Origin of the sequence: Micromonospora sp. NPDC049204, from assembly GCF_040647935.1 — a bacterium.
In the GTDB taxonomy this organism is placed as follows: domain Bacteria; phylum Actinomycetota; class Actinomycetes; order Mycobacteriales; family Micromonosporaceae; genus Micromonospora.
Window position 1 is genome coordinate 26,027 of the sequence record NZ_JBEZDC010000006.1, and the last position, 57,396, is coordinate 83,422.

Genomic DNA, 57,396 nt, shown 5'->3' on the forward strand with positions numbered 1-57,396 from the left:
GGACGAGCACGGCTCGGACGAGCGCGGCGGCTACGGCAAGGACGAGCACGGCTCGGACGAGCGCGGCGGCTACGGCAAGGACGAGCACGGCTCGGACGAGCGCGGCGGCTACGGCAAGGACGAGCACGGCTCGGACGAGGACAGCTGGGAGAAGGAGCGCGAGTTCGTCTACTACGGCGACGCCAAGGTCGACAAGGATGCCAAGCCGGGTCGCTACGAGCTCAAGGGCTCGTGCGGCGAGGGCGAGCTCGTCGTGCTGCCGCACGGCGGTGTCGACGGTGGTGACGGTGGCGCCAGCACCGGTACCGACCGTGGCCTGGCCACCGGCGGGGCGGGCCTGCTCGGCGCTGCCGCGCTCGGCGGGATCGTGCTGATGCGTCGTCGGCGGACCAATGGTTCGCTCGTCTGACGTGACGACGACACGGGCCGGCGGCCGTCACGGGAGACCGTGGCGTGCCGCCGGCGCGGCCGTCGTCGTCACTATGGCCATGCTCGGCGCTGGCATGATCGGCTTCGCTCTGAAGACCACCCCGCAGACCCGACCGCCGCAGCCGCTGGCCCAGGCCGGTCCCGAGGTGAGCGGGCCGGCCGACACCGCCACCGCCGTGCCCCCGGTCGACGGGCAGCCGGTCGGCCAGGGGGACGTTCCGGCCGGGTTGGCGCGCTCCGCGCCGACCAGCATCGAGATCCCCCGGATCGGCGTCAACGCGACGATCCTGTCCCTCGGCACCAACCCGGACGGGACCGTCCAGGTTCCCCCGTTGGAGCAGGCCGACCAGGCTGGCTGGTACGAGCCGGGAGCGAGCCCCGGCGAGACCGGTAACGCGGTCATCGTCGGGCACGTGGACTCGGCGAAGCTCGGCCCGGCCGTCTTCTTCGACCTCGGCTCTCTCGTGCCCGGTGACACCATCACGGTGCGGCGGGCGGACGGCCAGCCGGCCGCGTTCCAGGTCGACTCGGTGAAGTCGTACCCGAAGACGGCCTTCCCCACCGAGTTGGTGTACGGACCGAGCGACCGGCCCGGTCTGCGGGTGGTCACCTGCGGTGGTCAGTTCGACGAGGCCGCCAAGAGCTACCCGGACAACATCGTCGTCTTCGCCACCCTGGTGGCCTGATCGGGGACGAAACGAAACGCGGTCCGGCCGGTCGGGTCACCCCGACCGGCCGGACCGCGTCCGGCGTACCGACTCAGGCGGCCGCGGAGGTCCGCACCAGGGTGCGGATCTGGCGCAGCAGCACCGACAGGGCGGCGAGATCCGCCCGCGACTCGTCGAACTCCCCCATCGCCCGCCGGGCGCGGTGGATCGAGGTCGCGTTCGACTGCTCCCACTGCTGCACCCGCTCGTGCGGCGGCAGGTCCTCCGGGGTGGAGTCGAACACCTCCGCGGTGAGCGCGGCCAGCGCGGCGTACAGGTCGTAGCGCAGCGCCATCCGAGCCAACGTCTGCCAGCGGTCCTCGCGAGGCAGCAGGGAGATCTTCGACAGCAGCGAGTCCACCCGGAACAGGTCGGACAGCACGAAGTAGACCGAGGCCACCTCGCTGACGTCCCGCCCGCTGGCGTTCGCCGTCTCCACCACGTCCATCAGACCGAAGCTGTACATCAGCCGGGTCGCGCGTTCCGCCAGCTCGCGGGGCAGCCCACGCTCGGTCATCGAGTCCATGTGCGCGGCGATGCCCTGCCGCTCGTTGCCGTAGAACAGTTCCTCCAGCCCCGGCAGCAGCCGGGTTACACCGTCGCGCAGCCGGGCGATCTCGGCCGGCACGTCGATCGGTGAACGCCGGTTGGACACCAGCCACCGCACGGCCCGGTCGAGCAGCCGACGGGTGTCCAGGTAGACACTCGTCTGCAACTCCGGCGCGACCTTGTTGTCCAGCGCCTCGACCGCGTCCCACAGGTCGCGGAGGCCGAACACCTCGCTGACCACCACGTAGGCCCGGATCACGTCCGCCGCGCTGGCCGCCGTCTCCTCGACCACCCGGAAGATGAACGAGATGCCACCCCGGTTGATCGCCTCGTTGACCAGCACGGTGGTGACGATGTCGCGGCGCAGTCGGTGCTGGCCCATCCGGTCGGCGAAGCGCTCACGCATCGGCGTCGGGAAGTAGTTGACCAGGACCTCGGTCGTCCACTCCTCGTCCGCCAGACCCTCGGTGAGGATCTCCCGCTCCAGGACGATCTTCACGTACGCGAGCAGCACCGCGAACTCCGGCGCGGTCAGCCCGGACTCGCTGCGGACCGCCAACTCCTCATCCGGCGGCAGCGCCTCCAGCGCCCGGTCCAACCCACCCGACCGCTCCAACTCGTTGATCATCCGGCGGTGCACCGGAAGCAGCGAGGCGGCCTGGGCCTGGGCGTTGTTGATCGCCCGCGCCTGGTCGTAGTTGTCCCGCAGCACCAGCTCCGCGACCTCGTCGGTCATCCCGGCCAGCAGCTCGTCGCGCTCGGCCGTGGTCAACTCGCCGTCGGCCACCGCCGTGTTCAGCAGGATCTTGATGTTCACCTCGTGGTCGGAGGTGTCCACGCCGGCCGCGTTGTCGATGAAGTCGGAGAAGATCCGGCCGCCGGTCAACGCGTACTCGATCCGGCCGAGCTGGGTCCAGCCCAGGTTGCCGCCCTCGCCCGCGACCCGGCACCGCAGGTTGCGCCCGTCCACCCGGATCGCGTCGTTGGACTTGTCGCCCACCTCGGCGTTGGTCTGGGTGGACGCCTTGACGTAGGTGCCGATGCCGCCATTCCAGAACAGGTCCACCGGAGCGGTGACGATCGCCTTCATCAGCTCCTGCGGCGACAGGTGCGTGACGTCGTCGTCCAGGCCGATCGCCGCCCGGACCTGCGGCGTGATCGGGATGGACTTCGCGGTACGCGGGAAGATGCCGCCGCCGGCCGAGATCAGCTCCGGGTTGTAGTCCTCCCACGAGGACCGGGGCAGGTCGAACAGCCGCCGCCGCTCCGCGTACGAGGTGGCCGCGTCCGGCTCCGGGTCCAGGAAGATGTGCCGGTGGTCGAAGGCGGCCACCAACCGAATGTGCTCGGACAGCAGCATCCCGTTGCCGAACACGTCGCCGGACATGTCGCCGACGCCGACCACCGTGAAGTCCTGGGTCTGGGTGTCCAGGCCCAACTCCCGGAAGTGCCGCTTCACCGACTCCCAGGCGCCCCGGGCGGTGATGCCCATCTTCTTGTGGTCGTAGCCGGCGGAGCCGCCGGAGGCGAAGGCGTCGCCCAGCCAGAAGTTGTGTGCCGTGGAGATCTCGTTGGCGATGTCGGAGAACGTCGCCGTGCCCTTGTCCGCCGCGACCACCAGGTACGGGTCGTCGGCATCGTGCCGGACCACGTCCTCGGGCGGCACGATCTGCCCGCTGACGATGTTGTCGGTGACGTCGAGCATCGCGCCGACGAACTCCTGGTAGCAGGCGACCGCCTCGTCCCGGTCACCCGGCTTCTGCTTCAGCACGAAGCCGCCCTTGGCGCCCACCGGCACGATCACGGTGTTCTTCACCATCTGCGCCTTGACCAGGCCGAGCACCTCGGTCCGGAAGTCCTCCCGACGGTCGGACCAGCGCAGCCCGCCCCGGGCCACCGGCCCGAACCGCAGGTGTACGCCCTCGAAGCGGGGCGAGTAGACGAAGATCTCGAACTTCGGTCGGGGCGCGGGCAGGTCCGGGATGGCCTGCGGGTCGAGCTTGAACGCCACGTACGCCTTCGGTCGCCCGTCGGCGCGCTTCTGGTAGAAGCTGGTCCGCAGGGTCGCCTCGATCAGCGTCAGGTACGACCGCAGGATCCGGTCCTGGTCGAGGCTGGCCACGTCGTCCAGCCCGGCCCGGATCGTCTCGACCAGCTCACCGCTGCGCTGCTGCCGCTGCTCGGTGGTCTGCTCGCCCGGCGCGAACCGGGTCTCGAACAGCTCCACCAGCAACGCGGCGAGCTTCGGGTACGCGATGAACGTCTGCTCCATGTAGTCCTGGGAGAAGACCGTGCCGGCCTGCCGCAGGTACTTCGCGTACGCCCGCAGCACCACCACCTGCCGCCAGGTGAGCCCGCCGCGCAGCACCAGCTCGTTGAACCGGTCCACCTCGGCCTCACCGCGCCAGGCCGCCGCGAAGGCGTTCTCCACGTGCGGGCGCACCTCGGACAGCTCGTGGTGCCCCTCGGGCAGCATCAGGCCGAAGTCGTACAGGTAGACGCGCCCGTCGATCCGGTCCACCTCGTACGGGTGCTCGTCGACCACCCGCACACCGAGGGAGTGCAGCACCGGCAGCACGGCGGAGAGCATCATCGGTTCGCCGTACCGGTAGACCTTGAACCGGACGTCCATCGCCTCGGCCAAATCCGCGCCGGGGACCCGGGTGCCCGGCCGGGGCGCCAACTGCTTACGGAAGAGGTGCATCTCCAGCTGGCCGGGCTCCTCCAGCAGCTCCAGCTTCGCCAGGTCCTTCATCGCCTCGTACGGCGTGTGCCCGTCCTTGTAGCCCTCCGGGAACGCGTCGGCGTACCTGGTGAACAGGTGCTTGGCCTGCTCGTCGCCGAGCTTGCGCTCCAGCACCAGCCGGTAGTCGTCGTCCCAGAGTCGGGTCGCGTCGGCCAACTCCTCGGCCAACAGGTCGGCGTCGATGTCGCCGGGCGGTCGCGTCGGGTCGGTACGCACGATGAAGTGCACCCGGGCCAGCATCGACTCGGTGACACGGGTGGTGTAGTCCACCCCGACACCGTTCAGCTCCCGCAGCAGGATGTCCTGCATGCGCAGCCGGTTCTGCGTGGTGAACCGGTCCCGGGGCAGGTAGATCAGGCAGGAGATGAACCGCCCGTACGCGTCCCGGCGCAGGAAGACCCGCAGCTGCCGACGACCGGCCATCCGCAGTACGCCGATCACCGCGTGGTAGAGGTCGTCGGTCTTGATCTGGAACAGCTCGTCGCGGGGGTAGGTCTCCAGGATCTGGATCAGATCCTTGCCCGAGTGGCTGCGCCGGCTCAGGCCGGAGCGGTCCAGCACCTCGGCCACCTTGCGGCGCACCACCGGCAACTCCCGGACGCTGGTCCGGTACGCGGCGGTGGAGAACAGGCCGAGGAAGCGCCGTTCGCCGATCACCTCGCCGGCCTCGTTGAAGATCTTGAAGCCGATGTAGTCCAGGTACGCCGAGCGGTGCACGGTGGCCCGCGAGTTGGCCTTGGTGATGATGAGCAGGCGCTTCTCCAGCACCTTGTCGTGCGCCTCCGGCGTCATCGACGCCAGCGGCCGAGCCTCCGGCGCGTCGGAGCGCAGGATGCCCAGACCCGTGCCGAGCACCGCCTCCAACGCCTTGCCGTCGACCTCGTCGCCGGCATCGCCGCTCGCGACGTCGACCAGCCGGTACTCCCGGTAGCCGAGGAAGGTGAAGTGGTCGTGGGCCAGCCACCGCAGCAGCTCCACCGAGTCGGTGATGTCCTTCTCCGGCACCGGCGGCCGGTTCTCGGCGGTACGCGCGGAGGCCAACTCGTCGGCGAGCGCGAGCGAGCGCTGACGCATCTTCGGCCAGTCCTCCACCGCCTCCCGCACGTCGGTGAGCACCCGCTGCAGCTCGCGGCGCAGCCGGTCCCGCTCGGCCGCGTCCCGGACCGGGTCGATCTCGATCCGCATCCAGCTCTCGATGATGTCGCCGGCGATCGCGTCGTCCGGCTCCACGTCCGCCGAGACCTCGGTGAGGCGGCCCAACGGCTCCCGCCGCACCACCACCAGCGGGTGCACCAGCAGATGCACGTCCAGGTGGTACGAGTTGAGCAGCGCGGTCACCGAGTCGACCAGGAACGGCATGTCGTCGGTGACGATCTCGACGACCGTGTGGTGCTGGTCGGCGTGCGGCTCGTGGATCCGCAGCTTCAACTCGCCCGGCACCCGCTGTTGGGCGAGGTCCCGGTGCGCCCGGGCCGCGTCGAGCATCTCTTCCGCCGTGAAGCCGACCAGCTCCTCGTCCGGTGCGAACCGCCAGAAACGGCCGACGAGTGTCGCCGCGTCGTGGTCGTCCCCCGCGAGCGCGACAGCCTGAGCCACCAGCCGCTCCGCGTTGGGAACTGGTTCGTCGAGCTCGGCGTCCTCCACGTCGTCGGCCAACGCCTCGGTGGGCAGGCCCAGATCGTAGATGGTGTCGATGCTCGACCCGGTCAGCCCCGTGACTCCCGTGTCGAGCCGGCCGTAGCCGTCCCCGTCGGTCGCCGAATCGAAGCTGTCGTCGTCCCGGCCGGAGTCATCCTGCCGGAGGTCGGGTTCCGGTTTGATCGCCGGACGCCGGTCCATCGGTGCCACTCCCCTCGACCCACCGCGTTGTGGGTCACTCTGCCGCTCAGCCTAGGCCCTGCCGTTGTGCGCCTTCGTCGGCGGACCACTGGCCAGACGTCCGGATCGGGACTTTGTCCTTTCACCCGTTGCGGGTCCGAGGTTGGCCGGCTGCGGGATACCCCGCCACGCGATGTTCATCACACCGGCCCGGCCCGTCTTTGAGCGCGCCCGCCATGCTGGGGGACGTTGGGGACGGCGTCGGCGTACTACCGTGCGAAGGCGCTCCGAGATCGGAAGGACCAGCTTCATGCCCTCGTCGTACCCCCGGCCCCTCCGGCCGAACCCCGTCCGCCGTGTGGCCGCCGCCCTCACCGCGGCGCTGCTCATGGCCGGCGTTCTGGTTGGCTGCTCGGCTGACGACGGGCCGGAGGGCAGTCTCGACGCCTTCCTCGCCGGTTGGCGCAGCGGCGATCTCCAGGCGGTCGGTCTGATCGACCCGACCGGCAGCAAGCTGCCCTCGACCGAGGTGAGTCGCCAGATCAAGGAGCTCTCCGGTGAGCTGGCGGCGACCCCGCCCACGCTGACGCGTCGTGGCGAGCCGAAGGTGAAGGCGGACATCGCCACCACAACCGTCCAGGTGGAGTGGAAGCTGCCCGGTCAGACCCCCTGGACTTACGACCGGGAGGTGCGTCTCGCCAAGGGCGACGACGACCAGTGGCAGGTGATCTGGGAGCCGAAGGTGGTGCACGAGCAGCTCACCGAGGGTGACCGGTTGGCGTTGCGCCGCGACGCCAGCACCCGCGCCGGGGTGCTGGACGCCGCCGGCCAACCGATCGTGACCCCCCGGCCGGTGGTGCGGGTCGGCGTGCAGCCCGACGGGGTCACCGATCTCGGCAAGCTCGTCAAGGACCTCGACGCGGCGTTCAAGGCCATCCGCCCGGCGCTGGTCCCCGGCGTCGACCTGGCCGACCTGCCCGACCGGGTGACCAAGGCCGAGCCGGGCGCCTTCGTCGAGGTGGTGTCGCTCCGCGAGGAGGCGTACCGGCAGATCAAGCCCCGGATCTACGACCTGCCCGGCACCAAGTTCGTCTCCGACAAGATCGACCTGGCGCCCACCCGCGAGTTCGCCCGTGCGGTGCTCGGCTCGGTCGACCCGGCGCAGGCCGACGACCTCGCCGCACACCCCGACCGGTACGTCGTCGGCGACCTGGTCGGGCACGGCGGGCTGCAGGGCCGCTACGACGAGCGACTGCGCGGTGGCCCCGGGCTGACCGTGGTGGTCGAGCGTCCCGTCGAGGGCGGCAAACTGGAACCGACCGGCACCGAGTTGTTCCGCCGGGAGCCGCAGCCCGGTCAGGCGCTGAAGACCACGCTTGACGTCGCCGTCCAGAATGCGGCCGACGGGGCCCTGCGCGCCGAGCCACGGCGGTCCTCGATGGTGGCGCTCCGGATCAGCGATGGTGCCGTGCTCGCCGCGGCGAACGGCCCTGGCCCGGCCGGGGAGAATCTGGCCTTCGACGCTCAGGTGCCTCCGGGCTCCACGTTCAAGATGGTCAGCGCGCTCGGCCTGCTGGACCGGGGTGCGGTCACTCTGGACGGGCCGGTGGCCTGCCCGAAGACCTTCACCGTGGACGGTCGCTCCTTCAAGAACTCCGACAACTTCGAACTCGGCTCGGTGCCGTTCCGCACCGACTTCGCCAAGTCCTGCAACACGGCGTTCGCCTCGCTCGCGCCGAAGCTCGGCGGTGACGGGCTGGCCGCCGCCGGCCGCTCGTTGGGCCTGGAGGGTCAGTGGGACCTCGGCACGGACGCCTTCACCGGCAAGGTGTCCGCGGGTGGCAGCCCGGCCGAGCAGGCCGCGGCATCGTTCGGGCAGGGCACCACGCTGGTCAGCCCGCTGGCCATGGCCGGTGCCACCGCGGCGGTCGCCCGAGGCCGCTTCGAGCAGCCGAAACTGCTCATCGACCCGGCGCCGGCCAAGCCGGCCCCGCCGGGCGAGCAACTCAAGCCGGAATCGGTCGCGGCACTGCGCGCGATGATGCGCGAGGTGGTCACCACGGGCACCGGCAGCGCGCTGAAGGACGTGCCGGGCGAGGTCTACGGCAAGACCGGCACCGCCGAGTACGACGACAACCCGGCCCATACCCACGCCTGGTTCGTCGGTTGGCGGGGCGACGTGGCGTTCGCCGTCTTCGTGGAGAAGGGCGGCGCCAGCACGGCGTCGGCCGTCCCGATCGCCGAGCGCTTCCTCCGCGCCCTCCCCCCGTCCTGACACCAACGCCGCTCAGGAACGCCCAGCCCCGACCCGCCGCCCAACCCCGACCGCACGCCCAGCCGGCAACCCCCGCCCAGCCCGAACCGCACGCCCGGCCGGCACCCCCGCGCACCGCTCCGGCGTTGATCCACTCGGTTTTGCTGAAACCGCGCTATCCGAGCCACTCGGACGCCGCGACATCATGAAAGCCGAGTCGATCATGACCCGGCGGGGCGGCGTTCGGGTCAGGCGGTGTCGGCTTTGCGATGGTCCGGGGCATTCTCGGCCGGTGGGGAGGGTCGGCGGAGCAGACCCGGGCCGGCCGACGCGGGTGGGCCGACCGGCTCCCGCTCGGTCGTGGCCGGGAGGTGGGCCGCGCCCTCGGCGGAGTCACCACCGAATCGGCCGGAAGCAGCCACCGCACCATCGGGGCGGTCGATGCCGGCCCGGTCATCGGCGACGGCTCCCGGATCGGCGGACCCCGCCTCCGGGAGCGGCGTGGCATCGACGGCCGGAGACCACGAGGGGGCATCGGCGAAGGACGCCGCGCCGCCGATCACACCAGCCACCCCACCAAGCCGCTCCGCGCGGTCCAGTCCACCGATCCGCTCCGCGCGGTCCACCCCACCAACCCGCTCCGCGCGGTCCACCCCACCAACCCGCTCCGCGCGGTCCAACCCACCTGCACCTTCGTCGTGGCCGGGTCGCTCGGTGGGAGCCGGGGTCCGGCCGTTGCCGCGGCGGGGGCCGGGGGTCGGCCGGGACGACAGCAGCCGGGGCGGCACCGCCTCCGGGGCGGTGACCGGGGCCAGGCCGGCGACGACGGTGTTGACGATCTCGGCCGCGTACGAGCCGTCGGGGTCGTAGTCGGGGTCGAACACGGTCAGCTCCACGCCGAGGCAGTGTGGGGTGTCGACCAGGCCGGCGAGCAGGATCTCCAGCTCGGCGAAGGCGATCCCACCGGGGTCGGGGGCATCGACGGCGGGCATCACCGCGGGGTCGAGCACGTCCACGTCGATGTGCACCCAGTAGCCCGCGCAGTCGGCGAGCTGCTCGTGCGCCCACTGCGCGGTCCGGGCGGCGCCCTCGGCGCGCAGCGCCGGCACCGGCCGGGTGGTGATCCCGGCGGCCTGGAGGTCGAGCCGGTACTCGTCCTGGGCTCGGATGCCCAACACCACCACGTCGATGTCGCGGAAGTAGGGCCGGCGGCCCTCGATCGCGGCCAGGTCGGCCTGGCCGCGCCCGGTGACGAGGGCCAGGTCCTCCCCGGCGGCCGCCCCGACGTAGGAGGCGTTGCCGGGGTGCCGGAAGTCGGAGTGCCCGTCGACGAAGACCAGCCCGATCCGCCCGCCGACGGCTTCACCGAGGCGGTGCATGGCCAGCGCCGAGCCGAGCAGCACGGAGCAGTCGCCGCCCAGCACCACCGGGAACTCGCCCCGGTCGATGATCGAGCCGATCCGCTCGGCGAGGGCCAGCGAGTAGTCGGCGATCTCCCGGGCGTGGCACACCCCGTCGCCGGGCCGCCAGTCGCCCGGGTCGTACCGTGCCGGGGTGACGCAGCCGGCGTCGCGGGCGCGGAGCCGGGCCAGCAGTTCGTGGTCGCGCAGTGCGCCGGGCGCCTTGGCGCACCCGGGGACCGACGTGGACGTCGGCGGCCGCAGACCGAGATTTGTCGGCGCGTCGAGGACGGCGATCCGGCGCATCATGAGCTCCCGTCCTCGTTGGTCGGGCGGGCCGGCCGGAACGCCGGCCCGCGCTGGCGTGCTGTGAACTCAGAACAGGGCGCTGGCCAACGCCCGGCGCGCCGAGGCGACGGCCGGATCGTCCGGGCCGGCGATGGAGAAGAGCGAGACCAGGTGCTGGCGGGCGGTCTCCCGGTCTTCTCCGGCGGTGCGCCGGACCAGACCGACGAGCCGGGCGTACGCCTGCTCGGCCAGACCGCTGAGCACCTCGATGTCGGCGGCCAGCAGCTGCGCGGCCACGTCGTCGGGGGCGCTCTCGGCGGCGGCCAGCGCGGCGGCCGGGTCCGCGCCGGCGACCCGGCGGGCCACCCCGACCTGGGCCAGCCCGGCGGTGGCCGCGGCGTCCGCCGGGGCGTCGGCCAGAATCTTCCGGTACGCCTGCTCGGCGGCGTCCAGGTCGCCGCTCATCAGCGCGTCGTCGGCCTCGTCGAGGCGGGGGTCCTCCGGCTCGGCGACTGTCACGCCGCCGGCCTTGAGTACGGCCTGGATCCACTGCCGCAACTGGGCCTCGGGCACCACGCCGGAGAAGGCGTCGACCGGCTGGCCGCCGACGACCGCGTAGACCATGGGGATGCCCTGGACTCGGAACATCTGTGCGATTCGCGGATTTTCCTGCACGTCGACCCGGGCCAGCACCCAGGTGCCGCCGCCCTCGGCGTTCAACTGCTCCAGGACCGGGGCGAACTCGTCGCTCTCCGGGAAGCCGGCCGCGCCGAAGAACACGACGACGGGCACGGCCATCGACCGTTCGAGCACCTCGGACTGGATTGTCGCCTCGGTGACGTCGACGATGGCGGTGCTCCCGCCGGCGGTGGGCGCGCCGGGGGTGCCGTTGGACGGGCCGCCCTGTGGGGGCGTGCCGGGGCGGGTACTTGCTGGTGCGGGGCCACGCAGCGTGCTGAGGTCGACCGCGCCGCGGGTGAAGATCGACGAGGTGATCCGTGGGTCGCTCATGGTTACCTAGTCTCGCACGTGAGCCCCCGATCTCAGGTCACCCACAACCCCGACGTTGCAACTCTCACGCCCCACCCCCACCCCCGGCGATCGGGCATTTCTGCCGCCAGGAAGTGGGCGGCGGGTGCGTGATCGACGGGGGTGGTGGTATGGGTCAGAAGCGGGCGGGTTCGCGGTGGGTGCCCCACTCGGCGCGGAGGGCGTCGCAGATCTCACCGAGGGTCGCTTCGGCGCGGACGGCGTCGAGCATCGCGGGGATCATGTTCTCGTCGGTGCGGCTGACGTCGACCATCCGGGCCACCGCCGCGCGGACCGCCGACTCGTCCCGCGCACCCTTGCGCTCGGCCAGCACCCGGCGCTGCTCCAGCTCCACCTCGTGCGAGATGCGCAGGATCTCCAGCTCCTTGGCGACCGTACCGGTGTGGCAGTTGACCCCGACGATCTTCTTGTCACCCTTCTCCAGGGCCTGCTGGTAGACGAAGGCCGACTCGGCGATGTGCCCGGTGAACCACCCGTCCTCGATGCCGCGCAGGATGCCCGAGGTCATCGGGCCGATCTGGTGCGGCCCGTCCCCGCCGAGCTGCCGGATCCGGGCGAAGATCTCCTCCGCCTCGGCCTCGATCTTGTCGGTCAGCGCCTCGACGTACCAGGAGCCGCCGAGCGGGTCGGCCACGTTGACCACGCCGATCTCCTCCATCAGCACCTGCTGGGTACGCAGGGCGATCTCGGCTGACTCGTCGGTGGGCAGCGCCAGGGTCTCGTCGAGCGCGTTGGTGTGCAGCGAGTTCGTGCCGCCCAGCACCGCCGCGAGCGCCTCGACAGCGGTCCGTACGACGTTGTTGACCGGCTGCTGCGCGGTCAGCGACACCCCGGCGGTCTGCGTGTGGAAACGCAGCCACAGGGCCTTCTCGCTTGTCGCGCCGTAGACGTCGCGCAGCCAGCGGGCCCAGATTCGGCGGGCGGCGCGGAACTTGGCGATCTCCTCGAAGAAGTCGAGGTGCGAGTCGAAGAAGAAGCTCAGCCCCGGCGCGAACACGTTCACGTCCAAGCCGCGCGAGAGGCCCAGCTCGACGTACCCGAAACCGTCGGCCAGGGTGTACGCCAACTCCTGCGCGGCGGTCGAGCCGGCCTCGCGGATGTGGTAGCCGGAGACCGACAGCGGCTTGTAGCGCGGGATCTCGGCGGCGCAGTATTCCATCAGGTCGCCGATCAGGCGCAGGTGCGGCTCCGGGTCGAAGAGCCACTCCTTCTGCGCGATGTACTCCTTGAAGATGTCGGTCTGCAGCGTGCCGTCCAGCTTGGACAGGTCGGCACCCTGCCGCTCGGCGGCGACCAGGTACATGCAGAACACCGGCACGGCCGGACCGGAGATCGTCATCGAGGTGGTGACGTCGGCCAGGTCGATGCCGTCGAAGAGCGCCTGCATGTCGGTGGCGGTGTCGATGGCGACGCCACAGTGGCCGACCTCGCCGAGCGCCTGCGGGTCGTCCGAGTCGCGGCCCATCAGCGTCGGCATGTCGAACGCGACCGAGAGGCCGCCACCGCCGGCGCCGAGGATCATCTTGTAGCGCTCGTTCGTCTGCTGGGCGTTACCGAAGCCGGCGAACTGCCGGATCGTCCAGGTCCGCCCGCGGTAGCCGGTCGGATAGAGACCCCGGGTGTACGGGTACTCGCCCGGCCAGCCGATCCGCTCGAAGCCCGGGTACGCGCTGCCCTCGGGCGGCCCGTAGACCGGTTCGACCGGCATCCCGGAGAGCGTGGTGAAGTCAGCGTCGCGCTTGCGTGCGGCGTCGTACCGGGCCTGCCAACGCGCCCGTCCGGCGTCGATCTCGTCGGCGTCCATGAGCAGGGCTCCTCCTCGGGTCCTCGACTGCACGTCGAGTGTAGGGCCCACACCTGAACGATCGCTAAGTCCCGTCGTACCGACCGGTAACGTGCGAGCTGGGCCTTAGACGGCCGGCCCGCCCATCGCCACGTCGTCGACCCGGATGTTGACCTCGTCGACCCGCAGCCCGTACGCCTCGACCGCCTCGGTCACCCGAGCCCGCACCTGCCCGGTGATCTCCGGGACCGGCTGGCCGGCGTGAATCACCAGCACCAGGTTGACCACCGCGGCATCGCCGGTCACGTGGGCCGAGCAGCCCCGTCGGGCATCGCCCACCTGATCCAGCCCGACCCGGTCCAGCACCGAGTTGAAGAATCGGGCCACGTCCCCGCCCAACTCGGCCACTCCGGGAACAGCGCGGGCCGCCGCGACGGCGATCTTCTCGATCACCTCGTCGGACACCTGCGTCGTTCCGCCGGCCCCCGCCGACGCCGTGGTCAGCTCCCGCGTCACCTCGTGGTCCATCGCCACTCCCCCTGCTCCTCGCGCCACCGCGCCGGCACACCGCCCGGCCCCCACCGCCGTGGGGCGCTGCGAGCCTACAAGGAGGGAATGCCACCAGGGTGTCCCCGGTGGACGGTCAGCGGGCGAGCTGGGCGAGCAGTTCGTCCGCCGCCCGGTAGGGGTCGATCGCGCCCTCGGCCACCTTGGCGGCGAGCGTGGCCAACTCCGTACCGTCGCGCAGTGAGCCGATCCGGGCGCGCAGGGTGCCGAGCGCGATCGCCTCGACCTCGGCGGCGGCCCGCGCCTCCTGGCGCCGACGCAGCTCGCCGTGCTCGACGAGCCAACCCCGGTGCTTGTCGATCGCCGCCGCGATCTCGTCGATGCCCTCGCCGCGCGCGGCGACCGAGCGGACCACCTGCGGTCTCCACTGCCCCGGGCCACGCTCACCGAGGGCGATCATGCCCTGGATGTCGCGGACGGTGGCGTCGACGCCGTCCCGGTCGGCCTTGTTGACCACGAACACGTCGGCGATCTCCAGGATGCCGGCCTTGACCGCCTGGATCGCGTCACCCATGCCGGGAGCGAGCAGCACCAGCGTGGTGTCGGCCAGCGAGGCCACCTCCACCTCGGCCTGTCCGACCCCGACGGTCTCCACCAGCACCACGTCACAGCCGGCGCCCTCCAGCACCCGGACCGCCTGCGGCGTCGCCGCGGCCAACCCGCCGAGGTGACCCCGGCTGGACATGGACCGGATGTAGACGCCCGGATCGGTGGCGTGGTCCTGCATCCTTACCCGGTCGCCGAGGATCGCTCCACCGGTGAACGGGCTGGACGGGTCGACCGCCAGCACGCCGACCCGGTGCCCCTTCGCCCGCAGCGCGCGGACCAGCTCGTTCGTGGTGGTCGACTTACCCACCCCGGGCGAACCGGTCAGCCCGACGACCTGGGCCTGCCCGGCGTACGGCGCCAACGCGGCGGCGATCGCCGGCAGCAGCTCGTCGCCGTTCTCCACGAGGGTGATCAGCCGGGCCACCGCGCGGGGGTCACCCGCGCGGGCGCGTTCGACAAGCATCGGTACGTCCCGGGTGCGGCGCACCGACGTGGCACCCGCGGACGGGACGCGCTCCGCCGCGTCGCTCACCGCACCACCCTTGTTCGCGACCGCGGCGCTCGCAGAACCGGCTCACGTCCCGCGGTCACTGGTCCACCGCAGCCTTGCCCGGCACGTGGATGATCAGCGCGTCGCCCTGACCACCGCCACCGCAGAGCGCCGCCGCGCCGGTACCGCCGCCGCGCCGCTTCAGCTCCAGAGCGAGGGTGAGGACGAGACGAGCGCCGGACATGCCGATCGGGTGCCCCAGCGCGATGGCGCCGCCGTTGACGTTGACCCTGTCCGGGCTGATGCCGAGGTCCCGGGTGGACTGCACACCGACCTGCGCGAACGCCTCGTTGATCTCGATCAGGTCCAGGTCGGCGACGCTCAGGCCGCCCTTCTTCAACGCGTGGTTGATCGCGTTGGACGGCTGCGAGTGCAGGGAGTTGTCCGGGCCGGCCACGTTGCCGTGCGCACCGATCTCGGCCAGCCAGGTCAGCCCCAGCTCGATGGCCTTGGCCTTGCTCATCACGAGCACGGCGGCGGCGCCGTCGGAGATCGGCGACGAACTGCCGGCGGTGATGGTGCCGTCCTTGGCGAAGGCGGGGCGCAACTTGGCCAACGACCCGACGGTGGTATCCGGGCGGATGCCCTCGTCCTCGCTGATCACCAGCGGGTCACCCTTGCGCTGCGGGATCACCACCGGGGCGATCTCGTCGGCGAAGTGACCGTTCTTCTGCGCGGCGGCGGCCCGCTGGTGGCTGGCGGCGGCGAACGCGTCCTGCTCCTCGCGGGTGATGCCGTGCCGGGCACCGAGGCGCTCGGTCGACTCGCCCATCGAGCAGCAGTCAAAGGCGTCGCTGAGCCCGTCGTGCGCCATGTGGTCCTTGACCACCACGTCGCCGTACTTGTGGCCGGTGCGCTGACCCATCAGCAGGTGCGGGGCGTTGGTCATCGACTCCATGCCGCCGGCCACCACGATGTCGAACTCGCCGGCACGGATCAGCTGGTCGGCCAGGGCGATCGCGTCCAGGCCGGAGAGGCAGACCTTGTTGATGGTCAGCGCCGGCACCGACATCGGCACGCCGGCCTCGACCGCGGCCTGCCGCGCCGGAATCTGACCGGCGCCGGCCTGCAGCACCTGCCCCATGATCACGTACTGGACCTGGTCCGGGCTGACCCCGGCCCGCTCCAGCGCGGCCTTGATGGCGATCCCGCCCAGCTTCGTGGCCGGAAGGTCCTTGAGGTTGCCCAGCAGCCGGCCCATCGGGGTCCGCGCGCCGCTGACGATCACCGAAGCCATGCCTGCCTCCGAGGGGGGTGCCGAGCTGTACGCCTTAACGATTGTTCGGTCAGACTAGCGCCATGACTGAGAACTCCTCCGCCGAGCCTGGTGCCGACTCCGTCACAGACATCGGGCTTCGCAAAATCGACCACGTCGGGATCGCCGTGGCCGACCTGGACGCCGCCATCGACTTCTACCAGCGGACGTTCGGGATGCGCTGTGTGCACGTCGAGACCAACGCCGAGCAGGGCGTGCGGGAGGCGATGCTGGCCGTCGGGCCGACCACCGAGGGTGGCTGCGTGCAACTGCTCGCCCCGCTCTCCCCGGAGTCGACGATCGCCAAGTTCCTGGACCGCAACGGTCCGGGTGTGCAGCAGGTCGCGTACACGGTGGTGGACATCGACGCGGCGTGCGCGGCGCTGCGCGCCCGGGGGATGCGGCTGCTCTACGAGACACCGCGGCGCGGCACCGCGGACAGCCGGATCAACTTCGTCCACCCGAAGGACGCCGGTGGCGTCCTCGTCGAACTGGTCCAACCCGCCCCCACCGCCCACTGACCCCCGCACGTGGCGCACCGTCCCGCGCCACGTGCGCGCACGTCAGTGCGCGGTTGGTGGGGCGGCCGGACACCTTCACGCATCGGCGGATGCAGTTTTTCACAGAGGACTTCCCGGTCTAGCTACCGTTCAGTAACGTCCGGCCCCACCGGAGCGCGACCGGGGTCGGATGTGTCGAATGCCGACATGGCGGTCGTGACCCACCGGCGCCGACGATGGCAGCACCCGGGCCCGTGCGGGTGCGGACGAACCGGAGGTCACCGTGCAGGACATCCTCGAAGCGATCATGGCGGCGGAGGAATCGAACGATCCGGACCGCGAACTCGCCGGCGTCGCCGGGCTGCCCGTACCGGAGAGTTACCGAGGCGTCGTGGTCCGCGCCGAGGAGGCCCGGATGTTCGACGGCAAGCCCACCCGGGACAAGGACCCGCGCAAGGCGTTGCACGTCCAGGAGGTGCCGACGCCGGAACTGGCGCCGGGCGAGGCGTTGGTCGCGGTGATGGCCAGCGCGATCAACTACAACACGGTGTGGACCAGCATCTTCGAGCCGCTGCCCACCTTCAGGTTCCTCCAGCGCTACGGCCGGGTCTCCGAGCTGACCCGCCGGCACGACCTGCCGTACCACGTCGTCGGCTCGGACGCGGCGGGCGTGGTGCTGCGCACCGGTCCCGGGGTGACCCGCTGGGCACCCGGCGACGAGGTGGTCGCGCACTGCCTCTCCGTCGAGCTTGAGGACGCCGCCGGGCACGACGACACCATGCTGGACCCGCAGCAGCGGATCTGGGGCTTCGAGACCAACTTCGGTGGGCTGGCCGAGCTGGCGGTGGTCAAGGCCAACCAACTGATGCCCAAGCCACGGCACCTGAGCTGGGAGGAGGCGGCCAGCCCCGGGCTGGTCAACTCCACCGCGTACCGGCAGCTCGTCTCGCATCACGGGGCCAACATGAAGCAGGGCGACGTGGTGTTGATCTGGGGCGCCTCCGGCGGCCTCGGCGGATACGCCACCCAGATGGCACTCAACGGTGGCGCGATCCCCGTCTGCGTCGTCTCCTCGCCGGAGAAGGCGGAGCTGTGCCGCCGGATGGGTGCGGACCTGGTCATCGACCGGGCGGCGGAGGGTTTCCGCTTCTGGAAGGACGAGGAGACCCAGGACCCGGACGAGTGGAAGCGCTTCGGCGAGCGGATCCGCGAGCTGACCGCCGGCGAGGACCCGGACATCGTCTTCGAGCACCCGGGTCGGGAGACCTTCGGCGCCAGCGTCTACGTGGCCCGGCGCGGTGGGACGATCGTCACCTGCGCCTCCACGAGCGGCTTCCAGCACCAGTACGACAACCGTTACCTCTGGATGCACCTCAAGCGGATCGTCGGCAGCCACTTCGCCAACTACCACGAGGCGTGGCAGGCCAACCGTCTGGTCGCGCTCGGCAAGGTGCACCCGACGGTGTCCCGCACCTACTCCCTGGAGCAGACCGGTCAGGCCGCGTACGAGGTGCACCGCAACGCCCACCAGGGCAAGGTCGGGGTGCGGTGCCTCGCACCGACGGACGGCCTGGGCGTACGCGACGGGGAGCTGCGGGCCCGGCACGAGGAGGCGATCAACCGCTTCCGGGGGCACTGACCGGCACCGCCGGTCCGGGGCACTGGCCGGCACCGCCGGTCCGGGGCACTGACCGGCACCGCCGGCCCGGGGCACTGGCCGGCACCGCCGGCCGGACGGATGAACGCTCGATGGCCAATGCGCTGATCGGACATTGTTCTTCCGCTCCCATTAGCGGAAAACCCGCCCGGATCGAACAAAGGGCCTCGGGGTAACCCCGGGGCCCTTTTCCGCGTCACGCTCCGTGGCGTCCGACCCGCCCGGGACCTGCCAAGATCGGCGATTGGTCCCCCTCCGCCGATGGCGGGAGTTGACCATGTAAAGAGGCCACGAAAGCTGCGCACCGCTCTTGCGAAGCACCCTGGGGCGTCTGCCAGTATGTCCCAATGCCCCAGCAGCAGTCCTCCCCTCTCGCGTTCTTCGATAACGCGAACTCGCAGCCAGACTTCACCGTCGGCCTGCGCGGTTACAACACTCACCAGGTCGATGACTTCCTCGGCCGGATGACCGCCGCGCTGACCCAGTCCGAGCAGGCCCGTGCCGAGGCCGAGCAGCGGATGAACGACGCCCAGCGTCGGCTCCGCCAAGCCGAACAGCGCATGAGTGCGCTGGAGCAGAAGCTCACCGACACGAACAAGCAGCTCGAAGAGAACAGCCGGCCCACCCTCTCCGGCCTCGGCACCCGCGTCGAGCAGATCCTCCGGCTCGCCGAGGAGCAGGCGAACGACCACCGCAACGAGGCGAAGCGCGAGTCGGAGGGCATCCTCTCCGCCGCCCGCCTCGAGGCCCGCGAGATCACCGACAAGGCGCGTGCCGAGGCCGCGGCCATGAAGGCCAGCGCCGAGCGAGAGGCGGGCAACCTGCGCACGGCCGCCGAGCGCGAGGCCGCCGAGGTCCGGGTGCAGGCCCGCCGTGAGGCTGACACGCTGCGCGCGGACGCCGACCGCGAGACCAAGCAGCTGCGTACCGTGACGGCGCACGAGGTCGCCGAACTGAAGTCGACAGTCGAGCGGGAGGTGGCCACCCTTCGGGCCACCGCCGAGCGGGAGATCACCCAGCAGCGGGCCAAGGCCGCCCGCGAGGCTGAGGAGAAGCGCGCCGAGGCGACCAAGCTGCTGACCGACGCGCGGGACAAGCGCGACAAGGACCTTCAGGCTCTGGAGCTCCAGCTGGCCGAGCGGCGGGAGAAGTCCGAGCGCGAGGAGTCCGAGCGGCACGCTGCACAGGTCTCGCAGACCCAGAAGATGGTCAGCGAGGCCGAGCAGCGTGCTCGGGCCGCGCAGGAGCGGGCGAAGGAGATCGAGCAGCGCGCCGAGGCCCGCCGGGTCGAGTCGGAGCGCAACGCCGCCGAGACGGTGGACAAGGCCAAGGCGCACTCCGAGAAGACCCTCAACGAGGCAAAGGCCGAGTCGCAGCGTCTGCTCTCCGAGGCCCGTACCGAGGCGGAACTGACCACGCAGGCCGCCCGCCGCGAGGTCGAGGACCTCACCCGGCAGAAGGACGCGGTCACCTCGCAGCTGGGCCAGATGCTCTCCGGGCTCGCCGGCATCGTTCCGGGGATGCCCGCTGCCGCCCCGGCGGCCAAGCCGGAAGCCAAGAAGACCGACGGCGGTCAGGAGCGGGTGCCGGCGGAGACCACCGGCTGACGCGAGGCGTCAGGTCGGGGCATCGAACGGCGCGAGGTGACACCGGGTAACCGGTGCAACCTCGCGCCGTATGCGTTTCCCAGCCGGTGGTATCCCTTGCCCGCAACGGAGTGAAGTAGCTCGCACAAGGCGCGTCCGTATCGCCCCAGCAGGCCCTGTTGCGTGTGAGGATGGGGGCATGTCGCACGGCGAGGAACTGTTCGCTCTCGGCGGGGACGTGACGACGGAGCCCAGCTTCGAGTCCGCTCTGCGGGGGTACGAGAAGAAACAGGTTGATCGGTATGTCGCTCGTGCCGAGCACGAGATCGCGACCCTCGCCTCCGAACGGGAACAGGCGTATACACAGATCCACAAGCTCGCCGGCCAGGTCGAGGTGCTCCAGCGTGACCTGACGCAGGTCCGCAAGCAGATGAACGTGGTCGACCGGGCCTCGTTCCGCCACCTCGGCCCACGGGTCGAGTCGATCCTCACGCTCGCGGAGGAGCAGGCCGAGCAGATCGTGTCCGACGCGAACGTGGAGATCGAGGCCCGTCGCGCCGCAGCCGAGCACATCATCGAGGAGGCCCGCCAGCAGGCCGCGCGGGCCCTGAAGGACTTCGAGATCGCCCTCGCCGCGCGCCGCTCGGAGGAGGAGCGGCACAGCGCCGCCCGACGGGCCGAGGCCGAGGCCACTCTGCGGTCCGCCAAGGACGAGTCGGCGCAGTTGCGCAAGGCGGCGCAGGACGCGCTGGCGAAGGCCCAGCAGGAGGCCACCCAGCTGCGGGACACCGCCAAGGAGATCCACGCCCGCGCGCAACAGGAGTCGACCAAGCTGCGCGAGACGGCCCGGGAGACACTGGCCAACGCCCAGCAGGAGGCCAGCGACCTGCGCGGGGCCGCCAAGGAGGTGCACGCCAAGGCCCTCCAGGAGGCCAAGCGGCTCACCGACACCGCGACCGAGGCGGGCCGGGCCAGCCACGCCAAGGCCCAGCAGGAGGCAAAGCAGATCATCGACGACGCGTCGATGGCGGGACGCTCCACCCGCGCCAAGGCGCTGCAGGAGGCGGAGCGGCTGACCACGCAGGCCGCCGAGGCGGGCAAGCGCAGCCGTGCCGAGACCGAGGCGTACGTGCAGCGGATGCGCACCGAGACCGAGGCATACGTGCAGCACACCCGGGCGCAGACCCAGCAGGAGCTGGGCGCCTGGCGGGCCGGGGTGGAGCAGGAGGTCAACTCGCGTCGCGAGGCGGCCGACCGGGAGTTGGCGCAGCGTCGGTCCACTGCCGAGCAGGAGTTCGCCAAGCGCCGCGACGAGCTGGACAAGCAGCACACGTCCCGCCAGCAGGAGCTGGAGACCGGGTTCGCCAGCCGTCAGCAGGAGTTGGAGGCGGGTTTCACCAGCCGCCGCGACGAGTTGGAAACCGAGTACACGGGACGCAAGAACGAGCTGGAGACCGAGTACACGAGCCGCCGGGATCAGCTGGAGACCGAATACTCCACGCGCAAGAACGAGATCGAGCAGGGCGCGGCCGGGATTCGGCAGGCGGCCGAGCAGGACGCGGCGGCTCTTCGCCAGCGGTCCGAGGCGGAGGCCGCCGAGCTGCTGAGCCGGGCCGAGACCGAGGCCGGCGGCAAGCGCCGCGAGGCCGACGAGCACGTGGCGGCCTCCCGTCGGCAGTTCGAGGAGTACGCGGCCACCACCCAACAGCACCTGGCCACCACTCAGCAGCACCTGGCGGCCACACAGCAGGAGTCCGCGGCGGGCCGACAGCAGCTCGCCCAGGTGATGCTGGAGATCGCCCAGGCTCAGCAGCAGCTCGCCGACCTGCGCCAGGAGACCTGGAAGGCTCGGCAGGAGTCGGACGAGCTGCAGCGGCAGATGACCGAGGCGCGGTTGCAGAGCGTCGCTGGTCCGATCGATGGCCCGACCACGCCGGCCGCCGGTAATGGTGCGAGCCGGAACGCGGCCGACGAGAAGGCCGCGACCGTCTCCGGCACGGCGACCACCGACGCGGGCGCGACCGCCTCCGACACGGCGACCACCGACGCGGGCGCGACCGCCTCCGACACGGCGACCACCGACGCGGGCGCGTCGTCGGGGTCGGGAGCGGCCAACGGTCTCAAGACCGAGTCCGCCGACACCCGGCAGCCGGTGAACGCCGGGGCCGAGAGTGCCGGGCAGTCCACGTCCCGGCCGGTGGCCGAGCCGGTGACCACCGTCGACGGGGGCGCGGCCAGCGCCGGGGTGGACGGGGAGCCGACCGTGGCCGCCGTTCCGGGCGAGGGTGGCCGGGGCGCCAAGCCGACCAAGATCACCAGCACCGGTGAGAACGGCAAGCGACCCAGCAAGCCGACCACTGACGAACGCAGCGCCAAGCCCAGCAAGGTCACCATCGAGAAGGACTGACGGGTACGCCCCCAGCGCTGACTCGGGTGCGCGCCGAGATCTTGGACAGTTCCCGTCCCGCGTTGACGGAAACTGTCCAAGATTCAGATGTGCGTCGGATGGCGTTGGGATGGGGTGGGGCTCCAGCCGGCCGCGACGAGGGCACGCCGGACGGCGCCGGCGACCTCGTCGGGACGGGCGCGGACCAGCCAGGCCGGAAAGCGCAGGATCCGGTCGCCGCTGGTCCAGACGTCGTTCTGCCGACGCATGTCGTCTGCCCATTGGCGGGCGTCCATGTGGTGCGCGCCGTCGACTTCGACATGCACCCGCCACTGCCGCCAGTACGCGTCCAGCCAGCGGTTGCGGCCAGCCGCGTCCACCCGATGCTCCTGAAGATCAGGTACGGGCAGCCGGTGCCGGCGACAGAGGCGCAGGAAGTCGATCTCCGAGAGCGCCTGCGCGCCGCCGGCGATGTCACCGACGGTCTGTTGGATCAGGTGCCGGCGGGGCGCTCGCGGGAGGACGTCGAGCACGGTCTGCAACTCCTCGGGAAGCACCCGCCGCTGCTGACAACCGGCTGCCAGCACCCCCTGCGCCTCCTCCACTCCGACTGCCCAGCCCGCCGCGTCGACGAGTGCTCTGGCCGTCGTGGTGCGCGGTGGACGGGCGAGTTGCCGGTGCGAGTCCGGCAGCACCGACGTGCGATGCACCACTACCGCGGGCATGTCGATGGGGAGGCGACGCAGCGAGGTCCGTGCGGCACGGCGGGCGGCCGGCACCTGCACGTGCAGAGGCTCACGGCGCAGCCCGCGTACCCCGGCTTCGGTGGCGGCGGTTACCCCGGCCAGCATCGCGCCTGGTCCGGCGGCCAGCACCGCGACCCAGAGCTGCTGGTCGCGGCTCAGGCGACCGTTGCCGGTCAACAGGATCCCACGGCAGATCGACCGCCAGCGGCCGGAGCGGATTCGCCCACGGACTGCCCCCTCGCTGAGCAGGCTGGAGACCTGCGCGGTCGTCAGCACGCCCGCCTGCTCGAAGGCGAGCCAGTCGAGTGCGTCGGCGTCATCGGCAGGCAGCATCCGAACAGCGTTCACCGCCGCGAGCCCGCCACACCACCAGATCTTGGACAGTTTCCGTCAACGCGTAACGGGAACTGTCCAAGATCTGCGCGTGGGCTGGGTCTGGAGGGTGCCGACGGTGGTTGGGTGGGGCACCTGGAGCGCCGGATTGACGGTCTCGTGGTCGATGGTGACCATGGGGTGGCTACGCTGCTGGCGCGCTGGGAGATGATCACAAACGTCCGCCGTCAGTCGATCGAACTGGTGCGGGACGTTCCGCGTGGCGGTCGTTCGTGACCACCACCCGTCATCCCACCGCCTGAGTCGGGAGGTCTCTGGTGCCGCAGCACGACCCGTCCGGCGACGACCCGGGCGTGACCCCGGGGCCACCGCCAGCGGAAAACCCACCGGCGGAGACGCCACCGTCTGCGAAGACGCCACCACAGGCGGAGACGCCACCGCCTGCGGAGACGCCGCCACCGGTGCCGGTTCCCGCTCCGGGAATCGACCCGGATGAGCCACCGGCGGTTCCGTCCGGAAAGTTCGGCACACCGGGGCGTCCGCTGCGGCGCAGCAGCTTCCTGATCGGGTTCACCGGGGCGTTGGGTGTGCTGCTGGCGTACACCCTCTATCTGGGGATTCGCAATGCCGGCGGCATCCTGGTGCTGGTGGTGATCGCGCTCTTCCTGGCGGTCGGCCTCAACCCGGCGGTGGTCCGGCTTCGCCGCTGGGGCGTGCCGCACGGCCTGGCGGTGGCGGCCGTCGCGTTGACCGTGGTGCTGCTGCTCTGCGGCGGCGTGGTCGCACTGGTTCCGCCGATCGTGACGCAGTCGGGACAGTTCGTCGACCAGATCCCGAACCTGCTCGACGAGTTGCGCCGCAATCCGACGGTCAATGACCTGGTGGAGCGGTACGACGTGGTGGAGCGCGTGCAGGGCGCGGCCAACGCGCAGACCGTCGGCCGGGCGCTCGGCGGGGTGTTGGGCGGCGCACAACTGATCTTCGGCACGGTGTTCCGGACGCTGACGGTGCTGGTGCTGACGATCTACTTCCTGGCCTACTTCAACAAGCTTCGCGCCCTGGGCTACTCGTTGGTGCCCCGGTCGCGGCGCGAGCGGGTGCAGCTGATCGGCGACGAGATCCTGGCCAAGGTCGGGGCCTACATGGTCGGCGCGCTGAGCATCGCGGTGCTGGCCGGCGCGACCACCTTCGTCTTCGCGCTGATCGTCGGGCTGCCGTACCCGTTCGCGCTGGCCGTGGTGGTGGCGGTGACCGACCTGATCCCGCAGATCGGCGCCACCCTGGGCGCGGTGATCGTGAGCCTGGTCGGCTTCGCCGCCGACCTGCCCACCGGCATCGCCTGCGCGGTCTTCTTCCTCGTCTACCAGCAGGTGGAGAACTACCTGATCTACCCGAAGGTGATGCGGCGCTCGGTGGAGGTCAACGAGGTGGCCGCCCTGCTGGCCGCCCTGCTGGGCGTGGCGCTGCTGGGCGTGGTGGGCGCGCTGATCGCCATCCCCACGGTGGCCGCGCTGCAACTGATCCTGCGCGAGGTGGTGCTGCCCCGCCAGGAGACCCGCTGACCCACGGCGAAGGGGGTCAGCCGGCCTGACCGGCGGCCGGCCCGGGGACGGGCGTGTCGGCGAACGAGGCGACCGTCCGGTCGGCGTACGCGCTGACGTCGCCGGCCTCCATCGGGCCGTCCCAGGTCGTCGGGAGCGGCACCTCGACGGCCGGGTTGACCCGCCGGACGATCTCGTCGAGCACCGTCTCCGCGTCGCCCACCCAGAGGTGCTTGGCGCCCGGCACGCCGACGACCTCGGCCTGCGGCACGGCGGCGAACCGCTCCCGCGCCTCGGTCGGGCGCAGGTAGTCGTCGAACTCGGGCACCAGCGCCGTCAGCGGCCGACCCGAGGCGGCCCAGGTGGTCAGGTCCTCGGGTGTCGAGAAGCGTAGCGGCGGGGAGAGCAGGATCGCCCCGGCGACAGCCGGGTCGCAGCCGTACTTCAGGGCCAGGTCGGTGCCGAACGACCAGCCGACGAGCCAGATGTTGGGCAGCTCGGCGAACTCCGCGTACTCGATGGCGGCGGCCACGTCGTACCGCTCCCCCACCGCGCCGTCGAAGGTGCCCTCGCTGGTGCCGCGCAGGCTGCTGGTGCCCCGGGTGTTGAACCGCAGCACGGCCAGGTCGGCCAGGGCGGGCAACCGCCAGGCCGCCTTACGGAAGACGTGGCTGTCCATCATCCCGCCGTGGGTGGGCAGCGGGTGCAGGCAGACCAGGGTGGCCACCGGCGGCCGGTCGGCCGGCAGGGCCAGCTCGCCGACCAGCCGCAGACCGTCGGCGGTGTGCAGCTCGATGTCCTCCCGGCGGCCGGGCAGGATCGACGACGCGCGGATCGCTGTGCTCACCGCCCAAGTGTGTCGTGAAGTCACCGCCGCCGCCCGCCCAGGCACGAACAGCGTGATCCAGGTCGCTGAGCCGCTGCGCGGACAGGGCGCGCGGCCCCCGGCCGGGTTGGTCAGTAGCGCGGGGTGCCGCGGCCGCGCTGCACCGCCGGGCCACGCCGATCCCGGGCTCGCCAGCAGCCGCTGTGCCAGTGTCGCCGGTCGGTCAGGTCACCCAGGCCGTCGGCCGGCCAGGCCACCAGGTGCGCCACCCCGGGCCGGATCTCCTGGTCACAGCCGGGGCAGCGGTACGTCTTGACGGACGCCCCCGCGCCGATCCCGCGTACCTGCCAGGCGCCGTCGGTCCACTGCTGCACCGAGGCGACACCCTGCCGGACCCGATCGGCGTCCAGGTTGGCGTTGTCGTCCCGGCGAGGGCGATTGCGACGGGGGCTCACAGTCACCAAGGTTACGGTCACTTCCAGCTGGCCGGCTCGCCCAGGTCGTCGGCGACCCGGAGCCCGCCGATAACCGTGCTGACCTCGGCGTCCGTGGGCGGGCGCTCCCAGCGGTTCTCGTGCCCCATGGACAGCAGGGTGTGCGGAATGCCGAGCACGTGCCAGAAGTCACCCATGTCGAACACCGGCCTGCCGGCGATCTCGCGGTTGGCCTTGGACCGGTCGGGCGAGGATGGACGGGGTGAGTAGTAGAGCCGCACCGGCAGGGTGCCCGCGCCCTGGAGAGCGACCGTGAGCGCCGCTTCGGTCTGATCCGAAGCCGCGACGGGCCTCTGGGTCGGCGTGGTGGTTCCCGCCACGTTCACGATGCTGGGCCAGGCCAGCTGACGCACCGCCACCTCGCACGCGCTGATCCGGGCACCTGGCGGCAGAGCGGTCAGTCGGACCGGGGCGACACAGCGGCGGGCTTCGTCGAACCGAAGCGCCGCGGCCGCTCGTTGGACCTCGGCACTGGTCTCGCCGAGGGTCGCGACCCGGACATACAGGCCCGGGACGGGCTGCCAGCGCAGCACCCACCCCTTCGCGACCCGGTCGAGCTGACGGATCACCCCGTTGTACCGAGATGCGGAGTCGACGTCCGGGCCAGGCGAGGGAAGATCCTTCTCGCTGTCGGCGGCGTTCACTCTGTCGGGGCCGATGTCCCGAAGCTGGCTCGGGTCACCGGTCTCGGCCGTCCGTGGGTCGGCAGCAACGATCACCAGAGCCTGCACACCGCCGCCCAGGTCCAGTCGCATGCTCTCGACCTGAGCTGCGGAGCGCCAGGCGACCGGCTTCGCTGCTGACGGATCGACCCCGAAGTGCAGCAGCTGGGGGTCGGAGCCGATCAGGGCGGGGCTCGCCGCTGCCCCCGGAATCCCCGGTGCGCGGGGCGGCGTGACCACGACCAGGCTGGGCGTGACTGCCGGCTGTGGCGGCGCGGCCGACGGCGTACGGAGGGCCACACCGGCCCCGAGCAGCACCGCGACGCCGAGCGCTGTCCCGATGACGGCGCGCCGTCGCCGCCGACGGGTTCGTCCCCCGTGCACCGCCGCCGTCAGCAGGCTGTCGGTGTCCACGGGTCCGTCGGCCTGCTCCCGGAGTACCCGTGCGATCCGCTCGTCGAGGTTGGTCACGGCCGGCTCCCGTTCGTCGTGGGAACGCCGTGGCGCTCCCGCAGCTGGCTGAGCGCCCGCATCGCATGGGTGCGGACGGTGACCGGGGAACAGCCGAGAATCTGGGCGATTGTCGCGTCGTCGAGGTCCTCGTAGTAGCGCAGCACGAGCACCGCGCGCTGCCGGTCGGGCAGGCCGAGGATCAGCCGCCACATCTCGTCCCGGTCGGCCGCGTCGCCGCCCAGGTCCCCGCGCCCCGGCCGGTCGGCGAACTCGGCAGTGGCCAACTCCCGGCTGGATCGGCGGCGCCACCAGGAGGTGTTGGCGTTGACGAGCATCCGGCGCACGTAGACGTCCGGATGGTCGGCACGGGCGATCTTCCGCCAGTGCACGTACGCGCGCGCCAACACGTCCTGGGTGAGGTCCTCGGCCCGGTGCTCGTCACCGGTCAGCAGCCGGGCCAGCCGGACGAGCGCCGGCCCGCGACTGCTGACGTATTCCTCGAAGGTCACACCACTGAGACGCCGTCACCGGCGCCCGCTGTTGACACCGGTCAGCGGTGCGAGTGGTCGCGGAAGCCGCGTCGGGTCTTGCGACCCAGGTAGCCGGCGGTGACCAGGTGCTCCAGCAGCGGCGCGGGCGCGAAGCCCGGCTCGCGCAGCTCCAGGTACAGCTCGCGCTGGATCGCCAGCGCGACGTCCAGCCCGACCACGTCGAGCAGCTCGAAGGGACCCATCGGGTAGCCGCAGCCCAGCTTCATGGCGTGGTCGATGTCGTCGGCCGTCGAGTAGCTGGCCTCCAGCATCTTCACCGCGTCGTTCAGGTACGGGAAGAGCAGCGCGTTGACGATGAACCCGGACCGGTCGCCGCAGACCACACCGGTCTTGCCGAGCGCGGCGCAGACGGCACGGGCGGTGGCGGTGGCCTCCGGTGAGGTGCGGATGGTCCGCACGACCTCCACCAGCGGCATGACCGGCGCCGGGTTGAAGAAGTGCAGTCCCACCACGTCGGCCGGTCGGTGGGTGGCCATCGCCACGTCGATCACCGGCAGGGACGAGGTGGTGGTCGCCAGCACGACGCCCGGCTTGCAGATCTCGTCGAGGCTCGCGAAGAGGGCCTTCTTGACGCTCAACTCCTCGACCACCGCCTCGACCACCAGGTCGACGTCGGCGAGGTGGTCGAGGGTGGCCGACCAGCTGATCCGGCCGAGCGCGGCGTCCCGGTCGGCCTCGGTGAGCTTGCCGCGCACCACGCCCTTGTTCAGCGAGGTCTTCACCGCCTCGCAGACCGCCGCGGACTTCTCCGCGCCGCGGGTCACCGACACGACCTCGTAGCCGGCCGTCGCGAACACCTCGATGATGCCGGTGGCCATCGTCCCGGAGCCCACGATGCCGACCTTTGCGATGGCGCGCGCGCCGTCGGCCAGCCCGGCCTCCGTGGCCGGCGGCGTCGCCTCGTCCGGTACGACCACCGGCGAGCCGGGCCGCTCGTAGGTGTAGAAGCCCCGGCCGGACTTCCGGCCGAGCAGTCCCGCCGTCACCATCTGCTTGAGCAGCGGCACGGGGGCGTGTCGGCGGTCCCGCCCGCCGCGCCGGTACATGGTGTCCAGAATCTCGTACGCGGTGTCCAGGCCGATCAGGTCCATCAGCGCCAGCGGGCCCATCGGCAGACCGCAGCCGAGCTTCATCGCGGCGTCGATGTCCTCCCGGGCGGCGTAGTGCGACTCGACCATGGCGACCGCGTGGTTGAGGTAGCCGAAGAGCAGCGCGTTGGCGATGAAGCCGGCCCGGTCGTTGATGGTGACGTCGACCTTGCCGAGCCGGGCGCAGAGCGCCTCGACGTCGGCGACCACCTCGGGCGAGGTGACGACGGTGCGGACCACCTCGACCAGCTTCATCACCGGCGCCGGGTTGAAGAAGTGGATGCCGATCACCTGGTTGGGCCGGGTGGTGGCCACCGAGATCTCGGTGACGCTCAGCGACGAGGTGTTGGTGGCGAGAATGGCCTCCGGCCGGCAGACCCGGTCCAGTTCGGCGAAGATCCGCTGCTTGAGGTCGAGGTGCTCGGGCACCGCCTCGATGACCAGGTCGACGGAGTGCAGCGCGGGCAGCCCGACCGCGAAGTGCACCCGCTCGTGCAGGGCGTCGCGGTCCGCCGCGGCGAGCTTGCCCTTCGCGACCGCGCGGTCGGTGGAGGCGGTGAGGGTGGCCCGGCCCCGTTCCAGCGCCGGCTCGGAGATCTCGACCGCGACCACGTCGATGCCGTTGCGGGCGAAGACCTCCACGATGCCGGCACCCATGGTGCCCAGCCCCACCACACCCACGGTGCTGAACTCGCGCGCCACGACCGGCCTCCCCAGACACTCCGCACGGCCCCTGAACGGCCGCTAAGGTTATGCGCGCGAGTCTGCCACGTGGCGCTTGGTTGTCGAGACGCCGTGGCATATTTCACCGCCGACGACGTGGGGCCGCTAGGCGGCCGGCGCGCTGGTCAGGGCCAGCAGTTCCGCGACGAACTCCGCCGGCCGCTCCAGGTGCGGGCTGTGTCCGCAGCCGGGCAGCACCACCTCGTGGTACGCGCCGCCGGCCGCCGCGTACCGCTCCAGCACCGACCGGGTCTGGCCCACCATCGGCTGCGGCGGGCAGGCCTCCTCGCCGGGCCAGTCGGGTACGAGACCCAGCGAGCCCAGGTACGCCAGGTCGAACAGCGAGGTGTCCGAGACGATGACGTCGGCGTCGCCGCGTACCCAGGTGATCGGGGGCTTGTCGGCGACGGCCACCAGCTCGTCGGCGAGCCGGAACCAGGTCGGCGCGAGCGCGTTGAGCACACCACGTCTCCCCGGCGCGGTGCCCGGCCAGTTCGTCGAGGGCGCCGCCGTGCCCGGGTAGTTGTCGTCCCCGGTGGCGGTGGAGAGCACCGTGTCCAGGAGCAGGTCCTCGTCCGCGCCCAGTGCCGCCGCATCGGCCACATAGGTGGCGCGCAGGACCGCGCGCGGGCTGGCCGGGGCGTCCGCGCTCCGATCGCCGGCGGCGAGCCGGGCGACGAAGTCCGGATTCGCCGTGCCCGCGCCGGTGCCGGCGAAGTCGGGAGTGGTGGGTGTGCCGGTCAGGTCGCGGGTGCCGCCGAAGCCGTACGGGGAGACCGGTGCCGCGAGCAGCAGCGCGCCCACCCGGTCTGGATGGTCGACGAGGAGACGCATCGCCACCCCGCCCCCGAGGGAGTGCCCGACGACCACCGGGCGGGTGTCGGTGGCACCGAAGAGCGTCGGGTCGTCCAGGAGGGCGGCCACGTCGTCGGCGAAGTCCCGCAGGCCCCGGGTGGCGTCCACCGGGGCGGTCGCGGAGTCGCCGTACCCGCGCAGGTCGGGGGCGACCACCCGCAGCGTCGGCGGCAGCCGCCGGACCAGCGGCTCCCAGAACAGCGCGGAGGAGCAGTTGCCGTGGATCAGCAGCACCGGGATGCCGTCCGGCGGGCCGGCCACCCGGACCGCCTGGGTGATGCCGTTCGCCGTGACGCTCCGCTGCTCGGTTTCCATCCGCGGGATGGTGCCACGCCCGCCGGCGCGGGTCCAGGTGCCGGACAGCCACCCCGGGTGCGGCCCAGGTGTGGGCCACACCCGGGTCGGCGGGCGCTGGTCAGCGGCGGACGCTGGGCGGCGCGGCCAACGGCAGCGGCAGTGTCGGTCGGACGTCCCGCCGGGACGGGCCGAAGCTGAGCCCCACCGGATCGGTGTGTGCCACCCCCGGGTCGAACAGGCGCAGTTCGGTACGGCCGAGTCGGATCACGTCACCGTCGGAGAGAAGCTCGACCTCGGTGATCCGGCGGTCGTTGAGCCAGGTGCCGTTTGTCGAGCCGAGGTCCCGCAGCGACGGACCCTCCGGGGCCAGCCACACCTCGGCGTGGCGGCGGCTCAGGTGCGGGTCGCTGATGACGACGTGACCGGTCGGTGCTCGACCGACCACCTGTGGTTCGATCCGAAGTCGGAAACTCGCTCCGCGCATCGGCCCACCCGCCACCGTCAGCAGCGGTCTAAGTTCCGGATGTTCCTCCATGGACAGTCAGCCCTCCACCCCACACCGTTACTCCGCGCGTCAGCCTGCCATCAGACGGTAGTCATCGATACCGCCCAGCCGGTCAGCTCCTCGCCACCTCCCGGCTACCCGCCGTTCGACGATTCGGGCGGATCGCGTTCACCATCAGCGCCTTGGCCTGCACTGATCAACGATCAGGCGCAGCCGCACGACTCCGGGCCGGTCGGCAACGATCTGGACCTACCGGTGAGTAATCCTCGGGTCTAGACTTCCGCCATGACGGCTGTGCAGGTCCCCGGTCTTCCGGTCATCGAGGCGGGTCGGCTGGTCTCCACCAGCCCGGCCACCGGCGTCGAGGCCGGCCGCTTCGCGGTCGCGACCGACGCCGACGTGCGGCGGGCCGTCGAGGACGCCCGCGCCGCCGGCGGGTGGTGGGCCGGGCTCGGCTTCACCGACCGCCGCGAACGGATGCTGCGCTGGCGCGCCCTGCTCGCCAAACGCATCGAGGAGCTGGCCGAGCTGGTGCACGTCGAGGGTGGCAAGCCGACCGCCGACGCCATCGTCGAGATCGTCACCGCGATCGAGCACATCGACTGGGCCGCCCGCAACGCCAGCCGGGTGCTCGGCCCGCGCCGGGTGCGGTCCCGGCTCATCCTCGCCGAGTTCTCCGGTCACCTCGAATACCAGCCGCACGGCGTGGTGGGCGTGATCGGGCCGTGGAATTATCCGGTCTTCACGCCGATCGGTTCCGCCGCGTACGCGTTGGCCGCGGGTAACGCCGTGGTGCTCAAGCCGAGCGAATACACCCCGGCCGCCGGCCAGTGGCTGGTGGACAGCTTCGCCGAGGTGGTGCCCGAGCACCGGGTGTTCAGCGCCGTGCACGGGCTGGGCGACGTGGGCGCCGCGTTGTGCCGCTCCGGGGTCGACAAGCTGGCCTTCACCGGCTCGACCGCCACCGCCCGCAAGGTGATGGCCGCCTGCGCCGAGACGCTGACCCCGGTACTGATCGAGGGCGGCGGCAAGGACGCCATGATCGTCGACAGCGACGCCGACCTGGACGCCGCGGCCGAGGCGTGCGTCTGGGGCGGCATGACCAACGCGGGCCAGACCTGCATCGGCATCGAGCGGGTTTACGCGGTCGACTCGGTCTTCGACGCCTTCGTCGACAAGGTGGTCGCCCGCGCCGGTCGGTTGACAGTGGGGCCGGAGGGCACCGACATCGGGCCGATCACCATGCCCCGGCAGATCGACGTGATCCGCCGGCACATCGACGCGGCGATCGACTCCGGTGGGCGCGCCGTGCTCGGTGGTCCGAGCGCCGTGCAGCCGCCGTACGTGCACCCGACCGTGCTCGTGGACGTCCCGGAGGAGTCAGCCGCCGTCCAGGAGGAGACGTTCGGCCCCACACTGACCATCAGCCGGGTCCGCGACGCCGACGAGGCCGTCACCCGCGCCAACGCCCTGCCGTACGGCCTCGGGGGTTCGGTCTTCGGCCGGCGGCGGGCGGTGTCCATCGCGCGGCGGCTACGCTCCGGCATGGCCTCGATCAACTCCAGCCTGACCTTCGCCGGCATGTCCACCCTGCCGTTCGGCGGGGTCGGCGACTCCGGCTTCGGGCGGATCCACGGGGAGGACGGGCTGCGCGAGTTCGGCCGAGCCAAGGCGATCACCCGCCGTCGGGCCCGTTCACTGTTGCCGTCGATGACCTTCGAGCGCACCCCGACCGACGTGGCCCGACTCGTCAAGGCCATCAAGGTGATGTACGGCAGATGAGTGTCGGATAACCGATCTCGACGAAGATCGGCGTATCCACATGTTTATACGCGGTGTCGGCGGCGGTACATTGCGTTAAATGGGCCCCAATCGATTGCGCTACCGCCTTGTCGACAGCGACCAGTCGTGGAGTGCGCGGCGGCGCCGGCATCGCTCGGACTGGTTGGCACGCACCTTCCCCGAGATCGGCGACATGCACGTGGTCGATCTCGGCGGCCGGCTCGGCACCTGGCACCGCGCGACCGTCCGGCCGGCCCGGGTCACCGTCATCAACCTGGAGCAGCCGCCCGCCGTCGTGCCGGACTGGGCCCACGTCGAGCAGGCCGACGCCTGCGACCTGCCCGCACGACTCGCCCGGACCGAGTACGACCTGGTCTTCTCCAACTCCGTCCTGGAGCACGTGGGCGGGCACGAACGCCGGCTGCGCTTCGCCGCCGCCGCCCGCGCGATGGCCGACCGGCACTGGGTGCAGACGCCCTACCGCTACTTTCCCATCGAGCCACACTGGATCGCGCCCGGGATGCAGTTCCTGCCGGTACGACTGCGCACCGCGCTCGCCCGCCGTTGGCCGCTGGGCCACAAGCCGACCCGCAGCCACGACGCCGCCATCCACCAGGTGCTCTGGACCGAGTTGCTGGACCGCTCGCAGATGCGCCACTACTTCCCCGACTCGCACATGCTCGTCGAGCGGGCGTTCGGCCTGCCCAAGTCGCTGATCGCGGTGCGTACCGGCGGGTGAGCCGCTCAGAAGAGCGTCAGTTCGTCCTTCTCGATGCCCCGCAGCCGGTCGTAGTTCACGACCACGCACCGGATGCCCCGGTCCGCGGCGAGCACCCGGGCCTGCGGCTTGATCTCCTGGGCCGCGAAGACCCCGGCCACCGGGCTGAGCAGCGGGTCACGGTTCATCAACTCGAGGTATCGAGTCAACTGCTCCACACCGTCGATGTCACCGCGCCGCTTGACCTCGACGGCGACCGCGCCGGAGTTGGCGTCCCGGCACAGCAGGTCGACCGGGCCGATCGCCGTCATGTACTCGCGGCGGACCAGCGTGAATCCCTCGCCCAACGCCCCGGGGTTGGCGGCCAACAACTCCTGGAGGTGCGCCTCCACCCCGTCCTTGCGCAGGCCCGGGTCCACCCCCAGCTCGTACGAGGTGTCCTGGAAGATCTCCTCCAGGGTGATCCGCAGCTCCTCGCCGGCCTTGTTGACCACCCGCCACACGCCGGGGGCCTCCTCCAGCCGACAGGGCGGGCTCATCCAGTTCAAAGGTTTGTACGCCCGGTCGTCGGCATGGATCGACACCGACCCGTCCGCCTTCACCATCAGCAACCGGGTGGCCGGCGGCAGGTGAGCCGAGAGCCGTCCGACATAGTCCACCGAGCACTTCGCAATGACCAACCGCACCCGACGAGGGTAGCCGAGGACCCACCGGTCGCCGCCGAGCGGCACTGGCGCGTCGGTGCCATGCTGAGACCGTGTTCGAAGTCCTCACCGGCACCGGCCTCGCCGCCTCAGCGGGGCTGAACGCCTACATACCCCTGCTCGCCCTCGGCCTCCTCGGCCGCTACACCGACCTGATCGACCTTCCGAGCGGCTGGACCTGGCTCGGCAACGGCTGGGTCATCGTCATCCTGGCCGTGCTGCTCGCCGTGGAGATGGTGGCGGACAAGGTGCCCGTGGTCGACCACATCAACGACGTGGTGCAGACCGTGGTCCGACCCACAGCCGGTGGCCTGGCCTTCGGCGCCGGATCCTCGTCGGAGACGGTGACGGTCAGCGACCCGGGGAGTTTCTTCTCCTCGCACCAGTGGGTGCCTGTCGTCACCGGCGTACTGCTGGCGTTGGGCGTGCACCTGCTCAAGTCCGCGGCACGGCCGGTCATCAACGCGACCACTGCCGGGTTCGGCGCCCCGGTGGCCAGCACCGCCGAGGACGCCACGAGCGTGGTGGTCTCCCTGGTGGCGATCATCCTGCCCGTGCTGGTGCTGGCTTTCCTGCTGGGTCTGGTGGTCTTCGTCTTCTGGTTCCTCCGGCGGCGCTCGGAACGCCGCCGGGAACGCGAGGCGGCCCGCGCCGCCGGCTTCCGCGTCTGACCTGGTCGGCGGCGGATCGGCGGGCCGCCATACCCGGGTTGCACGGGCCGACAAAAGCCTAGGATCGGGGCAAGACCTAGAGGAGGTTGGCATGACTGCAGCTTTGGAGATGCCCCGAGTCCAGGAATGCGTAGTCGCCGCGTGCGCGTACAACCAGGCGGGTGACTGCCACGCCTTCGCGATCACGATCGGCAGCATGGATCACGCGCACTGCCACACCTTCGTCGAATCGCCCATCCGGGGCGGCGTGGACGGAATGACCGCCCAGGTCGGCGCCTGCCAGCGTGCCGACTGTCGGCACAACGAGCAGTTGGAGTGCCACGCGTCGTCGATCAAGGTCGGCCCGGACAACGACCTGGCCGACTGCATGACGTACGCCGGCCGCTGACCCACCGACGGCGGGTCAGGGCAGGTCGTTGGCGCGTCGGATGACCGTCACCAGGTCGTCGATGATGTCGGTGAGGGCGAAGTCCTTCGGGGTGAAGACCCGGGCCACCCCGGCTGCCCGCAGCGTGTCGGCGTCACCGGCGGGGATGATGCCGCCCACGACCACCGGCAGGTCCGCCCGCCCGGCGGCGCGCAGCCCGTCCAGCACCGCGGGCACGGCGGCCAGATGCGACCCGGAGAGCACGGACAGCCCGACCAGGTCGACGTCCTCCTCCACGGCGGCGGCGACGATCTGCCCCGCGGTGAGCCGGATGCCCTGGTAGACGACCTCGAAACCGGCGTCGCGGGCACGTACCGCGATCTGCTCCGCGCCGTTGGAGTGCCCGTCCAGGCCGGGCTTGCCGACCAGCAGCCGCAGCCGGCCGCTGCCCAACTCGCGGGCGGTGGCGGTGACGCGCTCCCGCACCGCGGCGAGACCCGGATCCCCGCCGCTGCCGGTGCCGCCGGCCAGACCGGTCGGCGCCCGGTACTCGCCGAAGACCTGCCGCAGCGCTCCGGCCCACTCGCCGGTGGTCACCCCGACCCGCACGCACTCCACGGTGGCCGGCATCAGGTTGGTGGTGGTCGCGGCGTCCGCACGGAGCCGGGAGAGGGCCGCGTCGACGGCGTCCGCGTCCCGATCGGCCCGCCACCGGTGTACGCCCTCCGTGGCGGCCGCCTCGACCGCCGGATCGACCTGCTCGACGGCTTCGGCGCCGGCGGCGGTCAGCGGGGAGGGTTCGGTCTCGGCGTACCGGTTGACCCCGACCACCACGTCGGCACCGGACTCCATCCGTCGCCGGCGCTCGGCCAGCGAGGCGACAAGCGCGCTCTTGAGGTAGCCGGTCTCCACGGCGGCGACGACACCGCCCAGCTCCAGCACCCTGTCCAGCTCGACCCGCGCCCCGCTGACGACCTCGTCGACGAGCGCCGTCATCACGTGCGAGCCGGCGAAGAGATCGGGATATTCGAGCAGATCCGACTCGTACGCCAGGACCTGCTGCATCCGCAGTGACCACTGCTGGTCCCAGGGGCGGGGCAGGCCGAGCGCCTCGTTCCAGGCGGGTAGCTGCACCGCGCGGGCCCGGGCGTCGCGGGACATCGTCACGCCGAGCATCTCCAGCACGATGCGTTGGATGTTGTTCTCCGGCTGTGCCTCGGTGAGGCCGAGCGAGTTGACCTGCACGCCGTAGCGGAACCGCCGTTGCCGGGCGTCGGTGACTCCGTACCGCTCCCGGGTGATCTCGTCCCACAGCACCCCGAACGCGCGCATCTTGGCGATCTCCTCGACGAAACGCACCCCGGCGTTGACGAAGAACGAGATCCGCTGCACCACGTCGCCCATCCGCTCGGGCGGCACCTGACCGGAGTCCCGGACCGCGTCGAGCACGGCGACCGCGGTGGCCAGCGCGAAACCGACCTCCTGCACGGGCGTGGCACCGGCCTCCTGGAGGTGGTACGAGCAGATGTTCACCGGGTTCCACCGGGGCATCGCCGTCAGCGTGTGGGCGATGACGTCGGCGGTCAGTCGCAGTGAGGCGGCCGGCGGGAAGATGTAGGTCCCCCGGGACAGGTACTCCTTGATGATGTCGTTCTGGGTGGTGCCGGCGCAGCGGGCCAGGTCGGCGCCCTGTTCCAGCCCCACGGTTCCGTACAGGGCGAGCAGCCACATCGCCGGGGCGTTGATGGTCATCGAGGTGTTCGTCTCGGCGAGCGGTATGCCGTCGAAGAGCGCCCGCATGTCGCCGAGGTGGGCCACCGGCACGCCGACCCGGCCGACCTCACCGGTGGCCAACTCGTGGTCCGGGTCGTACCCGGTCTGGGTGGGCAGGTCGAAGGCGACTGAGAGGCCGGTCTGCCCCTTCGCCAGGTTGCGCCGGAAGAGGGCGTTGGTCGCGGTGGCCGACGAGTGGCCGGCGTAGGTACGCATCACCCACGGGCGGTCCCGCTCGGGTAGCCGTCCCGTAGATGCCGTCTCATCCATGGCTGGAGCTTAAGTTACCGTTCAGTAAAACGGACTGTGGAAAACCACACAGGTCCATGTCGGGGACGTCTGGGCGCGAAGCGCGCGCAGTGGTGCGCACCGCTATACCCCGGACACCACCCCGGCCGGGTCAGGACGCACACTGGACGGCATGGATGACGAGCTGGCCATCTCCGTCCGCGGGCTGCGCAAGGCGTACGGCGACAACGTCGCGGTGGCGGGCGTGGACCTCGACGTGCGCCGGGGCGAGGTGTTCGCGTTGCTCGGCCCGAACGGCGCCGGCAAGACCACCACCGTGGAGATCCTGGAGGGTTACCGACGCCGGGATGCCGGCGAGGTCTCCGTGCTCGGCACGGACCCGGCGCAGCAGCACGCCGACTGGCGCGCCCGCGTCGGCATCGTGCTCCAGGGCACCGGCGAGTTCGACGAGCTGACCGTGGCCGAGGTGATCCGGCACTTCTCCGGCTTCTATCCCGACGCCGACGACCCGGACAAGGTGATCGAGCGGGTCGGGCTGGCCGACAAGGCGAAGGCCCGGACACACACCCTCTCCGGCGGGCAGAAGCGCCGCCTGGACGTGGCGCTGGGCATCGTCGGTCGTCCCGAGCTGCTCTTCCTCGACGAGCCGACCACCGGCTTCGACCCGGAGGCCCGCCGCGAGTTCTGGGAGCTGATCCGCGACCTCGCCGCGGCCGGCACCACGATCGTGCTGACCACGCACTACCTGGACGAGGCGGAGGCGCTCGCCGACCGGGTCGGGGTGATCGCCGGCGGCCGACTGGTCGAGGTGGCCGCCCCGAACCAACTGGGCAACCGACAGGAGGCCCTCGCGACGGTCTCCTGGCGTACCCCGGACGGGACGCCGGAGAGCGCGCAGAGCGCGACGCCGACGGCCCTGGTGGCCGACCTGGCCGCGCGCTACGGCGGCGAGGTCCCTGGCCTCACGGTGACCCGGCCGACCCTGGAGGACGTCTACCTCACCATGATCGGACACGCGCGATGACGACCACGACGAAGCCGGCGACGCCGGTCACCGCGACCCGCGGCCGTCGGCCGGGTGCCGGCGCGCTCGCCCTGCGCCAGGGCCGACTGGAGATCACCCAGTTCCTGCGCAGCCGGGAGTCCGTGGTCTTCACCATGGGCTTCCCGATCATCATGATCCTGATCTTCGCCTCGATCTTCGACGGCACGATCGGTGGCGGGGTCAAGTTCACCCAGTACTTCATCACCGGCATGATCGCGACCGGCCTGATGACGGTGAGCTTCCAGAACCTGGGCATCTGGATCCCGATCGAGCGGGACCGCGGGGTGCTCAAGCGCTATCGGGGCACGCCGATGCCGAAGTGGGTCTGGTTCGCCGGCAAGGTGATCATGGTGGTGGCGATCGGCATCGCCGAGACGGTCCTGCTGCTGGCCGTCGCGGTGGCGCTGTTCGACCTCGACCTGCCGGGCACCGCCGCGAAGTGGTTCACCTTCGGCTGGGTCGCCGTGCTCGGGGTGACCGCGTGCACCCTGTGCGGCATCGCCATCTCGTCGCTGGCCCGCACCGCCCGCAGCGGCTCGGCGGTGGTCACCCCGGTCGCCCTGGTGCTCCAGTTCATCTCCGGGGTGTTCTTCGTCTTCACCGACCTGCCCACCTGGATGCAGCAGGTGGCGGCGCTGTTCCCACTGAAGTGGATGTGCCAGGGGCTGCGGTCGGTCTTCCTGCCGGAGAGCTTCGGCGCCCAGGAGCCGGGCGGCTCGTTCGAGCTGGGCCGGGTCGCGCTGGTGCTGACCCTGTGGTGCGTGATCGGTGTGGTGCTCTGCCTGACCACCTTCCGCTGGACCACCAAGCGCGACGGCTGACCCGTTCCGGGGTCCCGAACCGCCCCGGGGCCTGCCAGACTCTGTCGATGACCGCTCGACCGACCCGGCGTGGTCTCCTGCTTGCGGGTGCGGGAGCGACGGCACTGGCGGTCGGGGTCGGCTGGGCCGCCCGCGACCTGATCCGTCCCTCGCCGGCACGGCCGACACCCCCGGACGCGCCCGCCGGTGACGAGCGGCTGACCAGCCGGCCGTCCGCCGCACGTGGCCGCTCGGTCGACTTCTACACGGCCGTCCCGGACGGGCACGGCGACGGCCGGGGGTTGCCGGTCTGCCTGGTGCTGCACGGCGCGTCCACCACCGCGCGCGACTTCCCCGGGCTCGGCCTGGGGCGCTTCCTGACCGACGCGGTACGCCGGGGCGCGCCGCCGTTCGTGCTCGCCGGAGCGACAGGCGACCGCCTCTCCTGGCGCCCCGCCGGTCGGGACGACCCGCAACGGATGGTGCGCGAGGAGTTGCCGGCCTGGTGTGCCGAGCGGGGCTTCGACGCCACCCGGCTGGCGGCCTGGGGCTGGTCGATGGGGGGCTTCGGCTCGCTGTTGCTCGCCGAGACCTGGCCGGGGCTGCTCCGCGCCGTGGCGGCCTTCTCCCCCGCCGTCGCGCCCGGCGATGACGTCTTCGCCGGTGTCGACCGGCTGCGCGGCACCCCGCTGGGTCTGTGGTGCGGCCGGCAGGACGACTTCCTCGACGACGTGCAGGCGCTGGAGCGGGCCCTGCCGGAGCCGGCGGCCCACGCGGAGTACGCCGACGGCCGGCACGACTTCCGCTACTGGGGACGGGTCATACCCAGCGCCCTCGACTTCGTCGCGGCAGCGCTGGCCGCGCCGCCCCGGCCGACCTGACCCCGGAGACCGCGAACGGACCCCGGGGCTGGACGTCTCAGTAGGTGTAGAAGCCCTTGCCGGTCTTGCGGCCGAGGTCGCCGGCGGTGACCATCCGCTGGAGCAGCTCCGGCGGAAAGAACTTCTCGTCGGCCGTGTCGGTGTAGATGTTCTTCGAGGCGTGCAGCAGCACGTCCACGCCGGTCAGGTCGGTGGTGGCCAGGGGTCCCATCGCGTGCCCGAAGCCCAGCCGGCAGGCCGTGTCCAGGTCCTCGGCGGACACCACACCGGACTCGACGAGCTTGACCGCCTCCATGACCAGGGCGGAGATCAGCCGGGTGGTGACGAAGCCGGCGATGTCCCGGTTGACCACCACCACCGTCTTGCCGATCTCCTCGGCGAAGGCCCGCGCGGTGTCCAGCGTCGCGTCGCTGGTCTTGTAACCGCGTACCAGTTCGCAGAGCTGCATCATCGGCACCGGGGAGAAGAAGTGGGTGCCGACGACCGCCTCGGGCCGCTCGGTCACCGCGGCGATCTGGGTGACCGGGATGGCCGAGGTGTTGGTGGCGAGCACCGCGTCCGACTTGCAGATCTTGTCCAGGGCGCGGAACACCTCGTGCTTGATCTCCAGCCGCTCGAAGACCGCCTCGACCACGATGTCCGCGTCGGCCGCCGCCTCCAGCTCGGTGGTCGGGGTGATCCGGGCCAGCGTCGCCTCGACCTCGGACGCCTCGATCTTGCCCTTCTCGGCGAACTTCTCCAGTGACTTCCGGATGCCGGCAAGCCCTCGGGTGGTGGCCGCGTCGTCCAGGTCGCGCAGTGTCACCTGCCAGCCCGCCTGCGCCGCCACCTGGGCGATGCCGGAACCCATCAACCCAGCCCCGACGACCGCGAGTCGACCCGCCATCTGCTTCTCCCTCGCTGCGAATGAGTGCCTCACTGCACCCTAGTCGGCGAGCCTGAACGATGACTAAGCGCGCTCCACCCCGGAAGGATGTTGGGCACTTCCGGTGACCTTGGGCGGGGTAGGGACCGGTGACGGATTCATGACCCCGCTCGGCGAACAAACTCCCCTGCGGGTGCATCGAACCCTGCGACAACAACCCAACGGCCATCAGCCAGGAGTTCATCATGCGTGCCACGCCCTTGGTCGGAACCCTCACCTGCCTCCTGCTCGTCGCCGCGTGCACGTCACCGGCACACCAGAGCGGCAACGCCGCGCCGGCCGGCTCACCGGACCCCGCGACCAGCGCGGCGACCACCACGCCGCCCGCGTCGCCCACGCCGCCCGCGTCGCCCACGCCATCTGCGTCGTATTCGCCGTCGGTGCGACCGTCGAGCACCACCGATCAGCTCGTCCTGGGACCGAACGGCATCGGCTCACTGAAGCTCGGAATGACCCGTCAGCAGGCCACCGCGACCGGGATGCTGCGGATCCCCTTCGACGCCACCGGCGGCTGCGGCACGTCATTCCTGCGCGCCGCCCCGACCGAGGAGGGGACCATCACCCTCTCGCCGACCGTGGGAATCGCCGCCATCAGCGTGTGGCCCGGCATCAAGACGCGCGAGGGTTTGGGCATCGGCATGTCAAGCGCCGAGGTGCTTCGGATCTACCCGGCATACCGGGAGGGGGTCAACGCTGGCTACGCGACGCCCCCCGGCAACGACAAGGCCGTGTACCGCATCGCAACGAGGAACGGCAAGGTCACCGCGCTGAGTCTGCAGCACGTGGACCAGGACTGCTTCGACTGAACCGACCCGACCCGGCCGGCCTGGGGCGCCAGTGAGCTGGACAGCCGCAGGTCGGCCAGGATCTCGTCGGTCAGGTCGGCGTCACCGACCTGCTTGATCTGCAGGTAGACGCCGTAGCCGCGCTGCGGCACGGTGAGCACCACCTCGCTGAACGAGACCGCGGCGCCACACGAGGTCCACCGCCGTATCCGCGCCTGGTTACCGCCCACGTCCACGGTCCGGTCGGGCTGCGGGACGCAGGAGGTGTGGCTGGGCAGGGCGGGTGCCGCGCCGCCGGCGAGCAGTGCCTTGCTCACGCCGACGAACACGCCGGGTATCCGACTCGCGGGATCGGACCAGACGTCGAGATCCGGAGCGACCGCGAGGCCCGGCGCCTGACCCGCGGGAAGTCGCAGCACCGAAGGATCCCAACCGGCGTCCTTCACCTGGCCGGCCCAGCTCGACGGCACCGCGATCGACAGGGCACCGGAGACGTCGTGGACGCGTACCCAGCCCGACCGTGCCGGCAGGGCGGCGCTGGAACCCGCCGTCGCCAGCAGCGCGGTCAGTGCGACCCCGACGCCGACGACCCGTCCCAACTGCCGCACCAACCGGCCGCGGCCCGTGTCCCGCTCCATCGCGGCGATGACCCGGCACAGCTCGTCGAGCAGGACCGCGGCGGACGCCCACCGTTGCCGAGGGTCGTGATGCAGCGCGCGGCGCACCAGGTCGTCCACCGCGGACGGAACCCCGGGGCGTACCTGGGACGGCCTGGGCAACGACCGCCCACCCCTGCCCGCGCGACTGGCCTGCTCGGGAGGGTTCCCGGTCAGCATGTGGTACAGGGTCGCGCCGATCGCGTAGACGTCGGCGCGGATGTCCAGGCCCCCGCCCGGGGTGGCCTGCTCGGGAGGCATGTAACCGGGTGTGCCGGCGGCGATGGTGAAGCCGGACGCGTTCGCGAGCGCCTTGGCCAGGCCGAGGTCGGCGACGAGCACCCGATCCCGATCCGCGGCCGGCTCGAACAACACATTGGACGGCTTGAGGTCGCGGTGCAGCACACCAGCCTCGTGCAGCACGGTGACGGCACTGGCGATGTCGGCCGCGACGAGCAGGGCCTCCCGTACCGGCATCGGCCCCGAGACGAGCCGATCCGCGAGGGTGCCACCGGCCACGTACGGCATCACCAGGTACGGCCGGCCGTCCGGCAGCTCACCGACGTCGAGGACCCGCACGAGCAGGCTGGAATCCGTCCGCCGCATGATCCGCGCCTCCTGCTCGAAGCGCTCCCGCAGATCGGCGTGGTACGACCAGTTGTCCGCCAGCACCTTGATCGCCACCGACGCGTCCAGGGCGTCGTCCGCGCCGAGCCACACGGTGGCGAACGCTCCGGAACCGATACGTCGCAGAATGCGATATCGGCCGATCCTGTCGGGTACTGACACGCCCGTATTATGGCCCTCAGGACGTGGGGGAACGGGGCCTGAGCATGTCAGACGATCTTGGAATCGAGGAGCTCGCCGGCCGCGCCGCCACGGGTGACGCCGCCGCTCTCGACGCGCTGCTGAGCAGGATCGGCCCGCAGGTCCTGCGGCAGTGTCTGCGCCTCCTCCCGTGCCGGCAGGACGCCGAAGAGGCGTGCCAGGACGCCCTTCTCCAGGTCGCTCGCAAGATAGACGGCTTCGCGGGGCGGTCGAAGTTCTCCACCTGGCTGTACGTCGTCACGGCCAACTGCGCCCGGCAGACGTACCGGAGCCTCAAGCGCCGGGCCGGCGAGCAGCCCACGCCACTGCTTCCCCTTGATGCCGCCGACCCGCGTACGACGAGCGTGATCGCGGGCTCCCGGCTCGACCTGCTGGACGCGCTGGAACGGCTGGAGGCACACCGACCCGAACTCGTCGCCCCGCTGGTGATGCGTGATCTGTGCCAGTTGACCTACGACGAGATCGCCGACCACCTCGCCATTCCGATCGGCACCCTGAAGTCCCGCATCCACGACGCGCGACGACACGTACGGGCCTCGCTGGGGGCCGCCTGACGCGGTGCGGCCCCACGCACGGAGCTGGCCTCAGATCTCCAGTGACGGTTCATCCGGGGTGGTGCCCCGCTCGACCGCCACCCCGAGAGCGCGGAGATCGGCCACGAAGTCCGGGTAACCCCGGTCGACGTGGTGCACGTGGGAAACCTCGGTGACCCCCTGCGCGCACAACCCGGCGATGATCAGCCCCGCGCCGGCGCGGATGTCGGTCGCCTGGACCGGGGCACCGGAGAGCCGACCCCGCCCACGGACCACCGCGTGGTGCCCGTCGGTCTTGATGTCCGCGCCGAGCCGCATCATCTCGTTGGCGAACATGAACCGGCCGTCGAAGATGTTCTCGGTGATCAGGGAGGCGCCGTCACTGACGGCGGCCAGCCCGATCGCCATCGGTAGCAGATCGGTGGCGAAGCCGGGGTACGGCAACGTCACCACGTCCACCGCCCGGGGCCGGTCGTCCATCCGTACGCGGAAGCCGTCCCCCCGGGTCTCCACCAGGCCACCGGCGGCCACGACCTTGTCCAGCGCGACCTCCAGGTACGCCGGGTCCAGCCCGGTCACCGTCACGTCGCCCCGGGTCATCGCCGCCCCGAACGCCCACGTGCCGGCGACGATCCGGTCCCCCACCGTGGCGTGCCGCACCGGGTGCAGACCCGGCACCCCGGTGATCCGCAACGTGGAGGTGCCCGCACCGGAGATCCGCGCCCCCATCTGGTTGAGCATCGTGCAGATGTCGACGATCTCCGGCTCCCGGGCGGCGTTGTCGATCATCGTGACGCCCTGGGCCAGCACCGCCGCCATCACCAGGTTCTCGGTCGCTCCCACGCTGGGGAAGTCCAGCACGATGTCCGCGCCGCGCAGCCCGTGCGGGGCGGACGCGATGACGAAGCCGTGCTCACCGGAGATCTCCGCGCCCATCCGGGTCAGCCCGGAGACGTGCATGTCCAGCCCGCGTGACCCGATGGCGTCGCCACCAGGATGGGCCACCCGCACGTACCCCCGGCGGGCCAGCAGCGGGCCGAGCACACAGATCGACGCGCGCAACCGCCGGACCAGGTCGTAGTCCGCCTCGGCGCCCGGTTGCTCGGGCACGTCGATGGTCACCGACCGGGACCGGGCCACCCCGCCGCGGGCCACCATCGGGTCGACCGGGTCGTCCGCGTCGAACCGGACGCCGCAGCCCAGCCGACGCAGCACCTCGCCCATGATCGCGATGTCGGTGATCCGCGGGACGTTCGTGATCACGCTGCGGCCCGGGGCGAGCAGCGCGGCGGCCATCAGCTTCAACGCCGAGTTCTTGGCCCCCACCACGTGTACGGTGCCGGTGAGCCGGGCGTCCCCGTACACCCGGATGACGTCGACGTCGTTGACCGCCGGGTCGCCCGCGTCGCCGGGGCCCGCCACCACCGGCCAACTGGTCGCGCTGTCCGGCCGCGCCGGGATCGTCAGGTCGGGAATCCGTAGGCTGTGCGTCATGGCCGTCCACCTCACGCGCATCTACACCAAGGCCGGCGATGCCGGCATGACCAGGCTGAGCAACAACGAGCAGGTGCCGAAGACCGATCCACGGATCGCCGCGTACGCGGATGTCGACGAATGCAACGCCGCGATCGGCGTCGCGCTCGCCCTGGGTGGGCTCGACGAGGAACTGCGGGGCGTGCTGGGGTCGGTGCAGAACGACCTGTTCGACGTCGGCGCCGACCTGTCCACCCCCGTCGAGCCGGAGCCGAAGTACCCGCCGCTGCGGGTCACCGAGGCGTACGTCGAGCGCCTTGAGGGCTGGTGCGACGAGTACAACGCACGCCTGAGCAAGCTCGACTCCTTCATCCTCCCCGGCGGCACCCCGGGCGCGGCGCTGCTCCACGTGGCGCGGACGACCGCCCGGCGTGCCGAACGCGCGGCATGGGCGCTGGTCAGCCACGATTCGGAACGGACCAGCACTCTCCCGGCAAAGTATCTCAACCGGCTCTCCGATCTGCTCTTTATCCTGTCAAGAACGGCAAATCCGGCGGGAGATGTGCTATGGGTGCCGGGCGGCAAGCGCTGACCGTGGGCGCGCTGCACCACGTGGAGGTGTGGGTTCCCGATCTGGCCGCTGCCACGCGTAGTTGGGGCTGGCTCCTCGGCGAGCTGGGCTGACCAGCGCCTAGATCAACTCGGGTTCCTTGATGTCGGGCCATCCCAGCCACCAGAACACCCCGGCATCAAGAAGCCCGAGTTGATCTAGGCGCGCCACCGCCACCGAAGAAGGCGGGACCGACCACCGAGAAGGCGAGACTCAACCAACCCGGTAACGGCAGAAGCCAAGAAGCGCGCCAGAGCGGCGCACAGCGCCAACGACGGGTTTCCGGGGGAGCCCGCCCGGCGCAGGGATCAAGCCTGACCGCCCGGAGCCGGGTGGGCTCCCCCGGAAACCCCAAGCGCAACCACCCAGGAGCCGATCAGGCAGCCGGCCAGTCCTGGGAGGCCATACGCGGCGAGACCGCCCCCGGAGGGGCGGCCTCGAGCCAGGAGAGGAAACCGGTGACGGTCGACCGCGCCATGGCGATCTCCACCGGTGCGTGGTGACTCGTACAGCGGAGGATCACCCAGTCGGCCGGCATGGAGAGCCGTTCCTGGCCCTCCGGCAGCCGGCGGCGCTCCACCGCCAGCCCTTTGCGGGAGAGCACCCGCTTGGGTCGGATCGCGAAGCTGAACATCCGGTACCACCGCAGCTCGTCACCGGCGAACCGGCCGAAGCCGGGCGACCAGCCACGGCCGTCGAGCATGGTGGTGACTCGGACGCTGAGCCGGATGATGCCACCGCTACGGGTGACCAGCGCTCGCCGGACGAAGAGGGTGAGAAGCGCGCCGAGGATGACGACAACGCCGATCCCGATTCCTTCGACGATGTCCATCCCCGGTGTGGCTCAGCGGCTCTGCGCGGAGACCGGGGTTGCGCTCTCGGCCAGCACGATGACGCCGTCGGCGCTCACCGAGAGGAAGCCGCCGGCGACCTCGTAGGAGACCTGCTCACCGCCGGCGAGCTTGATGCGGACCTGACCGGGCTCGGCGAGTTGGCCGAGCAGCGGCGCGTGTCCCGGCAGGACACCGAGCTCGCCTTCGGTCGTCCGGGCGACCACCATTTCGGCGTCACCGGACCAGACCTTCTCCTCGACGGCGACGAGCTCGACGTGAAGCTGCTTTGCCACGCTGTCTCCTTGCTGCGGCGACGGATTGCCGAAAGTCTAGCCTGACGCGCACGCGCTCCCAACGCGGGTGGGAGAACCCGCGCCGCGACTACTTGGTCTTGTTCACGAAGTCCGGATGCTCCAGCAGGAAGGCATCGAGCTGCTCGTTGTGCAGGGCGGTGAAGAAGTCCGGGACATCCGCCTGGAACTGCTCACCGAGGTAGACGCCCCTGCTGTTCTTGAGCTCGCCACCGGCGAGCTTGATCATCTGGATGGTGTTCGGGCGGATGTCCTTCAGGGCGAGCCCGAAGTCGACGACGCTGCTGCCCCGACCGTTGAAGATCAGCGACTGGCCGGCGGCGCGGAGCACCTTGTCCAACTTGAGGGGGTTGGCCACCACGTCGGCGCTGAACGCCTGGCCCACCATGGCCTTGACGAACTGCTGCTGGTGGCGCTGCCGGCCGTAGTCGGAGTCCGGAACACCGTTCTTCGGGTAGCGCTGCCGGACGTAGTCCAGCGCCTGCCACCCGCTGAGGTGTTGGTTGCCCTTCTTGTAGACCGCCTGCGGGCCGACGTAACCCTCGCCGTACGTCTTGCCCGGCCGCGGCTTGCCGTCCGGCTGCTTGTGCTCGGACTTGACGTCGCGCTCGATGTACATGTCGACGCCGCCCATCGCGTCGACGATCTTCTGGAAGCCGGTGAAGTTGATGATGGCGCCAGCGTCGAACCGCTTGATGCCCGTCACGTTCTGCACGGTGGTGGCCAGCAGCTCGAAGCCACGCGCCGCGTCGGGGTTGGCCCCCGGCACCTTGCTGCCGAACGACATCGCAGCGTTGATCTTCGTGGTCTCGCCGGGGAAGTCGGCCTTCTTGAACTCCGGGATCGGCACGTAGAGGTCGCGCGGCAGGGAGAAGAGGTAGGCCCGGTCCATCGACGCCGGCACGTGCAACACCATGATCGAGTCGGCCAGCGGCGCGGCTGTCGGCGTACGCGGGTCGATGCCGACGAGCAGGATGTTGAGTGGGCCCTTGATGTCGCTCTTCTTCGCCTGGGCGCCCGCCGCCTGGTCACCGAACAGGTCCGCCTTGCCGACCGCACCCTCGTAGCGGGCCATCAGGGCCTCCGTGCCGACCAGCACCGCGCCGCTGAGCACGACCAGCACGGTGCCGAACACCGTGCAGATCCTGGCCCAGCGCGGCACGCCGCGCCAGACGGATGACTTGCGGCCACGCTTACCGGCCTTACCCACGAGCAGCTCCGTTCGTTACGCCCACACGAAGGAAGACGGGCGCACGTCGTCGAAAGGTTGCGAAGATCAACGCTCGTCAGGGGTGAGCGCGCGAATTAGAACGTATCTCGGGTTCTTGGGAACGGACGACCCCGAGTAACGGACCGCGACGATGGTAGGACGCGAAGATGAACAAAAGACTGCCCCGGCATGGCCGGGGCAGTCTTTTGGTCGCGGGACGAATCGGGCTTGTCAGGCCTTCATCAGCTCCTCAGCCTTGCGCTCCAGGTCCTCAAGACCGCCGCACATGAAGAACGCCTGCTCGGGGAAGTGATCGTACTCACCCTCGCTGATCTTGCGGAACGCCTCGATGGTCTCCTTGATCGGGACCGTCGAGCCCGGTACGCCGGTGAACTGCTCCGCCGCGTAGGTGTTCTGCGAGAGGAAGCGCTCGATCCGCCGGGCCCGAGCCACGGTGATCTTGTCTTCCTCGGAGAGCTCCTCGATACCGAGGATGGCGATGATGTCCTGCAGGTCGCGGTAACGCTGCAGGATCCGCTTCACCTCGGTGGCCACCTGGAAGTGCTCGGCGCCGACGAACTCCGGGGCGAGGATCCGGGACGAGGACGCCAGCGGGTCCACGGCCGGGTAGATGCCCTTGTCGGAGATCGACCGCTCCAGGTTGGTGGTCGCGTCCAGGTGGGCGAACGTGGTGGCCGGGGCGGGGTCGGTGTAGTCGTCCGCCGGCACGTAGATCGCCTGCATGGAGGTGATGGCCTGGCCCCGGACGGAGGTGATCCGCTCCTGGAGCTCGCCCATCTCGTCGGCCAGGGTCGGCTGGTAACCCACGGCGCTCGGCATACGGCCGAGCAGGGTGGACACCTCCGAACCGGCCTGCGTGAAGCGGAAGATGTTGTCGATGAAGAGCAGCACCTCCTGCTTCTTCACGTCCCGGAAGTACTCCGCCATGGTCAGCGCGGAGAGGGCCACCCGCAGCCGGGTGCCCGGCGGCTCGTCCATCTGGCCGTAGACCAGCGCGGTCTTGTCGATGACGCCGGACTCGGTCATCTCGGCGATGAGGTCGTTGCCCTCACGGGTGCGCTCACCCACGCCGGCGAACACCGAGGTACCACCGAAGTTACGGGCCACCCGGGTGATCATCTCCTGGATGAGCACCGTCTTGCCCACGCCCGCGCCACCGAACAGGCCGATCTTGCCGCCCTTGACGTACGGGGCGAGCAGGTCGATGACCTTGATGCCGGTCTCCAGCATCTCGGTCTTCGGCTCCAGGTCCGCGAAGGCCGGGGCCTTGCGGTGGATGCCCCACCGGTCGTCGGCCTCGAACGTCTCGCCCTCTTTGAGGTTGAGCACCTCGCCGATCGCGTTGAACACCTTGCCCTTGACCGCGTCGCCCACCGGTACGGTGATCGGCTCGCCGCGGTCGCGCACCTCGGCGCCACGAACCAGGCCGTCGGTCGGCTGCATCGAGATGGCACGGACCAGGTTGTCACCCAGGTGCTGGGCGACCTCCAGGGTCAGCGTCTTCTCACCGCCGGACAGGTTCACGGTGACGTTGAGGGCGTTGAACAGGGCCGGCATGGCGTCGCGCGGGAACTCGGCGTCGACGACCGGGCCGATGACCCGGACCACGCGACCCGTGGCCGTCTTGGTCTCTACTGGTGCAGTCATCACACTTCACTTCCCGACGCGGCCAGCGCGTTGGCGCCGCCGACGATCTCGCTGATCTCCTGGGTGATCCCGGCCTGGCGAGCCGAGTTCATCTCGCGCGTGTACTTCTCGATCATCTCTTCGGCGTTGTCGGTGGCGCTCTTCATCGCCCGCCGCCGTGCCGCCGACTCACTCGCCGCCGACTCGATCAACGCCGCGTAGATCCGCGTGTTGATGTACCTCGGCAGGAGCGCGTCGAGCAGCGCCTCCGCCTCCGGCTCGAACTCGTACGCCGGCAGCAGCCCCTCGGAGCGCGGCCGGTCCTCCACCTGCATCGGACCGATCACCTTGGTGACCGGGTTCTGCGTCATCAGCGAGTGGAACTCGGTGTAGACGATGTGCAACTCGTCGACGCCGAGCACGCCGTCCGCTCCGGCCCCGCCGTCGGCGTCGTCCGCACCGGCGGTGAACGCCTTGATCAGCGTCTCACCGACGGTACGGGCGTCCTCGAACGACGGCTGCTCACTGAAGCCGGTCCAGTTCGCCTCGATCGGCCGGTTGCGGAACCGGTAGAACCCGACGCCCTTACGTCCGATGACGTAGAGCACCGGCTCCTTGCCGTCCGCCTTGAGCCGCGCGATCAGCGACTCCGCCATCCTGATCGCGTTGGAGCTGTAACCGCCGGCCAGGCCACGGTCGCTGGTGACCAACAGGACGCCCGCCCGCCGCACCCGCTCGCGCGGGGTGAGCAGCGGGTGGTCGATCCGCGCGTTGGACGCCAGCGCCGTGAGCACGCCGGTGATGGCCTGGGCGTACGGCAGGGACGCCTGCACCCTGGCCTGAGCCTTGGCGATCCGGCTCGTCGCCACGAGCTCCATCGCCTTGGTGATCTTCTTCATCGACTTCGCCGAGCGGATCCGTTGACGAAGAACGCGTACCTGGGCCGCCACGGGATCAGCTCTCGGCCGGGCGGTCGGTCGCGCTGTCGCGGAAGCGGGTCACCGTCTCGCGGTTCTCGTCACCCTCGAGCGGAGCGGCCGGCGCGTCGTTGACCTTGCGCTCGTCGTCCTTGTTGAGGAAGACCTGCTTGAACTCGGCGATCGCCGCGTCCAGCGAACCGACGATGTCGTCGCCCCACTGGTTGTCGGCGATGCCGGCCAGCACACCCTCGTGCTTGTGCCGCAGGTACTGGAGGAACTCCGCCTCGAAACGCCGGACGTCGCTCACCGGGATGTCGTCCAGCTTGCCCTCGACACCGGCCCAGACCGAGACGACCTCCTGCTCGACCGGGAACGGCGAGTAGTTCGGCTGCTTGAGCAGCTCGACGAGGCGTACACCGCGGTCGAGCTGGGCGCGCGAGGCCCGGTCCAGGTCGGAGGCGAAGGCGGCGAACGCCTCCAGCTCGCGGTACTGGGCGAGGTTGAGCCGCAGCGAACCGGCGACCTTCCGCATCGGCTTCACCTGGGCGGCGCCGCCGACCCGGGAGACCGAGGTGCCGACGTTGATCGCCGGGCGGACGCCCTGGTTGAACAGGTCCGTCTCCAGGAAGATCTGGCCGTCGGTGATCGAGATGACGTTGGTCGGGATGAAGGCCGAGATGTCGTTGGCCTTCGTCTCGATGATCGGCAGACCGGTCATCGAGCCGCCACCCAGCTCGTCGGAGAGCTTCGCGCAGCGCTCCAGCAGGCGGGAGTGCAGATAGAAGACGTCACCCGGGTACGCCTCACGGCCCGGCGGGCGACGCAGCAGCAGCGACACGGCCCGGTACGCCTCGGCCTGCTTGCTCAGGTCGTCGAAGACGATCAGGACGTGCTTGCCGCCGTACATCCAGTGCTGCCCGATGGACGAGCCGGTGTACGGGGCCAGGTACTTGAAGCCGGCCGGGTCGGACGCCGGGGAGGCCACGATGGTCGTGTACTCCATCGCGCCGGCCTCTTCCAGCTGGCCCTTGATCGAGGCGATCGTGGAGGCCTTCTGGCCGATGGCGACGTAGATGCAGCGGACCTGCTTCTTCGGGTCGCCGGTGCGCCAGTTGTCCCGCTGGTTGAGGATCGCGTCCAGGGCGACGGTGGTCTTACCGGTCTTGCGGTCACCGATGATCAGCTGCCGCTGGCCCCGACCGATCGGGGTCATCGCGTCGATGGCCTTGATGCCGGTCTGCAGCGGCTCGAACACCGACTGGCGGGACATCACGTTCGGAGCCTGCAGCTCCAGCTCGCGGAAGCCCTCGTTGGCGATGTCACCGAGCCCGTCGATCGGCTTGCCGAGGGCGTCGACCACGCGGCCGAGGAAGGCGTCGCCAACCGGAACGGAGAGAACCCGCTCGGTGCGCTTGACGCGCTGCCCCTCCTCCAGCTTGGCGGAGTCACCGAGAACGACGACACCGATCTCCCGGACGTCGAGGTTCAACGCCACGCCGAGCGTGCCGTCCTCGAACTCCAGGAGTTCGTTGGTCATGGTCGAGGGCAGGCCCTCGACGTGGGCGATGCCGTCGCCGGTGTCGGCGACGGTGCCGACCTCCTCGCGGGAGACGTCGGACGAGTAGGAAGAGACGTAGCGCTCCAGGGCGCCGCGGATCTCCTCCGTCGAGATGGTCAGCTCGGCCATCCTCTGCTTCCTTAAAATTCAGGGGCCCGGGATACCTAGTACCGACCGGTCCGAATGGCGTCTGTCATTCCGGGCGCTGCGGCGGCGGAGCCGCCCCGACGCTGAGCGGCGGAGGCCACTCAGCCGCTGGGCGGCTGAGCCGTTCAGCGCTTCGCGAGCGCGTTGCGGGTGTCGTTGAGGCGGCGCAGGATGGTGCCGTCGTACAGGTCGGAACCGACCCGCACGCTCACGCCACCCAGGACGTGCGGGTCGACCGTCTGCTTGACGGAGACCTCCCGACCGTATATCGCGGTGAGGCTCGCACCCAGCCGGCGTTCGTCGTCGTCACTCAACGGGGCCGCGACGGTCACGTACGCCACCTGCCGGTCGCGTCGCTCGGCGGCGAGTTCCACCAGCCGGGTCAGCGCGCCGGTGAAGGAGCGCCCCCCGAACCCGCCGAGCGCCACCTCGACGAGGCGGACGGTGACCGGGCGGGCCTTGTCGGCGAGCAGCTCCCGGGCCAGGGTGGCCCGCTGCTCGACCGGGGCGACCGGGTCGGCCAGCGTGTTGCTCAGCGCCGACTGACCGGCCACGACCTGGCCGAAGCGGAACAGCTCGTCCTCGACCTCGCCCAGCTCGCCGGCCTTGTCGGCGCTGGCGAGCAGCGCCTCCACGCCGAGGCGCTCGGTGCCGTCGAGCAACTCCGACGGTGCCGACCAGCGGCCGGAGACCAACGCCACGAGCAGGTCGAGCGCGTCGGCGCCGATCCGCCCGCCCAGCATGTCGCCGAGCAGGGCACCGCGGTCGTCACCGGAACGAGCCGGCTCGGACAGTGCCCGACGCAGCCGCGGCTCACGCCGCAGCAGGGTCGCCACGGAGAGGATGGCGTCGGCGGTGGAGGCCACCGCCGACGGCTCCGCGCCGCGGACGTACGCGTCGAGGCGCTCGGCCGCGACCTTGTACGACTCCCGGCTGGCGGCCTGCATCAGCGGGCCCCCGTGCTCTCGAGGCCGCTCAGGAACCGGTCGACGGTGCCCTTGCGTCGCGCCTCGTCGGCCAGCGACTCGCCAACGATCTTGCTGGCCAGGTCCACCGCGATCGTGCCGACCTCCGCGCGCAGCTCGCGCACGATGGTGGCCCGCTCGGCGGCGAGTGCGTCCTTGCCCGCCTGGATGACCCGGTCGGACTCTTCCCGCGCCTTGGCGAGGATGTCCTGTCGGATCCCCTCGGCGTCGGCCCGCGCGTCGTCACGGATCTTGGCGGCGTCGGTGCGGGCCTCAGCGAGCTGGGCACGGTACTGCTCGAGCAGCTGGTTCGCCTCGGCCTGAGCGGCCTCGGCGCGCTTGATGCCGCCCTCGATCGCGTCGACCCGGGCCTGGAACGTCTGCTCCATACGGGGGAAGACGAACTTGATCAGTACGAAGCAGAGCACGGCGAAGGCGACAATCCCGACCACGATCTCCTCGGGAATGGGGATGATCGGGTTGTGGTCTGACTCACCACCCTCAGCGGCGAGGAAGTACATGGGTGACCTCCCGGTCGACGAGCGGATTAGAGCTCTCCCTGCCAGATGAAGCCGAAGGCGATGCCGAACAGCGCGAGCGCCTCGATGACGGCGAAGCCGATCCAGACGTACGGCAGGGTCATCCGCGACGACTCGGGCTGGCGGGCGGTCGACTGGATGTAGGCGGCGAAGACCAGACCAACGCCGATGCCCGGGCCGATGGCCGCGAGGCCGTAGCCGATGGCTGCGGTGCTGCCAACGACACCTTCTGCGGCGGCGACGTAATCCATTAGTGGTTCCTCCTGGTTATCACGCGTGTCTCTCACGCGGGACGACAACGGATGGTGCGTGGATCAGTGCTCTTCGGCGAGCGCGCCCTGGATGTAGCTGGCGCTCAGCACCGTGAAGACGTAGGCCTGTAGAACGATGACCAGCGCTTCGAGAAGGGTCAGCGCCACGGTCATCACCCAGGACACCGCCGAGATCGGTGCCAGCCAGGCGTTGGCGTTGATCATCGCGAAGCCGCCGAGCGTGAAGACCAGCAGGAGCATGTGGCCGGCGAACATGTTCGCGAAGAGACGAACGGCCAGCGAGAAAGGCCGGATGATGAAGGTCGAGAACGCCTCGATCGGGATCAGCAGCGGCAGGATGTACCACGGTGCCGGTGGGATCAGGGCGTGCTTGAAGTATTTGGCGAAGCCGTGGTGCCGGATGCCGATGTAGTTGAACAGCACGTAGCTGATCACCGCGAGGATCGCCGGGAAGGCGATGTGCGAGTTCGGCGAGATCTGGAAGAACGGAATGATCGCGAACGCGTTGGTCACCAGCACGAAGCAGAACAGCGTCGTGAAGTACGGCGCGAACCGCACACCCTGGTGACCGATCATGTCGACCGAGATGTTGTTGCGCACGAAGCCGTAGATCGACTCGGCGAACCACTGCTTCTTGGTCGGCACCAGCTTCGGGTTCCGATAGGTCGCCAGGAAGAAGATGATCAGAACGCCGACGGCGATCCAGACCATCAACGTGAACTTGGTGAACCAGTAGGAGTCGTGCGCACCCCAGGGCAGGATGCTGGGCAGGTAGAAGTCCTCCTTGCTAGGTGGGAATTCTGCCTGGCCCGCTGCCAGGACGTTCGCCTGTCCGAACACCGCGTCCCTTCCTAAGTAGGCGTGCCGAGTCGGCGGATGACCAGGATGACTCCCCCGGCCATGCCGAGCACGAAGCCGATCCCGGTGGCGACGCCACCGGTGTCGAGCCACTGGTCGACCAGCCAGCCGATGAAACCCCACACGAGCATGCCTCCGATGAGGTAACTCAGTGCGGTCCAGCCCTGACCGGCACCGGACGGATAGTCGTCCGGTTGCCCGGGGGGACGGGGGGTTTGGTCATCAGCCATGACGGGGCGAACGATATCAGCCGGGAAGACGAGGCTGTGCCTCACCCCCCGCACAACCATCGTTGTGTGGGCTTCTCGTGGGCGCCGTCGTCTGTGGGCACGCTACTCCCCTTCCGCCCGTCGGAAAATGACCGGAGGCCGACACATTGCGGCGCGTCCGCTGGTTGGGACGCGACCGCCAGGTCAGCCGTGCGGCCGACGAGCGTGCACCGTGGTCAGCCACCAGAGGTGCACCGCTGTCCACACTGCCACCCCGGCGACGATGCCAAGGCACAGAGGGATCAAACCGGCCCAACCGGTCGACGCCACCGCCACCAGCACCGCACCCAATAGGCTGAACTTCACCACGTACAGGCCCAGGCCGAGCGGCAACAGCAACTGCGGGTTGACCTGGTCGGCCCGCGCCAACACCACTGTGGTGAGGGTGTAGCTGAGCACCGTGACACCCACGCCGGCCGCCGCGCCGAGCGCGGCCGTCCCACCGCCGGTCACCCCGCCCACCACCGCGGCGAGCACGGCCAGCGCCGCCGACGCGGCCAACAGGACGGGCAGGTGCCGCAGCCGCCACCGCCGGTCGCTGTCCGGCGCGACCACCCCGGGCTCAGCCACGGGGGTACGCCGGAAACGCCGCGACCAACTCGGCCACCTCGGCACCGATCCGGGTCAACTCGTCGGCCCCGCCCGGGGCGCCGGGATCGGTGCGCACCGCTCGGGCGATCAGGGTGGCCACCTGCCGCAGGTCACCCTCCCGCATGCCCTGGGTGGTGACGCTCGGGGTGCCCACCCGCAGACCGGAGGCCACCATCGGCGGCTGCGGGTCGTACGGGATGGCGTTCTTGTTCAGGGTGATCGACGCGGCGTCGCAGCGTCGCTCGGCCTCGGCGCCGGTCACCCCCACCTCGCGCAGGTCGATCAGGGCGAGGTGGGTGTCGGTGCCGCCGGACACCGGACGCATCCCCTCGTCGGCCAGCCCGGCCGCGAGCGCCTGGGCGTTGCTGACCACCTGCCGGGCGTACGTCTGGAACTCCGGCTGGGCGGCCTCGCGCAGCGCGACCGCCTTGGCCGCGACCGCGTGCATCAGCGGACCGCCCTGGGTGAACGGGAAGACCGCCTTGTCGATCCGCTGCGACAGCGACTCACGGCAGAGGATCAGGCCGCCGCGCGGGCCGCGCAGCACCTTGTGGGTGGTGGCGCAGACGACGTCCGCGTACGGCACCGGGGACGGGATCGCCCGACCGGCGACCAGGCCGATGAAGTGCGCGGCGTCCACCATCAGGTACGCGCCGACCTCGTCGGCGATCTCCCGGAACCGGGCGAAGTCGATCAGCCGGGGGTACGCGGTGGCACCACAGATGATCAGCTTGGGTCGGTGCGCACGGGCCAGGTCCCGTACCTCGTCGTAGTCGATCAGCTCGGTGTCCGGCCGGACCGGGTAGCCGACCGGGTGGAACCACTTGCCGGAGAAGTTCACCCGGCTGCCGTGGGTGAGGTGCCCACCGTGCGGCAGGTCCATCGCCAGCACGGTGTCCCCCGGCTGGACCAGCGCGGCGTACGCGGCCAGGTTGGCGCTCGCCCCGGAGTGTGGCTGAAGGTTGGCGTGCTCGGCCCCGAAGAGCTCCTTGGCCCGGGCGATGCCGATCTCCTCGGCCCGGTCCACCTCGGCGCAGCCCCCGTAGTAGCGCCGGCCCGGGTAGCCCTCGGCGTACTTGTTGGTGAGCGTCGAGCCGAGCGCGGCCAGCACCGCCGGCGAGGTCAGGTTTTCGCTGGCGATGAGCTGCAGGCCACCCCGCAGCCGGTCCAGCTCGCCGAGGACCACCCCGGCGATCTCCGGGTCGGTGGCCCTGAGCTGGGCGAAATCCGGTCCCCAGAAGGTGCTCGTCTCGGTCTCCACAGCGAACGAGTCTAGGGGGCCGCAGACTGGACCTCGTGAGATGCCTCGTCACCGGAGCGACCGGATA

At 70.8% G+C, this 57,396-nt stretch carries 51 protein-coding genes and 2 pseudogenes (1 of these 53 running past the window's edge); 20 read left to right on the forward strand and 33 right to left on the reverse strand.

Annotation, left to right across the window (positions count from 1 at the left end; translation table 11 throughout):
- A pseudogene (locus AB0A90_RS13480) lies at positions 1-409 on the forward strand (hypothetical protein); the annotation flags it as partial.
- Between the two features lies 1 nt (position 410).
- On the forward strand, positions 411-1,115 hold the full coding sequence (locus AB0A90_RS13485; RefSeq protein WP_357246248.1) for a class F sortase: 705 nt from the start codon (positions 411-413) through the stop codon (positions 1,113-1,115).
- Positions 1,116-1,188: 73 nt separating this feature from the next.
- Here the strand turns inward: AB0A90_RS13485 and AB0A90_RS13490 are convergent, their stop codons facing one another.
- Complete coding sequence (locus AB0A90_RS13490) at positions 1,189-6,270, reverse strand: NAD-glutamate dehydrogenase (RefSeq protein WP_357246250.1); 5,082 nt, start codon at positions 6,268-6,270, stop codon at positions 1,189-1,191.
- A 289-nt stretch (positions 6,271-6,559) separates the two neighbouring features.
- Here AB0A90_RS13490 and AB0A90_RS13495 point away from each other — a divergent pair, with 289 nt between their 5' ends.
- Complete coding sequence (locus AB0A90_RS13495; protein WP_357246253.1) at positions 6,560-8,524, forward strand: penicillin-binding transpeptidase domain-containing protein; 1,965 nt, start codon at positions 6,560-6,562, stop codon at positions 8,522-8,524.
- A 731-nt stretch (positions 8,525-9,255) separates the two neighbouring features.
- Here AB0A90_RS13495 and AB0A90_RS13500 read toward each other — a convergent pair.
- From AB0A90_RS13500 to AB0A90_RS13525, 6 genes and pseudogenes are all read right to left on the reverse strand, one after another.
- Positions 9,256-10,212, reverse strand: a pseudogene (locus AB0A90_RS13500) (arginase family protein); the annotation flags it as partial.
- Between the two features lie 66 nt (positions 10,213-10,278).
- Positions 10,279-11,202, reverse strand: coding sequence for a tetratricopeptide repeat protein (locus AB0A90_RS13505; RefSeq protein ID WP_357246255.1), 924 nt, complete (start codon positions 11,200-11,202; stop codon positions 10,279-10,281).
- 154 nt (positions 11,203-11,356) lie between these two features.
- A complete protein-coding gene (locus tag AB0A90_RS13510) occupies positions 11,357-13,045 on the reverse strand; it encodes a methylmalonyl-CoA mutase family protein (protein ID WP_357246258.1) in 1,689 nt (562 codons plus the stop codon).
- Positions 13,046-13,150: 105 nt separating this feature from the next.
- Complete coding sequence (locus tag AB0A90_RS13515; protein ID WP_357246261.1) at positions 13,151-13,552, reverse strand: Asp23/Gls24 family envelope stress response protein; 402 nt, start codon at positions 13,550-13,552, stop codon at positions 13,151-13,153.
- 115 nt (positions 13,553-13,667) lie between these two features.
- On the reverse strand, positions 13,668-14,672 hold the full coding sequence (meaB, locus tag AB0A90_RS13520) for a methylmalonyl Co-A mutase-associated GTPase MeaB (protein WP_357246264.1): 1,005 nt from the start codon (positions 14,670-14,672) through the stop codon (positions 13,668-13,670).
- A gap of 55 nt (positions 14,673-14,727) precedes the next feature.
- Positions 14,728-15,927: an acetyl-CoA C-acetyltransferase gene (locus AB0A90_RS13525; protein ID WP_357246267.1), complete on the reverse strand. Its 1,200-nt coding sequence runs from the start codon at positions 15,925-15,927 to the stop codon at positions 14,728-14,730.
- A gap of 62 nt (positions 15,928-15,989) precedes the next feature.
- Between AB0A90_RS13525 and mce the strand changes: the two genes are divergently transcribed.
- From mce to AB0A90_RS13545, 4 genes are all read left to right on the forward strand, one after another.
- Complete coding sequence (mce, locus tag AB0A90_RS13530; RefSeq protein WP_357246270.1) at positions 15,990-16,466, forward strand: methylmalonyl-CoA epimerase; 477 nt, start codon at positions 15,990-15,992, stop codon at positions 16,464-16,466.
- Positions 16,467-16,728: 262 nt separating this feature from the next.
- A complete protein-coding gene (gene ccrA, locus AB0A90_RS13535; protein ID WP_357246273.1) occupies positions 16,729-18,084 on the forward strand; it encodes a crotonyl-CoA carboxylase/reductase in 1,356 nt (451 codons plus the stop codon).
- A gap of 365 nt (positions 18,085-18,449) precedes the next feature.
- The gene (locus AB0A90_RS13540) at positions 18,450-19,709 is read left to right on the forward strand and encodes a DivIVA domain-containing protein (protein WP_357246276.1); all 1,260 of its coding nucleotides are present in this window, start codon (positions 18,450-18,452) and stop codon (positions 19,707-19,709) included.
- 178 nt (positions 19,710-19,887) lie between these two features.
- The gene (locus AB0A90_RS13545; RefSeq protein ID WP_357246279.1) at positions 19,888-22,095 is read left to right on the forward strand and encodes a hypothetical protein; all 2,208 of its coding nucleotides are present in this window, start codon (positions 19,888-19,890) and stop codon (positions 22,093-22,095) included.
- An 83-nt stretch (positions 22,096-22,178) separates the two neighbouring features.
- Here AB0A90_RS13545 and AB0A90_RS13550 read toward each other — a convergent pair whose 3' ends face one another.
- On the reverse strand, positions 22,179-23,153 hold the full coding sequence (locus AB0A90_RS13550; RefSeq protein WP_357246282.1) for a hypothetical protein: 975 nt from the start codon (positions 23,151-23,153) through the stop codon (positions 22,179-22,181).
- A 126-nt stretch (positions 23,154-23,279) separates the two neighbouring features.
- On the opposite strand from AB0A90_RS13550, the gene AB0A90_RS13555 reads away from it, so the two are divergent.
- Together AB0A90_RS13555 and AB0A90_RS13560 are read left to right on the forward strand one after the other, a co-directional pair.
- Positions 23,280-23,429, forward strand: a complete 150-nt coding sequence (locus tag AB0A90_RS13555) for a hypothetical protein (protein WP_357246286.1) — start codon at positions 23,280-23,282, stop codon at positions 23,427-23,429.
- 206 nt (positions 23,430-23,635) lie between these two features.
- Positions 23,636-24,715 (forward strand): AI-2E family transporter, encoded by a 1,080-nt coding sequence (locus tag AB0A90_RS13560; RefSeq protein ID WP_357247135.1) that lies wholly within the window; start codon positions 23,636-23,638, stop codon positions 24,713-24,715.
- Positions 24,716-24,731: 16 nt separating this feature from the next.
- Here the strand turns inward: AB0A90_RS13560 and AB0A90_RS13565 are convergent, their stop codons facing one another.
- From AB0A90_RS13565 to AB0A90_RS13595, 7 genes are all read right to left on the reverse strand, one after another.
- Complete coding sequence (locus AB0A90_RS13565; RefSeq protein ID WP_357246287.1) at positions 24,732-25,541, reverse strand: alpha/beta hydrolase; 810 nt, start codon at positions 25,539-25,541, stop codon at positions 24,732-24,734.
- 110 nt (positions 25,542-25,651) lie between these two features.
- Positions 25,652-25,981, reverse strand: a complete 330-nt coding sequence (locus AB0A90_RS13570; protein ID WP_130404050.1) for an ATP/GTP-binding protein — start codon at positions 25,979-25,981, stop codon at positions 25,652-25,654.
- Between the two features lie 11 nt (positions 25,982-25,992).
- Positions 25,993-27,147, reverse strand: coding sequence for a hypothetical protein (locus AB0A90_RS13575; protein WP_357246291.1), 1,155 nt, complete (start codon positions 27,145-27,147; stop codon positions 25,993-25,995).
- Entirely contained in the window at positions 27,144-27,638 is a 495-nt protein-coding gene (locus tag AB0A90_RS13580) for a SigE family RNA polymerase sigma factor (protein WP_357246294.1), read from the reverse strand. The genes AB0A90_RS13575 and AB0A90_RS13580 overlap by 4 nt, the downstream gene beginning before the upstream one ends.
- 41 nt (positions 27,639-27,679) lie before the next feature.
- The gene (locus tag AB0A90_RS13585) at positions 27,680-29,470 is read right to left on the reverse strand and encodes a 3-hydroxybutyryl-CoA dehydrogenase (RefSeq protein ID WP_357246297.1); all 1,791 of its coding nucleotides are present in this window, start codon (positions 29,468-29,470) and stop codon (positions 27,680-27,682) included.
- A 126-nt stretch (positions 29,471-29,596) separates the two neighbouring features.
- Positions 29,597-30,661 (reverse strand): alpha/beta hydrolase, encoded by a 1,065-nt coding sequence (locus AB0A90_RS13590; RefSeq protein WP_357246300.1) that lies wholly within the window; start codon positions 30,659-30,661, stop codon positions 29,597-29,599.
- A 100-nt stretch (positions 30,662-30,761) separates the two neighbouring features.
- Entirely contained in the window at positions 30,762-31,127 is a 366-nt protein-coding gene (locus AB0A90_RS13595) for an FHA domain-containing protein (protein ID WP_357246303.1), read from the reverse strand.
- A 306-nt stretch (positions 31,128-31,433) separates the two neighbouring features.
- On the opposite strand from AB0A90_RS13595, the gene AB0A90_RS13600 reads away from it, so the two are divergent.
- Positions 31,434-32,930, forward strand: coding sequence for an aldehyde dehydrogenase family protein (locus tag AB0A90_RS13600; RefSeq protein ID WP_357246306.1), 1,497 nt, complete (start codon positions 31,434-31,436; stop codon positions 32,928-32,930).
- A gap of 79 nt (positions 32,931-33,009) precedes the next feature.
- Positions 33,010-33,669 (forward strand): class I SAM-dependent methyltransferase, encoded by a 660-nt coding sequence (locus AB0A90_RS13605; RefSeq protein ID WP_357246309.1) that lies wholly within the window; start codon positions 33,010-33,012, stop codon positions 33,667-33,669.
- A 5-nt stretch (positions 33,670-33,674) separates the two neighbouring features.
- On the opposite strand, the gene nucS is transcribed toward AB0A90_RS13605, so the two are convergent.
- Complete coding sequence (nucS, locus tag AB0A90_RS13610; RefSeq protein ID WP_357246312.1) at positions 33,675-34,334, reverse strand: endonuclease NucS; 660 nt, start codon at positions 34,332-34,334, stop codon at positions 33,675-33,677.
- Between the two features lie 71 nt (positions 34,335-34,405).
- On the opposite strand from nucS, the gene AB0A90_RS13615 reads away from it, so the two are divergent.
- Together AB0A90_RS13615 and AB0A90_RS13620 are read left to right on the forward strand one after the other, a co-directional pair.
- The gene (locus tag AB0A90_RS13615) at positions 34,406-35,023 is read left to right on the forward strand and encodes a DUF4126 domain-containing protein (protein WP_357246315.1); all 618 of its coding nucleotides are present in this window, start codon (positions 34,406-34,408) and stop codon (positions 35,021-35,023) included.
- 91 nt (positions 35,024-35,114) lie between these two features.
- Positions 35,115-35,411, forward strand: coding sequence for a DUF1540 domain-containing protein (locus AB0A90_RS13620; RefSeq protein WP_357246318.1), 297 nt, complete (start codon positions 35,115-35,117; stop codon positions 35,409-35,411).
- A 15-nt stretch (positions 35,412-35,426) separates the two neighbouring features.
- Here AB0A90_RS13620 and AB0A90_RS13625 read toward each other — a convergent pair whose 3' ends face one another.
- Positions 35,427-37,433, reverse strand: a complete 2,007-nt coding sequence (locus AB0A90_RS13625) for a protein meaA (protein ID WP_357246321.1) — start codon at positions 37,431-37,433, stop codon at positions 35,427-35,429.
- A gap of 151 nt (positions 37,434-37,584) precedes the next feature.
- Here AB0A90_RS13625 and AB0A90_RS13630 point away from each other — a divergent pair, with 151 nt between their 5' ends.
- The 3 genes from AB0A90_RS13630 to AB0A90_RS13640 are packed head-to-tail and all read left to right on the forward strand — an operon-like array spanning position 37,585 to position 40,138.
- Positions 37,585-38,436, forward strand: a complete 852-nt coding sequence (locus AB0A90_RS13630) for an ABC transporter ATP-binding protein (protein ID WP_357246325.1) — start codon at positions 37,585-37,587, stop codon at positions 38,434-38,436.
- Positions 38,433-39,278, forward strand: coding sequence for an ABC transporter permease (locus AB0A90_RS13635; protein ID WP_357246328.1), 846 nt, complete (start codon positions 38,433-38,435; stop codon positions 39,276-39,278). Before AB0A90_RS13630 ends, AB0A90_RS13635 begins: the two co-directional genes overlap by 4 nt.
- 47 nt (positions 39,279-39,325) lie before the next feature.
- Entirely contained in the window at positions 39,326-40,138 is an 813-nt protein-coding gene (locus tag AB0A90_RS13640; RefSeq protein WP_357246331.1) for an alpha/beta hydrolase-fold protein, read from the forward strand.
- Positions 40,139-40,175: 37 nt separating this feature from the next.
- Here the strand turns inward: AB0A90_RS13640 and AB0A90_RS13645 are convergent, their stop codons facing one another.
- Positions 40,176-41,024: a 3-hydroxyacyl-CoA dehydrogenase family protein gene (locus AB0A90_RS13645; protein WP_357246334.1), complete on the reverse strand. Its 849-nt coding sequence runs from the start codon at positions 41,022-41,024 to the stop codon at positions 40,176-40,178.
- A 224-nt stretch (positions 41,025-41,248) separates the two neighbouring features.
- Between AB0A90_RS13645 and AB0A90_RS13650 the strand changes: the two genes are divergently transcribed.
- The gene (locus tag AB0A90_RS13650; RefSeq protein WP_357246336.1) at positions 41,249-41,869 is read left to right on the forward strand and encodes a hypothetical protein; all 621 of its coding nucleotides are present in this window, start codon (positions 41,249-41,251) and stop codon (positions 41,867-41,869) included.
- On the opposite strand, the gene AB0A90_RS13655 is transcribed toward AB0A90_RS13650, so the two are convergent.
- Positions 41,761-43,293, reverse strand: a complete 1,533-nt coding sequence (locus AB0A90_RS13655; RefSeq protein ID WP_357246339.1) for a serine/threonine-protein kinase — start codon at positions 43,291-43,293, stop codon at positions 41,761-41,763. The two genes, AB0A90_RS13650 and AB0A90_RS13655, sit on opposite strands and share 109 nt — an antisense overlap.
- A gap of 44 nt (positions 43,294-43,337) precedes the next feature.
- On the opposite strand from AB0A90_RS13655, the gene AB0A90_RS13660 reads away from it, so the two are divergent.
- Positions 43,338-43,886, forward strand: a complete 549-nt coding sequence (locus tag AB0A90_RS13660) for an RNA polymerase sigma factor (protein ID WP_357246341.1) — start codon at positions 43,338-43,340, stop codon at positions 43,884-43,886.
- Positions 43,887-43,916: 30 nt separating this feature from the next.
- Here the strand turns inward: AB0A90_RS13660 and murA are convergent, their stop codons facing one another.
- Complete coding sequence (gene murA, locus AB0A90_RS13665) at positions 43,917-45,359, reverse strand: UDP-N-acetylglucosamine 1-carboxyvinyltransferase (RefSeq protein ID WP_357246344.1); 1,443 nt, start codon at positions 45,357-45,359, stop codon at positions 43,917-43,919.
- Here murA and AB0A90_RS13670 point away from each other — a divergent pair.
- Positions 45,358-45,930: a cob(I)yrinic acid a,c-diamide adenosyltransferase gene (locus AB0A90_RS13670; RefSeq protein WP_357246347.1), complete on the forward strand. Its 573-nt coding sequence runs from the start codon at positions 45,358-45,360 to the stop codon at positions 45,928-45,930. The genes murA and AB0A90_RS13670 overlap by 2 nt on opposite strands.
- A 394-nt stretch (positions 45,931-46,324) precedes the next feature.
- On the opposite strand, the gene AB0A90_RS13675 is transcribed toward AB0A90_RS13670, so the two are convergent.
- The 13 genes from AB0A90_RS13675 to glyA all read right to left on the reverse strand — a co-directional run bounded on the left by AB0A90_RS13675 (position 46,325) and on the right by glyA (position 57,329).
- A complete protein-coding gene (locus tag AB0A90_RS13675) occupies positions 46,325-46,780 on the reverse strand; it encodes a DUF2550 domain-containing protein (protein ID WP_357246350.1) in 456 nt (151 codons plus the stop codon).
- Between the two features lie 12 nt (positions 46,781-46,792).
- The gene (locus AB0A90_RS13680) at positions 46,793-47,074 is read right to left on the reverse strand and encodes a F0F1 ATP synthase subunit epsilon (RefSeq protein ID WP_357246353.1); all 282 of its coding nucleotides are present in this window, start codon (positions 47,072-47,074) and stop codon (positions 46,793-46,795) included.
- Between the two features lie 88 nt (positions 47,075-47,162).
- Entirely contained in the window at positions 47,163-48,308 is a 1,146-nt protein-coding gene (locus AB0A90_RS13685; protein ID WP_357247138.1) for an LCP family protein, read from the reverse strand.
- A 225-nt stretch (positions 48,309-48,533) separates the two neighbouring features.
- Entirely contained in the window at positions 48,534-49,970 is a 1,437-nt protein-coding gene (gene atpD, locus AB0A90_RS13690; RefSeq protein ID WP_357246357.1) for a F0F1 ATP synthase subunit beta, read from the reverse strand.
- Positions 49,970-50,899 (reverse strand): F0F1 ATP synthase subunit gamma, encoded by a 930-nt coding sequence (locus AB0A90_RS13695; RefSeq protein ID WP_357246359.1) that lies wholly within the window; start codon positions 50,897-50,899, stop codon positions 49,970-49,972. The genes atpD and AB0A90_RS13695 overlap by 1 nt, the downstream gene beginning before the upstream one ends.
- A 4-nt stretch (positions 50,900-50,903) precedes the next feature.
- Positions 50,904-52,556, reverse strand: coding sequence for a F0F1 ATP synthase subunit alpha (gene atpA, locus AB0A90_RS13700; protein ID WP_357246362.1), 1,653 nt, complete (start codon positions 52,554-52,556; stop codon positions 50,904-50,906).
- 143 nt (positions 52,557-52,699) lie between these two features.
- Positions 52,700-53,521 (reverse strand): F0F1 ATP synthase subunit delta, encoded by an 822-nt coding sequence (locus AB0A90_RS13705; protein WP_357246365.1) that lies wholly within the window; start codon positions 53,519-53,521, stop codon positions 52,700-52,702.
- Complete coding sequence (locus tag AB0A90_RS13710; protein ID WP_357246368.1) at positions 53,521-54,060, reverse strand: F0F1 ATP synthase subunit B; 540 nt, start codon at positions 54,058-54,060, stop codon at positions 53,521-53,523. The genes AB0A90_RS13705 and AB0A90_RS13710 overlap by 1 nt, the downstream gene beginning before the upstream one ends.
- A gap of 26 nt (positions 54,061-54,086) precedes the next feature.
- Positions 54,087-54,329 (reverse strand): ATP synthase F0 subunit C, encoded by a 243-nt coding sequence (locus tag AB0A90_RS13715; RefSeq protein ID WP_357246371.1) that lies wholly within the window; start codon positions 54,327-54,329, stop codon positions 54,087-54,089.
- Between the two features lie 63 nt (positions 54,330-54,392).
- Positions 54,393-55,190, reverse strand: coding sequence for a F0F1 ATP synthase subunit A (gene atpB, locus AB0A90_RS13720; RefSeq protein WP_357246373.1), 798 nt, complete (start codon positions 55,188-55,190; stop codon positions 54,393-54,395).
- A gap of 11 nt (positions 55,191-55,201) precedes the next feature.
- Complete coding sequence (locus AB0A90_RS13725; RefSeq protein WP_357246376.1) at positions 55,202-55,438, reverse strand: hypothetical protein; 237 nt, start codon at positions 55,436-55,438, stop codon at positions 55,202-55,204.
- A gap of 183 nt (positions 55,439-55,621) precedes the next feature.
- Entirely contained in the window at positions 55,622-56,047 is a 426-nt protein-coding gene (locus tag AB0A90_RS13730) for a hypothetical protein (protein WP_357246379.1), read from the reverse strand.
- Entirely contained in the window at positions 56,040-57,329 is a 1,290-nt protein-coding gene (gene glyA / locus AB0A90_RS13735; protein ID WP_357246382.1) for a serine hydroxymethyltransferase, read from the reverse strand. Before glyA ends, AB0A90_RS13730 begins: the two co-directional genes overlap by 8 nt.
- Positions 57,330-57,364: 35 nt before the next feature.
- Here glyA and AB0A90_RS13740 point away from each other — a divergent pair, with 35 nt between their 5' ends.
- Positions 57,365-57,396: the beginning of an SDR family oxidoreductase gene (locus tag AB0A90_RS13740; RefSeq protein WP_357246385.1), read on the forward strand. The gene runs 1,429 nt beyond the window's last position; only the first 32 of its 1,461 coding nucleotides appear in the window; its start codon is at positions 57,365-57,367; its stop codon lies off the right edge, out of view.

Excerpts from the sequence above, each read along its gene's own strand:
- AB0A90_RS13590 (WP_357246300.1), bottom strand. The coding sequence starts at position 30,661 with ATGGAAACCGAGCAGCGGAGCGTCACGGCGAACGGCATCACCCAGGCG.
- AB0A90_RS13505 (WP_357246255.1), bottom strand. The coding sequence starts at position 11,202 with ATGAGCGACCCACGGATCACCTCGTCGATCTTCACCCGCGGCGCGGTC.
- AB0A90_RS13490 (WP_357246250.1), bottom strand. The coding sequence starts at position 6,270 with ATGGACCGGCGTCCGGCGATCAAACCGGAACCCGACCTCCGGCAGGAT.
- AB0A90_RS13630 (WP_357246325.1), top strand. The coding sequence starts at position 37,585 with ATGGATGACGAGCTGGCCATCTCCGTCCGCGGGCTGCGCAAGGCGTAC.
- AB0A90_RS13540 (WP_357246276.1), top strand. The coding sequence starts at position 18,450 with ATGCCCCAGCAGCAGTCCTCCCCTCTCGCGTTCTTCGATAACGCGAAC.
- AB0A90_RS13650 (WP_357246336.1), top strand. The coding sequence starts at position 41,249 with ATGCGTGCCACGCCCTTGGTCGGAACCCTCACCTGCCTCCTGCTCGTC.
- AB0A90_RS13550 (WP_357246282.1), bottom strand. The coding sequence starts at position 23,153 with ATGCTGCCTGCCGATGACGCCGACGCACTCGACTGGCTCGCCTTCGAG.
- AB0A90_RS13605 (WP_357246309.1), top strand. The coding sequence starts at position 33,010 with ATGGGCCCCAATCGATTGCGCTACCGCCTTGTCGACAGCGACCAGTCG.
- AB0A90_RS13510 (WP_357246258.1), bottom strand. The coding sequence starts at position 13,045 with ATGGACGCCGACGAGATCGACGCCGGACGGGCGCGTTGGCAGGCCCGG.
- AB0A90_RS13725 (WP_357246376.1), bottom strand. The coding sequence starts at position 55,438 with ATGGCTGATGACCAAACCCCCCGTCCCCCCGGGCAACCGGACGACTAT.
- AB0A90_RS13660 (WP_357246341.1), top strand. The coding sequence starts at position 43,338 with ATGTCAGACGATCTTGGAATCGAGGAGCTCGCCGGCCGCGCCGCCACG.
- mce (WP_357246270.1), top strand. The coding sequence starts at position 15,990 with ATGACTGAGAACTCCTCCGCCGAGCCTGGTGCCGACTCCGTCACAGAC.
- AB0A90_RS13545 (WP_357246279.1), top strand. The coding sequence starts at position 19,888 with ATGTCGCACGGCGAGGAACTGTTCGCTCTCGGCGGGGACGTGACGACG.
- murA (WP_357246344.1), bottom strand. The coding sequence starts at position 45,359 with ATGACGCACAGCCTACGGATTCCCGACCTGACGATCCCGGCGCGGCCG.
- AB0A90_RS13635 (WP_357246328.1), top strand. The coding sequence starts at position 38,433 with ATGACGACCACGACGAAGCCGGCGACGCCGGTCACCGCGACCCGCGGC.
- AB0A90_RS13600 (WP_357246306.1), top strand. The coding sequence starts at position 31,434 with ATGACGGCTGTGCAGGTCCCCGGTCTTCCGGTCATCGAGGCGGGTCGG.
- AB0A90_RS13710 (WP_357246368.1), bottom strand. The coding sequence starts at position 54,060 with ATGTACTTCCTCGCCGCTGAGGGTGGTGAGTCAGACCACAACCCGATC.
- AB0A90_RS13675 (WP_357246350.1), bottom strand. The coding sequence starts at position 46,780 with ATGGACATCGTCGAAGGAATCGGGATCGGCGTTGTCGTCATCCTCGGC.
- AB0A90_RS13495 (WP_357246253.1), top strand. The coding sequence starts at position 6,560 with ATGCCCTCGTCGTACCCCCGGCCCCTCCGGCCGAACCCCGTCCGCCGT.
- AB0A90_RS13525 (WP_357246267.1), bottom strand. The coding sequence starts at position 15,927 with ATGGCTTCGGTGATCGTCAGCGGCGCGCGGACCCCGATGGGCCGGCTG.
- AB0A90_RS13595 (WP_357246303.1), bottom strand. The coding sequence starts at position 31,127 with ATGCGCGGAGCGAGTTTCCGACTTCGGATCGAACCACAGGTGGTCGGT.
- AB0A90_RS13620 (WP_357246318.1), top strand. The coding sequence starts at position 35,115 with ATGACTGCAGCTTTGGAGATGCCCCGAGTCCAGGAATGCGTAGTCGCC.
- AB0A90_RS13670 (WP_357246347.1), top strand. The coding sequence starts at position 45,358 with ATGGCCGTCCACCTCACGCGCATCTACACCAAGGCCGGCGATGCCGGC.
- atpA (WP_357246362.1), bottom strand. The coding sequence starts at position 52,556 with ATGGCCGAGCTGACCATCTCGACGGAGGAGATCCGCGGCGCCCTGGAG.
- AB0A90_RS13705 (WP_357246365.1), bottom strand. The coding sequence starts at position 53,521 with ATGCAGGCCGCCAGCCGGGAGTCGTACAAGGTCGCGGCCGAGCGCCTC.
- AB0A90_RS13715 (WP_357246371.1), bottom strand. The coding sequence starts at position 54,329 with ATGGATTACGTCGCCGCCGCAGAAGGTGTCGTTGGCAGCACCGCAGCC.
- AB0A90_RS13645 (WP_357246334.1), bottom strand. The coding sequence starts at position 41,024 with ATGGCGGGTCGACTCGCGGTCGTCGGGGCTGGGTTGATGGGTTCCGGC.
- AB0A90_RS13640 (WP_357246331.1), top strand. The coding sequence starts at position 39,326 with ATGACCGCTCGACCGACCCGGCGTGGTCTCCTGCTTGCGGGTGCGGGA.
- AB0A90_RS13515 (WP_357246261.1), bottom strand. The coding sequence starts at position 13,552 with ATGGACCACGAGGTGACGCGGGAGCTGACCACGGCGTCGGCGGGGGCC.
- AB0A90_RS13625 (WP_357246321.1), bottom strand. The coding sequence starts at position 37,433 with ATGGATGAGACGGCATCTACGGGACGGCTACCCGAGCGGGACCGCCCG.
- atpD (WP_357246357.1), bottom strand. The coding sequence starts at position 49,970 with ATGACTGCACCAGTAGAGACCAAGACGGCCACGGGTCGCGTGGTCCGG.